Raw genomic sequence first — 57,671 nt, forward strand, 5'->3', positions numbered from 1 at the left:
AAATTTACACTGCAAACATTACCTGAACCTTAAACACTCAACGCGGTGCCAGCTCTCTCAAATGCCGCGCTACCGCAATCCACGCACCGATATACCCCAACAGCACCGCTCCAAGCAAGAGCGACAACCCATCCGCCACCGGCACGCCGGCCAGCGAAAAGTTGCTGCCATAAAGGCCTGCCAAACGGACAACGGCCTCGTTAAGCCAATCCAGCCCGAAGGCCAATACGCCCCACGAGAGAATGCCTGCACCAAAGCCATACAGCGCGCCCATATAAAGGAAGGGCCTGCGCACGTAGCTATCGGTGCCGCCTACCAATTTGATGACTTCAATCTCGGTACGACGGTTCTCGATGTGCAGACGAATGGTATTACCGATGACCAGCAACAAGGCCACCACCAACAACACCGTCAGGCCAAACACAAAACGGTCGCCAAGCTTGAGGATAGCCGCCAGGCGCTCAACCCACACCAGATCCAGTTGGGCCTGCTGAACCTTGGGCAATTCGGCAAGACGTGTACGTAATGCTTCCAATACAGCTTTGTCAACCTCCTGCGGCGTCACCAGCACGACGCCAGGCAGAGGGTTTTCTGGCAACTCCTTGAGCGCCTCGCCCAAACCGGACTGCTGCTGAAACTCGTTCAAAGCCTGATCGCGGGAGATGTACTCCGCTTCGGCGACTCCGGGCATTCCTTTGATTTGCGTGACCAGGCCCTGCCCCTCTGAGGACGAAGCATCCAGTTGCAAATAAAGGGAGATTTGCGCGGCACGCTGCCACGACCCACCCAGACGCTCGACGTTGCTCAACAATAACGACAAACCCATCGGCAGACTCAACGCAACCGCCATGACCAGACAGGTAAAGAAGCTACCAATCGGCTGCTTGCCCAGACGCCGCAAGCTGTCGGCCATGCTGGAGCGATGCGCCTCGACCCAGGCATTGAACAGCGCAGCAAAGCCGGGACCGTCGTCATCGTCGTGCTTCTTTTTCTTCTGCGGACCTGGCGCGGACGCTTTTGGCGCAACGCGCTCGGAAACCTTGGGACTGCGTGTGGCACTCATACCCCAGCCTCCCCGTCGCCGATCAATCGACCACGCTGCAGGGTCAGCATGCGATGGCGCATACGCGCAATCAGCGCCAGGTCGTGACTGGCGATGAGTACGCTGGTGCCCAGGCGATTGATGTCTTCGAACACGCCCATGATTTCCGCTGCCAGCCGGGGGTCGAGGTTACCCGTGGGTTCGTCCGCCAGCAGCAAGGCCGGACGGTGAACGATGGCGCGAGCGATACCGACACGCTGCTGCTGCCCTGTGGACAAGTCGCCGGGGTAAAGCTCGGCCTTGTCGGACAGCGCCACGCGCTCCAGTGCCGAGTCGACGCGCTTGGTCACCTCGATCTTGGACAAGCCGAGAATCTGCAACGGCAGGGCGATGTTATTGAACACCGTGCGATCGAACAGCAACTGGTGATTCTGAAAAACCACGCCGATCTGACGGCGCAGAAACGGGATCTGCGCGGTACTGATCTGCCCCAGATCCTGTCCCGCCAGCAGCAATTTGCCGGTGGTCGGGCGTTCCATGGCCAACAGCAGACGCAGCAGGGTACTTTTACCGGCGCCGGAGTGGCCGGTCACAAACAGAAACTCGCCACGACGTACTCGAAAGCTCAGCTCATGCAAGCCGACGTGTCCGTTCGGATAGCGTTTACCGACCTGTTCGAAACGAATCATGTGCGCTCCCGCTCGGCGAATAGAGCCTGAACAAAGGGTTCGGCCTCGAAAGTCCGCAAGTCGTCGATGCCTTCGCCGACGCCGATGTAACGGATCGGCAGCCCAAACTGCTTGGCCAGGGCGAAGATCACCCCACCCTTTGCGGTACCGTCGAGCTTAGTCAGCGCCAGGCCGGTCAAGCTCACGGTCTGGTTGAACTGCTTGGTCTGGTTGATGGCGTTCTGACCGGTGCCCGCGTCGAGCACCAGCAGCACTTCATGCGGGGCTGCTTCGTCGAGCTTGCCGATCACGCGGCGCACCTTCTTCAGCTCCTCCATCAGGTTGTCCTTGGTGTGCAGACGCCCGGCCGTGTCGGCGATCAGCACGTCAATGCCGCGGGCCTTGGCAGCCTGCACTGCATCGAAGATGACCGAAGCAGAATCAGCGCCGGTGTGCTGGGCGATCACCGGGATCTTGTTGCGCTCACCCCAGACCTGAAGCTGCTCGACAGCCGCTGCACGGAAAGTATCGCCGGCCGCCAGCATGACTTTCTTGCCTTCGAGTTGAAGCTTCTTGGCCAGTTTGCCGATGGTGGTGGTCTTGCCAGCACCATTGACGCCGACCACCAGGATCACGAACGGCTTGTTCTGCGAACCGATGACCAGCGGCGCTTCGACCGGCTTGAGCATCTCGGTGAGTTCGCTTTGCAGTGACTTATACAGAGCGTCGCTGTCCGTCAGCTGTTTACGCGCCACTTTCTGTGTCAAGTTGCGCACGATCAACGACGTCGCCTCAACGCCGACGTCAGCGGTCAGCAGGCGTGTCTCCAACTCTTCGAGCATGTCGTCGTCGATGGCTTTCTTGCCCAGAAACAGACTGGCCATGCCCTCGCCGAGACTGGCGCTGGTCTTGGATAAGCCTTGCTTGAGCCGTGCGAAGAAACCGGGCTGCTTCGGCTCGACAGGCTCGACTGGAGTTTCGGGCGCGAACACGGCTGGCTGGGTATCTGCGACAGGTGCAAGCGCAGACGCCATGACAGGTGCGATGACCGGAGACGGTTGCAGTAAAGCGGGCAGATCGTGGCCTGCAACAGCATCAGGCGCGGCAACTGGCACAGGTTCGATCACAGGAGGCAGTTGCGGCGCAGGCGTAGCGGCGACAGCAGGCTGAATCTGAGCCTGCTCGGTAACGATCGCGGGTTGCACGTGAGACGCGGTATGGGCCGGAATCTGTGGCGTGACGTGGAGCTCGGTTTCGGCGACCAGTGCAACCGGTTCTTCGGCGACCGGCAATTTCAGCCAGGGCTCGGAGGTCGGCTGCTCGTCCTTGACTCGTGCAGGCGCTGCGACCGTTACGGCAGGCGGCACAGGGGCGGGAGGCGCGGGAGGAATGCTCGGTGCGATCTGCGGCTCAGCGGCCATCGGCGTCGATTCGACGATGGGCTCAGACGCTGGTGTCGATAAGTCTTGGGGCTGCTCGTCGACGGTTTCCTGCGGCTTTTTGCGCAGCCATCCGAACAGGCCTTTCTTCTCGCCAGCCGGGGCTGGGGTCTTCTTGTCGTCGTTGGAACCAAACATGGAGGACGGCTATCTCAAGGTAGCGACGCGCCAGAGCGGCGCCTCTGAAAAATTCTGTATGCGAAACAGACTGCTTTTATGTCCGCTTGTTCATCTGCTGACCGTTGGAGTGAAAGGCTGAAATCACCTCACAGCTTTCAGTGGCATCTGCCGTGAGTCTACCTTCGGGCTATGCCGTATCCGAAAACTCCTACATCTTAGTCGTGGTCGCCGGGCAAACTGGCCGCTATCCTAACACCCCCGCGCCCGCCGACGCTAAGTTCAAGCAGGCCGTCTCGAAGGTTCAAATTACGAATGAATGCTATTGCCCGCCGTGCCGCAGGCCTTCTGATCGGCACATTGTGTTTGCCCCTTGCTGCTCTCGCCGCCGACCCACAACCCACTTCCGAATTCACGCTGGATAACGGCCTGAAAATCGTCGTGCGTGAAGACCACCGCGCACCGGTGGTGGTGTCCCAGGTCTGGTACAAGGTGGGCTCCAGCTATGAGACGCCAGGCCAGACCGGCCTTTCCCATGCGCTGGAACACATGATGTTCAAAGGCAGCTCCAAGGCCGGCCCCGGTGAAGCCTCCTTGATCCTGCGCGACCTGGGCGCGCAAGAGAACGCCTTCACCAGTGATGACTACACGGCTTATTACCAGGTGCTGGCCCGCGACCGTCTGGGCGTGGCTTTCGAGCTTGAGGCTGATCGCATGGCCAGCCTGCGCCTGCCGCCGGAAGAATTCGCTCGCGAGATCGAAGTCATCAAGGAAGAACGCCGCTTGCGTACCGACGACAAGCCCAACGCCAAGGCCTACGAACGCTTCAAGGCCCTCGCCTACCCGGCCAGCGGCTATCACACGCCTACCATTGGCTGGATGGCTGACCTGGACCGCATGAAGGTTGAAGAGCTGCGCCACTGGTATGAATCCTGGTACGTGCCGAACAACGCCACGCTGGTGGTGGTCGGCGACGTGAAGCCAGACGAAGTGAAAGCATTGGCTGAGCGCTTCTTCGGGCCCATCCCGCGCCGTGACGTTCCACCGTCGAAAAAACCCTTGGAACTGCCAGACCCGGGCCTGCGCCAGATTACCGTGCACGTGGCCACGCAGGTGCCCGGCCTGATGTACGGCTTCAACGTACCCAGCCTGTCCACCGCCACCGACCCGCAATCGGTGAATGCGCTGCGCCTGATCTCCGCGCTGCTCGACGGCGGTTACAGCGCGCGCATTCCGACCCGCCTCGAACGCGGGGAAGAGCTGGTCACCGCCGCATCCTCGGATTACGACGCCTACACACGGGGCGACAGTCTGTTCACCATCAGCGCCACGCCGAACATGCAGAAGAAGAAAACCCTGGCCGACACCGAAGCCGGTATCTGGCGCCTGCTGGACGAGCTGAAAAACAAGCCGCCGACCAAAGAGGAACTCGAGCGGGTTCGTGCCCAGGTGATTGCAGGCCTGGTATTTGAGCGTGATTCCATCACCAGTCAGGCCAGTGCCATTGGCCAGCTGGAAACCGTCGGCCTGTCCTGGAAGCTGATCGACGGCGAGCTGGCAGCATTGCAAAGCGTCACCCCGGAAGACATCCAGAAAGCCGCACGTACTTATTTCACTCGCGAACGCCTGGCCGTTGCGCATGTTTTGCCTGAGGAGAAAACCCATGAGTAAGCGCAACGAGACACGCATTGCGCGAACGCGGGCCAACGCACTGCTGCTGACCGTGACTCTGGGCCTGCTCGGTGCCACCTCTGTCATGGCCGATACGCCCATAGAGGCCCCCAAGGCCATCGACAAGGCAGCCAACACCCTTGAATCGTTGAAAGAACTGGACGGCAAGGCCCCGGCCAGGCGCGAGCTGAAGATTCAGTCCTGGAACACGGCTGAAGGGGCTCGGGTACTGTTCGTCGAGGCTCATGAGCTGCCGATGTTCGACATGCGCCTGCTGTTCGCGGCGGGCAGCAGTCAGGACGGCGCTACGCCGGGTATCGCGTTGATCACCAACGCCATGCTCAACGAAGGCGTCAAAGGCAAGAACGTCAGTGCCATTGCCGAAGGCTTCGAAGGATTGGGTGCCGACTTTAGCAACGGCTCCTATCGCGATATGGCGCTCGCTTCGTTGCGCAGCCTGAGTGCGCCGGACAAGCGTGACCCGGCCCTCAAGCTGTTCTCGGAAGTTGTCGGCAAGCCGACATTCCCTGCCGACTCGTTGGCGCGAATCAAGAACCAGTTGATGGCCAGCTTCGAATACCAGAAGCAGAATCCCGGCAGCCTGGCGGGCGATGAACTGTTCAAGCGTCTGTACAGCGATCACCCGTATGCGCACCCGAGCATGGGCACGGCAAAAAGCATCACGCCCATTACCCTCGCTCAGTTGAAGGCCTTCCACGCCAAGGCGTATGCCGCTGGCAATGCGGTCATCGCGCTGGCCGGAGATCTGTCTCGTACCGAAGCAGAAGCGGTCGCCGCTCAGGTCTCTGCTTCCCTGCCCAAAGGCCCTGCACTGGCCAAGACAATCGAGCCGACCGAACCCCAATCAGGCCAAACCCACATCGAATTTCCGTCCAAGCAGACTCATCTGATGCTGGCGCAATTGGGCATCGACCGGGCCGACCCGGACTACGCAGCGTTGTCGTTGGGGAATTCGATCCTCGGCGGCGGCGGTTTCGGCAGTCGCTTGATGACCGAAGTACGCGAGAAGCGCGGCCTGACCTACGGCGTCTCATCGGGTTTCACGCCAATGCAGGCGCAGGGCCCATTCATGATCGCCCTGCAAACCCGCGCCGAATTGAGTGAAAACACACTCAAGCTGGTCAAGGACATCACACGCGACTTTCTCGTCAACGGCCCGACCCAGAAAGAACTCGACGACGCCAAGCGCGAACTGGCAGGCAGTTTTCCGCTTTCTACCGCAAGCAACTCGGCAATCGTTGGCCAACTGGGTGCCATCGGCTTCTATAATCTGCCGCTGACCTTTCTCGAAGATTTCATGACGCAGTCGCAGAGCGTTACCGTCGAGCAGATCAAGGCCGTCATGAGCAAGCATCTGAACGTGGACAAACTGGTCATCGTCACCGCAGGCCCTACCATCGCGCAGAAGCCTCTGCCGCCCCCTACAGCTAAACCAGCCGAACAACCTCTCGGCGTTCCGGAGCACTAATGACCTCGACTTCCAAGCCGCCGCGTATTCACAAAGGGCACAAAATCCACACGGGCCTGGGCCAATTGCGGATTATCGGCGGCCAATGGCGCAGTCGGCGTCTGAGTTTTCCTGATGCCCCGGGCCTGCGTCCGACGCCGGACCGGGTTCGGGAAACCCTGTTCAACTGGCTGGCCCCATACATTGAAGGCGCCCGCGTGCTCGATCCGTTCGCGGGCAGTGGCGCGCTGTACCTGGAGGCATTGTCCCGTGGCGCCAGCATGGGTCTGGCGCTGGATACCAACTCAGCGGCCATTTCCAACCTGCGCGAGCACTTGGGAACGCTGCGTTGCACGGTCGGCAAGACCTCCACGGGCGACGCCCTGCGTTATCTCGAAACCCAGCCTGCCGAGCAGTTCGACGTAATCTTCCTTGATCCGCCCTTCCATCAGAATCTGCTGGCGCCCGCGTGCACGCTGCTGGAAGAGCGCAACTGGCTGGCAGACAACGCGTGGATCTACACCGAAAGCGAAACCGCGCCGTCGGCACTCGGCATGCCGGGCAACTGGCGCCTGCACCGGGAGAAGAAAGCCGGCCAGGTCTACTACGCACTGTGGGAACGAAGTGTCGTCGCCAGCTGACGGTCGCACGTTTGTACCGGCGATCGGTCTGGGCAACCCTCACCTGCAAACGCTGTGGGGGCCGCTGTGGCGCAAAACCATCCATCTGCAGCGCCGCCGTGAGCGTCTTTGGCTGCAAGATGGCGACTTTCTCGACATGGACTGGCACGGGCCGCACGACGCGACAGCGCCAGTAGTTCTGGTGCTGCACGGTCTGACCGGCTCGTCCAACTCGCCTTACGTGGTGGGCCTGCAGCAAGCGATGCAGACGCGTGGCTGGTCCAGCGTCGCCCTGAACTGGCGGGGTTGTTCGGGCGAGCCCAATTTGCTGCCCCGCAGCTATCATTCCGGCGCCACCGAAGATCTGGCAGAGGTCATCGCGCACCTGCGAGCGGCTCGTCCACTGGCACCGCTGTATGCCGCCGGGTATTCGCTGGGCGGCAACATTCTGCTCAAGTACCTGGGTGAGTCGGGCCTGGATAGCCATTTGCAAGGTGCAGCAGCAGTGTCCGTGCCTTTCCGTCTGGATGAGTGTGCTGATCGCATCGGCCTGGGTTTTTCCAGGGTGTACCAGCGGCATTTCATGCGCGAGATGGTCGGCTACATCAAGGACAAGCAACGGCGCTTTGAGCATGAAGGGTTGAGTGATGGGCTGGCAGCGCTGGCGGCGCTTGGCTCGCTGGACAAGATGCGGACTTTCTGGGAGTTCGATGGCCGGGTGACGGCGCCACTCAACGGGTTTGTCGATGCTCAGGATTATTACCGGCGCGCGTCAAGCCGTTATTACCTCGGCGCGATTCGCACGCCGACACTGCTGGTGCAGGCCCTGGATGACCCATTCGTGTTCAAACATAGCCTACCTGACCTGAGCGAGTTATCCGCAAGCACCCGGTTCGACCTGCAGCATCATGGTGGTCATGTGGGATTCGTCGGCGGCACGATCAGAACGCCGACCTATTACCTGGAACAGCGGATTGCGCAGTGGTTGGTGGATGTGCATGGGGCAGGTATGGCCGATAGCTGCCACCCCATAGGATGCGCCGGTGAACCTGCTCGCCAGGGGTGACGTCCAGAACCCACCCGCTGTGGATGTACTACCACCATCGTGAGCAAGCTCACTCCTACACACGATCAGGTTTGCGACATGCCAGCGTGGAGCGTTAGCGGCGAGGCGGTTAACCTTATTCGCCGGTCGCTATCCCACGCTGCGGGTCGTTGATCCATTCGCTCCAGGATCCGGCATACAAACGCCCCAACGGATACCCGGCCAGGCACAAAGCGAAGAGGTTGTGACAAGCCGTCACCCCTGAGCCGCAATAGGCGACCAGCTTCTCCGGCGGTCGCCCATTCAGGGTCTTAGCGAAACGTTGCTTGAGCTGATCCGCAGACAAAAAACGACCGTCCGGCCCGAGGTTGTCGGTGAACGCGGCACACTGCGCGCCCGGAATATGGCCGGCAATCGGGTCGATCGGCTCTACCTCTCCGCGAAAACGTGCCGGCGCACGAGCGTCGATCAACGTCACCTCCGGCTGATCTCGCGTGCGCTGTACGTCGGCAGCGTTCAGCACCCGTGAATCGTCAGGCTCGCCTTCGAAGCGTCCCTTCAGATGCTCGGGCGGGTTCAAGCTCAGGGGCTGCCCCGCTGCGTGCCAAGCCTTAAGGCCGCCATCGAGGATATATAAGCCATCACGTTTGCCCAGCCAGGCCAGCAGCCACCATGCGCGAGCGGCATAAGCGCCGGAGCCGTCGCCGTAGAGCACGATGGTGCTGTCGTTGTTCACGCCCCAGAATCGCAGGCGCTCGGTCAGAGTCTGAGCATGAGGCAACGGATGACGGCCAGTGACGCCTTTGATAATCGGCCCGCTCAGGTCGTTGAGCAGATCAGCGTAGGACGATCCGTCGATATGCCCTTCCGCATAGCTACGTTGGCCGTAGTCCAAGTCCTCAAGGGAAGAACGGCAATCCAGAATCACAAGGTTTGGCTCTTTTTGCCGTTCGGCCAGTCGTTGCGGGCTGATCAATTGCGCGATGGACATGAAGGGCTCCTGCAGACAATGAAAGTGGCTAAGCGATAGACAAGCTATTCGGCGCAAAGGATGCAATTCAATTGGCGTCCCCGAGTGCTTTGTTCAATGGCACATAAAACTCCGCGCACAGGGCATGCACCGCTTCCTGCGCCTGAGGAGTGACGTAGGCCAGCTCCAGCATCAGCACCTGGTAGACGCCACGACGGATGGCGTCTTCATTCAGGTGCGTGGCGTTTTCCCGCGTCGTACAGAGAAACCGTACCCACGATGTGAGAATGATCCAGGCATTGAGCGTCAGCGACTCGATCTGCACCTTGTCCATGTTCAGTATTCCGGCCTCGACGAAACCGCCGTAAATCGCCATCGCCTTGATCAGGCAATGCTGAGAGAACCGCCGATAGCGCGCCGCAAGCTCTGGGTCAGCATCAAGTAAGTGTTCGAGGTCACGATGCAGGAAACGATAGCGCCACATGCCATCGAGTATGGCCACCAGATAATGGCGTTTGTCTTCGACATTGGGCGGGCGACCGTTCGGCGGGTGCAGAAAGCCGTCGACCAGCGCTTCATACTCGCTGAACAGCTCGGCGATGATCGCCTGCTTGTTGGGAAAGTGGTAGTACAGATTACCCGGCGAAATCTCCATGTGCGCAGCGATGTGATTGGTGCTGACACTGCGCTCGCCTTGCAGATTGAACAGCCCCAGGCTGTTCTGCACGATGCGCTCGCGAGTCTTGATGCGTAGAGTTTTGATGCGCGGCGCCATACTCGACTCAAGCGTGTGAATGTAACCCAGATGTGCTGGATCTTAACGCAAGTACAACAGGTAGATCAGGCGCGTCCATTTGACTTTTTAGAGTATTGACTCTAGAAACGTCCCATGACCTCTGAAGGAACTGCTGCGATGCCTGCTGAATCCGTGCCCTCACCCTTGCCTGATGAGGCTTCAGCTACCCGCACTGACCTTGAACGAATGTTCGACACGCAACGTCAGGCGTTCGCAGCGAACCCCATGCCGGTCGCCAGTCAGCGCCTTCAGTGGCTCGACAGCCTGCGCAGACTGCTTAGCGACGAACGCCAGCCCCTGATCGACGCGATCAGCGCCGACTTTAGTCATCGCAGCGCCGACGAGACACTGCTTGCCGAATTGATGCCGAGCCTTCACAACATTCATCACGCCCGTCGTCATTTGAAGACGTGGATGCGCGCTTCGCGGCGCAGCGTGGGTCTGGCGTTTCAGCCAGCATCGGCGAAGGTCATCTACCAGCCGCTGGGAGTTGTCGGGGTCATCGTGCCGTGGAATTACCCGTTGTATCTGGCAATCGGCCCGCTGGTGGGTGCGTTGGCGGCGGGCAACCGGGTGATGCTCAAGCTCAGTGAGTCGACGCCAGCCACGGGAGCGCTGCTCAAAGCGCTGTTGGCCAAGGTCTTTCCTGAGGATCTGGTCGCTGTGGTCTTGGGCGAAGCCGATGTGGGCGTGGCATTCTCCGGCCTGCCGTTTGATCATTTATTGTTCACCGGGGCCACCAGCATCGGGCGCCATGTCATGCGCGCGGCGGCGGAAAATCTGACGCCGCTGACCCTGGAGCTGGGCGGCAAATCCCCGGCCATTGTTTCCCAAGACGTGCCAATCGCGCACGCTGCCGAACGTATCGCTTTCGGCAAGACACTGAATGCCGGGCAAACGTGTGTGGCGCCAGATTACGTGCTGGTGCCCGAAAATCGAGTCGATGAGTTCGTCGAGGCCTACAGACAGGTGGTGAACCGGCTTTATCCGGCACTGACTGATAATCCTGACTACACAGCCATCATCAATGTCCGGCAGGTGGCACGCCTTAATAGCTATCTGGACGACGCCAGCAACAAAGGCGCACGGATTATTTCGTTGTATGAGCAGGGCCAGGGACGACGGATGCCGTTCAGCCTGTTGCTGGACGTGCGCGACGACATGCTGGTCATGCAGGATGAAATCTTCGGCCCGCTGCTGCCTATCGTGCCGTATCGACGTATTGAGCAGGCCTTTGACTACATCAATCAGCGCCCGCGCCCGCTTGCGCTTTATTACTTCGGCTACAACAAGGCTGAACAACAGCGGGTGCTGGAGCAGACGCATTCCGGCGGGGTCTGTCTGAACGACACCCTGCTGCATGTCGCGCAGGACGACTTGCCCTTTGGCGGGATTGGCCCCTCTGGCATGGGCCAGTATCACGGGCATGAAGGATTTCTGACCTTCAGCAAGGCCAAAGGTGTGTTCATCAAACAACGCTTTAACGCCGCGCGGGTGATTTATCCGCCCTATGGCAAGGCGATTCAGAAGCTGATCTACACGCTTTTCGTTCGTTGAGCTCGGGGTCTGCGCCCAATCCCAATGCGTACTCGACCGCAGAGCCAGGCTTACTTGCCCATGCAGTGTCAGTGAATACCTTCGTCACTGGCCTATCGCTTTCACTGCCGTAGTAACCTCCGGCGGCTGCTACAGGGCTCACTCCAGAGTTCGCTCATTCCCGGCATTGCCGCGACTTGGCCGCCCCGCCACGCTGCGATACCATCCCGGTTCCCTACGAACTCCGACCAGGACGACGCGATGAACCGAGTGTTGTACCCAGGCACCTTCGATCCGATCACCAAGGGCCATGGCGATCTGGTCGAGCGAGCCTCGCGCCTGTTCGATCAGGTGGTCATCGCCGTTGCCGCCAGCCCCAAGAAAAACCCGTTGTTCCCTCTGGAACAACGTGTCGAACTGGCTCGCGAAGCAACCAAACACCTGCCGAACGTCGAAGTTGTCGGCTTCTCGACCCTGCTTGCGCATTTCGCGCAGGAACAGAACGCCAATATTCTGCTGCGCGGGCTGCGTGCCGTTTCGGATTTCGAGTATGAATTCCAGCTGGCGAACATGAATAAACAGCTGGCGCCGGATGTGGAAAGTCTTTTTCTGACCCCGTCCGAGCGCTATTCATTCATTTCGTCTACGTTGGTCAGAGAAATTGCAGCGTTGGGCGGGGATATCACCAAATTCGTGCATCCGGCCGTCGCCCAGGCACTCAAGGAACGTTTCAAGCCGGGTTCGTGAGCGATGTTCAGGTGCACACCGGACGTTAATGCGGCACAATTCGCCGCATTAGTTTTCAAATGCCTCGGCGTCGACCGTGGCAGGAGTCTCCATGTCCTTGATCATCACCGACGATTGCATCAATTGCGACGTCTGCGAACCCGAGTGCCCGAACGAAGCGATTTCCCAGGGCGAAGAGATTTACGTGATCAACCCGAACCTGTGCACCGAATGCGTCGGGCATTATGACGAGCCGCAGTGCCAGCAAGTCTGCCCTGTGGACTGCATCCCTCTGGACGAAAACCACGTCGAGAGCAAGGATGAGCTGATGGCTAAATATCAGTTGATCACAAGCAAGGCATAACGAAGGCATACCCTGTCGGCATATGCGCTTTCGCCGAAGGCACTGGCTTTAATGCCTGTTGACCTCAGCGAGATACGTATGAATCGAAGCTTGCGTGGATTCCGTCCTCGTTGGGCGCCGCTGTTTTGCTCTGCGCACGGCTCAAGCCAACCCCGATCATCCGGATCAGGCCGCCATCGCCACGTCTCACCCCCTTGCGACCGCAGCAGGTCGGGAAACTCTGATCGAAGGCGGTAACGCCTTTGACGCCGCCATCGCGATCAACGCAACCCTTGCTGTCATCGAACCCTACGCTTGCGGCTTGGGAGGCGGCGGTTTCTTTCTGTTGCGTCAGGCGGGAGAACCGGTGCAGTACCAGTTTCTCGATGCCCGAGAAAAAGCCCCGCTCAAGTCAAGACTCAAGATGTTCAACCGCCACGGCGTCGTGCAGCCGGATTTGTCCCTGAACGGTCCGTTAGCGGCTGCCATCCCTGGCTTGCCTGCCGCATTGGTTGAAATGGCCGAGCGCTATGGCCGTTTGCCGCTGAATATTTCCATGGCATCCGCTATTCGGGTTGCCTATAGCGGTTTCAGGGTAGACGCGGTGTATCGTCAGCGCGCTGGCTGGCGGCTGTTCGCCTTGCGCCCCAACAAGGAAAGTGCCCGGCTGTTCCTGCGTAACGGTGACGTGCCGAATCTGGGCGAAATCATCAGGCAGCCGGAACTGGCGCAAACGTTGAATCGCCGGGCCGGTTTTGATAGAGGTCTGACCGCGCAGGCAATGGTCAGCAGCGTTCGGACCGCAGGTGGGAGCTGGAATCACCACGACTTCGAAGAATACGACGTCGTCACCCGAACACCTTGCACTTCCAGCCAGTCGATCAACGCGAACTGATCAGCGCCCCGCTGCCCTCTGCCGGAGGGGTGGCGCTGGCGCAAAGCCTGTCCATGCCTGCAACAGCTGCCGCGGCGCGAATCCGGGAGTGTGCAACGGGCCCATTACGTGGTGGAAGCGCTTCGCCGCGCCTACCGTGATCGTGGACTGTTCGGCGACCCCGACTTCGTTCCCTCGGTACTCGATAACCAGGGCAACGCTGTTGCGGCGACGCTGCCTGTGAATTTGCCATTCGGCTCGACATTTACGGTGCCGGGCACAGGGGTCGTGCTCAACGACGAAATGGGCGATTTCGCCCTGGACTCCAAGGGCAGTGGTATCTCGGGTCCGGTGAGCGGACAGGCGAACACCATTGGACCCGGCAAGCGACCGCTTTCGAGCATGAGCCCCAGCTTCATCGAAAGCCCCCACGCCTTCACGTCCTTCGGCACCCCGGGCGGCAGTCGGATCCCCAGCATTGTGCTGCTGTCGATGCTGCAATATCTGGACGATCAGTTCGTGACCAACTGGACATCAGCCCCTCGCTCTCATTACCGGGACATGACCGACGCGGTGGAATATGAGCCAGGAGCGTTTACAAATGCGCAGTTGAGCGATTTGCGCGAGCGCGGATATGCCGTCAAAGAGGCCACGCGCGACTTCGGCAATGTGCAGGTTGTTCTGTGGCGCAAGAACAACGCTAGCGTGGAAGCCGCAAGCGATCCTCGCGGGGTGGGCGTTTCAGCGGTTTTCCGAGCGCAGGCGCCGTTGAACCCGGTACGCAGTTGCTCCGATCAATCCTGTTTGCCATAGCCGCTGGTGGTGCAACCCAGGCAGCGCACAAATGCGGCCTTGCCCGGATCGACCACCAGCGCTTTGCCGGTGGCGCCGAGGTTGCCTCCGGCGGCTGCGAATGGCGACGCCACCACGAACAGCACCGCGCCAGCCACTGTTGCTACGATCAGCAACGGACGAGCGATCAGCAGGTCACCGATCATCGCGTAAGCAGGAGGGTTCTGGATCTGATACACCGGATCGCCACTGCCTGAAGCCTCGACTTGCGCCATTGCCGGGGTCGTTTGCAGGCCAAAAAACAGGGCCAGCGTGACAGCGAAAATACGAAAAGGGCTCATGGCGTGATCCTTCAGGCGCAGCAGGAAAGGTGATGCTGCTCACTATAAACAGGCATTAGGGTTAAGCAAGGGAGGAGCGGCGCAATTATCGTAACTCGGCGTCAAGAGCACCATGCGGCTGCCGGAACCGGCTTGCTAACGAAGGCCGTGTCGCACACTCGTCCTTATTTCTGACATTTAGGGCAATAAACGCTTGCCCGCTGCCCCAGCTTGACCTCACGCATGTTTGTGCCGCAGACCTTGCATGGCTTCTCGCCACGTCCATAGGCGAACAACTCCTGCTGAAAGTAGCCCGGCTGGCCATCGCCGCCGATGAAATCACGCAAGGTTGTGCCGCCACGCTCGATGGCAGCGGCAAGAATGCGTTTGATCTCGATCGCCAGTTTTATATAGCGCGCCTTGGAAATGCTTTTGGCTTCACGACGCGGATCGATACCCGCGGCAAACAGCGCTTCGGTCGCATAAATGTTCCCGACGCCGACCACGACTGCGTTGTCCATGATGAATGGCTTGACCGCCATCGAACGCCCACGCGACAGCTCGTAGAGACGCAGCCCGTCGAACAGGTCGGTCAACGGCTCAGGTCCCAAGCGGGTCAGCAGTTCGTGATTGTGCGGGTCCAGACTCCACAACATCGCGCCGAAGCGTCGCGGATCGGTATAACGCAGGGCCAGCCCGGACTCCAGCTCGATATCCACATGCTCATGCTTAAGCGCAGGCAACCCTGCTTGGACCAGCCGCAAGTTGCCGGACATGCCCAAATGGCTGATCAATGTGCCAACTTCGGCTTGAATAAGCAGGTATTTGGCACGCCGCTCGACCACCACGATTTTTTGACCGGACAGCCGTATGTCCAGATCCTCCGGGATGGGCCAACGTAACCGGCGGTCACGCACGATCACGCGACTCACGCGCTGTCCTTCCAGATGAGGCGCGATCCCGCGACGGGTAGTTTCCACTTCGGGTAATTCAGGCATGGGCAACTCGATGGCGGGCGAAACGCGAACGCTAAGGTCAGTGGGCGCTCAGCTCGCGAATACTTTCCTTGAGGTTTTCAAAGTCATAGCCAGACAGACCCACGTAATCGAGAATCAGGTGACCGATGCTGTCCCACTCATAATCGTCGGGCTGATTACCCAACACGCGGTGGGACTCGCAGACATGCTCTGCCATTTTCAGGATCGCCAGCAGGTTCTTCAATGGCGCGTTGCGGCTTGAATCATCCTGAAAAATGGCCAGCGCGTTATGGTGATTGGCAATGGCACTGCTGACATGTTCGGGCAACCGCCACGACCTGGCAGTGAAATAGCCGACAACAGCATGGTTGGTATTGAGGATCCGGTTTTCCGTGTCGACTACCCGGCAATCCGGTCCGGCTTTGGCATAAGCGTCTTCCAACACGTTCATGTACTCGGGAAAGCGCTTGAGCATCAGTGGCACGCCACAGTCGTGAAACAGACCCAATGCGTAGGATTCGTCGACAGTCTGCGAGCCAATGCGCTTGGCCAACGTCAGACTCGTCATGGCGACGTCCTGCGCGGTATCCCAGAAGCGGTTGAGCACCACGATCGTTTCATCGCTCATTTCACCTTTGATCGACTGAGCGTTGATCAGGTTGATGACGGAGCGGCTGCCCAACAGGTTTACGGCCCGTTGAATCGAGGCAATCTTGTTGGTCAAGCCATAGTGAGCCGAGTTGACAATTTTCAGCAAAGCCCCGGAAAGCCCCGGATCTTGCGAGATCAGCCGGGCAATCACACCCAGATCAGGGTCAGGCATGTACTGCTCCATCTGCAAATCCACCATGATTTGCGGCTGGGGCGGCACGGTGATGCCTTGCAAGGCCTGCTGGATCTGCTCGGAGGTAAGCTCTTGGGACATAGGTAAACACTCAAGGTCGAGGGGTGATTCTACCGCTTACCGCCCATGGGTCGACAACCATTGAACCCTTCAAAACATCCGACAGGCAGCTGTCGGGTTAATTCATCCAGTACGCCTGCGGGCAGGATGACGCGTTATACTCCCGCTCTTTTTTTCGGAGCGACGTCATGTCCCTGCCCAGCTTGCGCCTCAAGCCCAACGCCGACCGTCGTCTGCGCGCCGGCCACCTGTGGATCTACAGCAACGAGATCGACGTTGCTACCACCCCGCTCAACGGCTTTGCTCCAGGCGCTCAAGCGATTCTTGAAGCAGCAGGCGGCAAAGCGCTGGGCATCGTCGCCATGAGCCCGAACAACCTGATCTGCGCGCGCCTGCTATCGCGTGACGTCAAATTGCCGATGGATAAGTCGCTGCTGGTGCACCGCCTGAACGTCTGCCTGTCCCTGCGCGAGCGCCTGTTCGACAAACCGTTCTATCGCCTGGTGTACGGCGACTCGGACCTGCTGCCAGGTCTGGTGGTTGACCGCTTCGGCGACATTCTGGTGGTGCAGCTCGCCTCTGCCACCATGGAGCAGCACAAGGACGATGTTCTGGCCGCGCTGATTCAGGTGCTCAAGCCAAGCGGCATCTTGCTTAAGAATGACTCGGCGGCTCGTGATGCCGAGGGCCTGAATCGCTACGTCGAAACGGCGTTTGGCCTGGTGCCGGAGTGGGTAGCGCTGGAAGAGAATGGTGTGAAATTCGAAGCGCCGGTGATGGAAGGCCAGAAAACCGGCTGGTTCTATGACCACCGCATGAACCGTGCGCGCCTGGCGCCATACGCCAAGGGCAAGCGCGTGCTGGATCTGTTCAGCTATATCGGTGGCTGGGGCGTGCAAGCCGGTGCCTTCGGCGCCAGCGAAGTGTTCTGCGTCGACGCGTCGAGCTTCGCGCTCGATGGGGTTGAACGCAACGCAGCGCTGAACGGTTTCGCTGAGAAAGTGACCTGCATCGAGGGCGACGTGTTCGAGGCCCTGAAAGAACTGAAAGCGGCTGAGGAGCGTTTCGACGTGATCGTGGCCGACCCGCCTGCGTTCATCAAACGCAAGAAAGACCTGAAAAACGGCGAAGGCGCCTACCGCCGCCTAAACGAACAGGCCATGCGCCTGCTCAGCAAGGACGGCATTCTGGTCAGCGCCTCGTGCTCGATGCACCTGCCCGAAGACGATCTGCAGAACATCCTCCTGACCAGCGCCCGCCATCTGGACCGCAATATCCAGTTGCTGGAACGCGGCGGCCAAGGCCCGGACCACCCGGTACACCCGGCGATTCCGGAAACGCGCTATATCAAGAGCATTACGTGCCGGTTGTTGCCTAACAGCTGAGGTCGGGATTCAACAGGACGCCATCGGGAGAAACGCGTCATATAGTTGGCCGTGTGATAGCAGACAAACCGGCCAACTGTGGTCACGCTCTCGACAACGGCCCTCACTGGTTGGTCAAAGCTCCAGGACCGCAGAAGCAATTCCGAAGTACACCAACACCCCGGCCGCATCGGCAATCGATGTGATCAGCGGGCCGCTGGCCACCGCCGGGTCCATCCGCAGGCGGCTGAACATGAAGGGCAGACTCATGCCAATGAGGCTGCCGATCAATACGATGACCAGCATGCTGCTGGCCACCACCATTGAAATTTCCCAGCCGCCACGCACCGCCCCCAAAAAGGCTACTGCTACCGCCATTGTGACGCCCAGCGCCAGGGCGACCGAGCATTCGCGCCATAGCAGGCGCAGCCAATCTTTAAGGACCACCTCGCCGGTGGCCAGTGCCCGGACCATCAGGGTCGCCGACTGCGCGCCGGCGTTGCCGCCGCTGTCCACCAGAAGCGGCAGGAAGAACACCAGCACGATGTTGGCCGCTATCACGTCTTCGAACACGGCAATGCCCGCACCTGAAAACAGATTGCCGAAGACCAGCAGCACCAGCCAGAACACCCGCTTGCGGTAGAGCATGGCCGCCGAAGCCGTAGCAATGTTGCCCAGATGCTTGCCGATCAGCGCGCCTTTGTGGAAGTCCTCGGTGGCTTCCTCGACCACCACATCCATGGCGTCATCGCAGGTCACGATGCCCACCAGAGCGCCCTCGGCGTTAACGATAGGCAAGGCAAGCAGGTCGTAATGGCTGATCAGGCGCGCGACGTCTTCCTGATCGGTGTCAACGCGCGCGCTGATGACCGGCTTGATCATCAGCTGTGTCACCGGCACGTGCGGCGCAGCAAGGATCAATTCGCGCAACGACACGGTGCCAAGCAACTGGCGTTGATCGTCGAGCACATAAGTCTGGTAGATAGTCTCCGCATCCGCTGCCTCGCGACGAAGCGCGTCGATAGCCTGTGCGGCCGTGAGTCCGGCGCCAATCGCAGAGTATTCACTGGTCATCACGGCGCCAGCGGTGCCCTCAGCATAGCTGGCCAGGTTGCGCAGGTCTTCGCGCTGCACATGAGCCAGCGCCGGCAGTAGAGCATCCCGGGCTGGCTGACTGATGCGGTTGAATAGGTCGGCGCGTTCGTCCGATGACATCGCGGCGATCAAGGCAACCTGAGCGCTGCGGGGCAATGTTTCGGCCAGTGCGGCCTGACGCTCCAAGGGAAAGTAGCCGAAGACCTCGGCGCGCTTCTGCAGGGGCAGTTCATTGAGCAGGCGGGTAATATCGGCCAGTTCCAGTTGGTCCAGGTAGCGGGCAATGTCAGCTGAAAGCAGATGGCTGGCGACAGCCTGTGGCTTGAGGTGGTGCTCTTGCAGGGAAGCGCGAAGCAGTTGAGCGAAGTTCAAAGTGGTCATGGTGTTCTCCAGACAACGGCGCGTGCCTGCCTGGAGAGCGGACGCATCAGCTCACAGACAAGGCCGCCACCGTTGCGGTCGGGCCAGATTGTGTGTTCTCGAGGAACTTAAACCGGGGTGGTCCATTAAGATGCTTTCTCGTTGACCGCACATGCGGCGCGGGGATATTAACCAAGCACGCAAGGCTAAAAAACCCGAAGGAAAAAACTCAGACATTTCCTACACACTCACGACTAAAGCCCCATGATCGGTCTTGGCATTCCATCCCGCCGCCAGCGGTGTAGAATCGGCCTATTCATCGCCAATCATCCCCCGGCGGGTTTATGAGCTCCGGTCGAGCACGCAGCGATCCTGTGGCGTCACCGACCTCATCCGCAGCGGCCGCGACCCGTCGCCGTTGCAATGGACCAAGAGAAGCTCACTCCCTTACTGAACCTGATTAGCCGCCCGGAGTGCTCCAATGCCTGATTACCGCTCGAAAACGTCTACCCACGGCCGCAATATGGCCGGTGCGCGTGCCTTGTGGCGCGCCACGGGGATGAAGGACGAAGACTTCAAAAAACCGATCATCGCCATCGCCAACTCCTTCACTCAGTTCGTACCGGGCCACGTACACCTCAAGGATTTGGGTCAACTGGTGGCTCGCGAGATCGAGCGGGCCGGTGGCGTGGCCAAGGAATTCAACACCATCGCGGTCGATGACGGCATCGCCATGGGTCACGATGGCATGCTGTACTCGCTGCCCAGCCGCGAGATCATCGCCGACTCCGTGGAGTACATGGTCAACGCCCACTGTGCGGACGCTATCGTCTGCATTTCCAACTGCGACAAGATCACCCCTGGGATGCTGATGGCTGCCCTGCGCCTGAACATTCCGGTGATCTTCGTTTCCGGCGGCCCGATGGAGGCCGGCAAGACCAAACTCGCCAGCCACGGCCTGGACCTGGTCGATGCCATGGTCATCGCCGCGGACTCCACCGCTTCAGACGAGAAAGTCGCTGAATACGAGCGCAGCGCCTGCCCGACTTGTGGCTCGTGCTCCGGCATGTTTACCGCCAACTCGATGAATTGCCTGACCGAGGCTTTGGGCCTTGCGTTGCCGGGCAACGGCTCGACCTTGGCGACCCACAGTGATCGCGAGCAACTGTTCCTGCAGGCCGGCCGCACCATCGTCGAGCTGTGCCAAACCTACTACCGCGATAATGACGACTCGGTGCTACCGCGCAACATTGCCAATTTCAAGGCCTTTGAAAACGCGATGACCCTGGACATTGCGATGGGCGGCTCGACCAACACCATCTTGCACTTGCTGGCCGCCGCTCAAGAAGCGGAGATCGCGTTCGACCTGCGTGACATCGATCGCCTGTCGCGCCGTGTGCCGCAACTGTGCAAGGTCGCGCCGAACATCCAGAAGTACCACATGGAAGACGTGCACCGCGCAGGCGGCATTTTCAGCATTCTCGGCTCGCTCGCCCGAGGCGGATTGCTGCACACCAACCTGCCAACCGTGCACGCCAAATCGATGGAAGAAGCCATCGCCAAGTGGGATATCACCCAGACCGACGACGAGGCGGTGCATCACTTCTTCAAGGCAGGCCCTGCCGGTATCCCGACGCAAACCGCATTCAGCCAGTCGACCCGCTGGGACACGCTGGATGACGACCGCGAGAACGGCTGCATCCGCAGCGTCGAGCATGCCTATTCACAGGAAGGTGGCCTGGCGGTGCTGTATGGCAACATCGCACTGGACGGCTGCGTGGTGAAGACCGCTGGCGTGGACGAATCGATCCACGTGTTCGAAGGCAACGCGAAGATCTTCGAAAGTCAGGACAGCGCCGTGCGTGGCATCCTCGCTGATGAGGTCAAGGCCGGCGACATCGTGATCATCCGCTACGAAGGCCCGAAAGGCGGCCCGGGCATGCAGGAGATGCTCTACCCGACCTCCTACCTGAAATCCAAAGGTTTGGGTAAAGCCTGTGCGTTGTTGACCGATGGCCGGTTCTCAGGGGGCACTTCGGGTCTGTCCATTGGTCACGCTTCGCCTGAAGCGGCTGCTGGCGGCGCGATTGGTCTGGTACGAGATGGCGACAAGGTGCTGATTGACATTCCCAACCGCTCGATCAATCTGCTGATCGACGATGCTGAGATGGCGGAGCGTCGTGCCGAGCAGGACAAGAAGGGCTGGAAACCGGTGGAAACCCGCCCACGCAAAGTGACCACGGCCCTCAAGGCCTACGCCCTGCTGGCGACCAGTGCCGACAAGGGCGCTGTGCGTGACAAGGCGCTGCTGGACAAACTGGTGCCGTAAGCGGCTCAGCAGGCAGCAAGCAAAAAGCCCGGCGGCAATGCCGGGCTTTTTATTGGGTATCAGAAACGCCACCCGTGCTGTGGAAGCGAGCTTGCTCGCGACGCGTCGGGTCCGGCACCGCAGGGGGACTGACGAAACGCAATCGCGGGCAAGCGCCTTCCTACACGTTGAGTAGTGCCAGCCTTACTGAATCTCATCCGGTTTGACGATCACCCAGTTCTTGTCCGCCGTCACCGGCAAACCTTCCTTGGCTTGGGCCTCGGCATTGGACTTCATCATGCCTTCGAGCTGAGTCATGTACTTGTCCTTGCGATTGATCCACAAGTGGATGCCACCCTTACTGACATCGACGCCATGGAACAACATGTAGCCATCGCTGGTGGGCGTATCACCGCCGACGATTACCGGTTTTTTCCATTGATCGATGTAGGTCAGGATCGCTGCCTGCTTGCCCGCCATCCAGGTCGCCGGGGTCCAGAGGTACGGCGTCAGCTCAAGACCGAGGTTGGCTTTCTCGTCGTACTTGCCTGCGCTGATCTGCTTGCGCGCGGTGGTCAGTTCGCCGGTGTCGCGATTTTTCAGCAACGTGGTCACACCGATTACGTTCTGCGGTTTGACGTTGTAGCCGTATTTAGGATCAGAGGCGACCATGCGCACCAGTTCCTCGGACGCCGCGGTCATGACGTAGACCTCGATGCCGTTTTCCATCAGCTTGTTGAACAGCTCCGCCTGGCCTGTGAAGACTTTTGGCGGCTCGACATTGATGCTCTTGACCACATCGCCATCGTAGTAGGTGCTCGGCACAGCCTTGCCCGATGCCATCAATTCGTCGACATACCCCTTGAGCTCCTTGAGCGTGAAGCCCGAGAAGACCTGCGCGACCCACGGATAGCAGACCATGTCGTCGATTTCACAGAGCCGGTAGTAATAGCTGAACAGGCTTTCCTTGTGGTCGGCGGTGTCCTTGAACGGAATCAGTTTGAGAGAAGGATCGAGCGTTTCGCGGGTGATCAGCCCTTTGTTTTCCATGTAGGGCAACAGCGACTCTTCCAGGTCATAGCGATAGCTGGTGTTGTCCATGTCGAAAACGGCGAAGTTACCCTTATTGGCATTGGCCGCAATCATCTGGTCGAGCTGCTTGGCTGCCGGTGCGGGCCAGTGCGTCAGCTCCGTGGAAAATACCTGCCCGGCAAGCCCCAGACACAGCGCAGCGGCCAACAGCTTTGGTGCGAGCTTCATAACGGTTCCTCCCTTCATATGGTTTAAGGCTGGACCGTAACAAAAACCCGTTACTGTTTGGATGCGTCAACGACGGCACACGTTCTGATGCCGCCACGTTGGTACGGTTCGCGACAGATGACATAAAAACGACATTCGGGGGACAACCATGCCGGCGGCAGAGGACAGACTGCAGGAGCGAATTCACTCGCGATGCGGCATCAGGTCGATAATCGCTGTCGACTTCCCCACTCCCCCCAAGACCCATTCCCACATTTTCATTTGTCCCAACCTCGCGCCCGGTGTTTACCGTCGTTCCCATACCTCAAAGTTGTAAGCCGGCTTGCCATCCACTGCCGGGTTTTCGCTATTGGAGGCCAGTGCCCACTCAGCCTGATCGAACTCAGGAAACCAGGCATCCCCATCAGGACTCAACGCCACACGGGTCAGGTACAGGCGGTCCGCCTGAGCCAGGCCTTGGGCATAAAGCTGCGCGCCGCCGATCAACATGACCTCGCCGGCACCCTGCTCAGCTGCCCACGCATTGGCGCGTTCCACAGCGGCTTCGAGCGAAGTGAACACTTCGGCCCCCTCAAGCGTGAGGCCCGCCTGACGGGTGACGACGATATTCAACCGACCAGGAAGCGGACGGCCCAGCGAATCCCAGGTTTTGCGACCCATGATGATCGGCTTGCCGAGGGTCGTCGCCTTGAAATACTTGAAATCTCCCGGCAGGTGCCAGGGCATGGAATTGTCGACGCCGATGACCCGGTTTTCACCCAGGGCGGCAATCAGGCTGAGAGGGAGATGTTTTTTCATGGCGGCGAGGATAGCAGAGGTGCGGGAGGGAGTCGTATCCAGGTATGGGTACACGTGCAGCTCTGCGCGATTACAGCCACAACGGGTATGCTCACTCCTGACTTCACCAACGAGATGCCGTGTGACTGCACTGACCCCACTCGATGAATTATGGCTGACCGAAGCGGTACGCCTGCGCGAGCAACACGCAGGCCCGCTTGAAGATGACGAGGCCAGCCGCCGCGCCCGCACCAGTGCGGGCGATCTAGCGACACGCATCAAGAATCGCGCCCTGTGGCTGGCTGAGCGTGACAGCATGCTCGCAGCGTTGCGGCATTGGAAACAAGGCGCGCGCCTGTCACTGATCCTGCTGGGCGTCTTCGCGGTCATCAGTGGCGCCGGACTTGCCTTCGCGGCGCTGGGCGACGGCCAGACGCCGGTCAACGTGTTCTGGGCCCTGGGCAGCCTGCTTGGATTGAACCTGATTCTGTTGCTCGGCTGGGCGTTGGGACTGATCTTCGCAGGAGAGAGCACCGCTAGCCTCGGGCGTCTGTGGTTGTGGCTCAGCGAAAAACTATCCCGCGATGCGCAAGCTGCGCAGTTGGCACCCGCGCTGATTTTGCTGCTGCAACGCAAACGACTGAACCGCTGGCTGCTAGGGACTTGCGTCAACGGTCTGTGGCTGCTGGCATTGCTAAGTGCGCTGACTCTGCTGCTGTTACTGATGGCCACCCGTCGCTACGGCTTTGTCTGGGAAACCACGATTCTGGGCAGCGACACTTTCGTCAGCCTGACCCAAGGCCTCGGCACACTGCCATCGCTGTTGGGCTTCACAGTACCCAGCGAAAACATGATCCGCGCCAGCGGCGACAGTGCACTGGTGATCGAGAACGCCCGTCAGGCTTGGGCCGCGTGGCTGGTGGGCGTGCTGGTGCTCTACGGGATCGCGCCTCGACTGCTGTTGACCCTATTGTGCTACGGGCGCTGGCGTGCAGGCCGCGAGCACTTGACGCTGGACCTGACCGAGCCCGGCTTTGTCGAGTTGCGCGAACGACTGATGCCCAGCAGCGAACGCCTCGGCGTCAACGATGCGGCGCCTGAACAACTTCATTCAGTGCAGAGCGGCCCTGCTGCCACAGAGAGCGAGGGGGCATTGCTGGTGGCCATCGAACTGGATGACCAGCGCCCGTGGCCGCCATCGCTTCCCGCAACCGTGATAGATGCAGGTGTTCTGGACAACCGCGAATCCCGTCGCGCTTTGCTTGACCAACTGACGCGTTACCCGCCCGCACGCCTGGTGGTTGCCTGCGACCCTCATCGATCGCCTGATCGCGGCAGCCTTGCACTGATTGCCGAACTGGCTCGATGCGCAGCCGCCACCCGCATCTGGTTGCTTGCCGCGCCACTCGGTGAAGCGCTGGATGTCCACCGCCTGAGTGACTGGCACAACGCGCTGCACCCGCTTGAGCTGATATGGACCGACAGCGCGCCATTGACCTGGCTGGAGACCGGACATGATTGAAAAGAACCGGGTCCGCCCGCTCAAACTTGCAGTGGTCGGTCATACGAACGTCGGTAAGACATCGCTGCTGCGCACCCTGACCCGTGATGTCGGCTTCGGTGAAGTCTCCCATCGCCCCAGCACTACACGCCACGTGGAGGGCGCGCGGCTTTCGGTGGACGGCGAGTCGTTGCTGGAGTTGTACGACACCCCCGGCCTGGAAGACGCCATCGCCCTGCTCGACTTTCTGGAACGCCTCGACCGCCCGGGCGAACGCCTCGACGGTCCGGCGCGGCTGGCGCGTTTTCTCGACGGCAGTGAAGCCCGCCAACGCTTTGAGCAGGAAGCCAAAGTGCTGCGCCAGTTGCAGGGCTCCGATGCTGGTCTTTATGTGATCGACGCCCGGGAGCCGGTGCTTGCCAAATACCGCGACGAACTTGCCGTACTCGCCAGTTGCGGCAAACCGCTTTTGCCGGTGCTCAATTTCGTCAGCAGCGCGCACCATCGCGAACCGGAATGGCGCGAAGCACTGGCACGCTTGGGGCTGCACGCACTGGTGCGCTTCGACAGCGTGGCGCCACCGGAGGACGGCGAACGGCGACTGTATGAAAGCCTGGCGCTGTTACTGGAAGCCTCGCGCCCGCAGCTGGAGCGGCTGATCCTGGATCAGCAGGCTCAGCGTGAGGTTCGCAGGCATAGCGCGGCACGGTTGATCGCCGAACTGCTGGTCGATTGCGCGGCCTGCCGGCGCGGCGTTGCTGCAGCGTCTGATCAGGTGCAGACGGCTATCGATGATCTGCACAAGTCTGTGCGTCAACGCGAACAACGCTGCGTCGAAACGCTGCTCAAGCTGTACGCGTTCCGGCGTGAAGACGCTTCAGCCAGCGATCTGCCGCTGCTGGACGGGCGCTGGGGGGACGACCTGTTCAACCCGCAAACCCTGAAACTGTTAGGTGTGCGGGTCGGCGGTGGCATCGCTGCCGGGGCCGCGGCAGGCGCGGGTGTGGACCTATTGGTAGGGGGCATCACCCTGGGCGCGGCGGCGCTGGTTGGCGCCATTGCCGGGGGCGCCTTGCAGACCGCGCGTAGTTACGGCGCACGCTTGCTGGGCAAGCTCAAAGGCCAGCGTGAGCTGACGGTCGATGATGCGGTGTTGCGCTTGCTGGCATTGCGGCAACGGCAGTTGTTGGCGGCCCTTGAGGCACGAGGTCATGCGGCGATGGATAGCATCAGGCTGAACACTCCACAGGATAAATCCTGGCGCGAGGGCAAGCTGCCGGAAGCCCTGCACAAGGCGCGGGCATACCCGCAGTGGTCGTCGCTGAACCCGCATTCGAAGCTCAATCAGAGTGAACGCCACGAGCAGGTCGAAGCGCTGGCCAGGTCGGTGGTGGCCGGATAAGCATCTGCCGGCAGTCGCCCTGCGCATTTTACGGTAGGGGAAATGCGCGTGGCCCGGTATGATCGCGCGCCCGATACACCCGGAAGCACACGCGCATGAAACCCACCTTGATCGCTGCAGCAGAGCTCGACCGTCTCGAGACCTGGCAGAAATACTCCAGCCATATGTGCGGGGGTTGTATCTCCAGCTGTTGCACCCTGCCAGTGGAAGCGAAGATCAAGGACCTGATCCGCATCGGCGTCGTCGACGAATTCGAGATCGGTGATAACCCGAAAAACATTGCCAAGCGCTTGCAGAAGGAAGGCATCATCGAGCGCTTCAACCAGAAGTCGGGGATCTTCACGCTCCAACGCATGAGCAACGACGACTGCCTGTATCTGGATCGCAAGAGCCGGCTGTGCACCATCTACGATAAGCGCCCCGACACCTGCCGTAACCACCCCAAGATCGGCCCACGGCCGGGTTATTGCGCTTACAAGCCGAAAGAAGTCGTGCGCGAAAGCACCGGCACGCTGAATTCGAACTCCGGCCGGGTGCCGTTGAAGTTCTAAAGCCTCTATCGGGTTCGCGTGCGTTTTCCCGGCTGAAGCCGGACCTACCAAAGACGCGCGGGCTTCAGTGGGACCGGCTTTAGCCGGGAAGAGGCGGATTGAGCGGCATCGCTCTCGCAGCGATAGGCAGCGTCCAAACCAAATCCCACACAAACAAAAACGCCCCCGACCTTGCAGTCGGGGGCGTTTTTTTACGGCTGACTAAACGTTAATCAGTTGCCGCTTTTCTTGGCAGCGCGGGTACGCTCGCTTTCGCCAAGAATTTTCTTACGCAGGCGGATCGACTTCGGCGTCACTTCGCACAGCTCGTCTTCTTGAACGAACTCGAGTGCTTGTTCCAGCGTGAAGCGGATAGGCGGAACCAGAGCAATGGTTTCGTCTTTACCGGAAGCACGCATGTTGTCGAGCTTCTTGCCTTTGGTTGGGTTGACGCCCAGGTCGTTGTCGCGGCTGTTGATGCCGACGATCTGACCTTCGTACACGTCTTCGCCGTGACCCAGGAACAGTTTGCCGCGAGCTTGCAGGGTTTCCAGCGAGTAAGTCAGAGCCTTACCGGTAGCAACCGAAACCAGCACGCCGTTCTGACGGCCGGACATGTCGCCGGACTTCATCACGTCGTAACGGTCGAAGATCGAGGTCAGGATGCCTGCACCGGACGTCAGGGTCAGGAACTCGTTACGGAAACCGATCAAGCCACGTGCCGGGATATTGTACTCAAGGCGAACACGGCCCTTGCCATCCGGAACCATGTTGGTCAGATCGCCCTTACGGATACCGATCTGTTCCATGATTGCGCCCTGCGATTCTTCCGGCAGGTCGATGGTGACGTTTTCGTACGGTTCGTGCTTGACGCCATCAACCATGCGGATGATCACCTCAGGACGACCAACACCCATTTCGAAGCCTTCGCGACGCATGGTTTCGATCAGTACCGAGAGGTGCAGCTCACCACGGCCAGAGACCTTGAACTTGTCAGCGGTGTCGCCTTCTTCAACGCGCAGTGCAACGTTGTACAGCAGCTCTTTGTCCAGACGCTCTTTGATGTTACGGCTGGTGACGAACTTGCCTTCTCGACCGCAGAAAGGCGAATCGTTGACCTGGAAGGTCATGGATACGGTAGGTTCGTCAACGGTCAGCGGCTTCATCGCTTCAACATTCTGTGGGTCGCACAGGGTGTCGGAGATGAACAGCTCTTCGAAGCCGCTGATGCAGACGATGTCGCCGGCAGCAGCTTCTTCCACGTCTACACGGTGCAGACCGTGGTGACCCATCAGCTTGAGGATACGACCGTTACGGCGCTTGCCGTTGGCGTCAATAGCCACAACCTGGGTGTTCGGCTTGACCTTGCCACGGGCAATACGGCCAACGCCGATGATGCCCAGGAAGCTGTTGTAGTCCAGTGCCGAGATTTGCATCTGGAACGGACCATCACGGTCAACTTTCGGCGCAGGTACGTTGTCGACGATCGACTGGTACAGCGGGGTCATGTCTTCAGCCATGGCGGTGTGTTCCAGACCGGCAATACCGTTCAGGGCCGAGGCGTAGACGACTTTGAAGTCCAGCTGTTCTTCGGTAGCACCGAGGTTGTCGAACAGGTCGAAGATCTGATCCAGAACCCAGTCCGGACGCGCGCCTGGACGGTCGACCTTGTTGATGACCACGATTGGACGCAGGCCGGCTTCGAAAGCCTTCTTGGTCACGAAACGGGTTTGCGGCATAGGGCCGTCTTGAGCGTCGACCAGCAGCAGAACGGAGTCAACCATCGACATCACGCGCTCTACTTCACCACCGAAGTCGGCGTGGCCCGGGGTGTCAACGATGTTGATGTGGTAGCCATTCCAGTTGATCGCGGTGTTCTTCGCGAGAATGGTGATACCGCGCTCTTTTTCCTGGTCGTTGGAGTCCATCACGCGTTCGTCGTTGAGCTCGCCGCGTTCCAGGGTGCCGGACTGACGCAAAAGCTTGTCGACGAGGGTGGTTTTACCGTGGTCAACGTGAGCAATGATGGCGATGTTACGTAGATTTTCGATCACTTGTGTATCTCGATCAGAGGATTCGGTCAGCTGACTGATTGCAGACAGCTATGAACGGTACAGTCGGCGAGACCCTGTTCGGGTCTGCAGCCGTTACGGCTGACGACTGGTGTCGGGGGGCCGGTGACGCAAGCCACAGGCAAACAGCCCCGGGCACTTAGCTCGGTCGATAAACGCGCACATTGGCATGTCCCTCACTGAGCAAATGATGAGCATGCAGGCGACTCATGACGCCTTTGTCGCAATAAAGCAGGTACTGGCGCGTGTCATCCAGTTCCTTGAAACGGCTGTTCAATGCAAAGAACGGCAGCGTTTGTACTTCGATGTCTGTCAGTTCCAGCGGGCGGTCTTCGGTTTCATCCGGGTGGCGGATGTCGATGATCACTTGCCCGGCCAGGGCCTGACCGACTTCTTCGACCCGAACGTCCTGACCCAACTCCTCGATCACCCGATCGATAGGCACCAGACGGGCGTTTTCGAGCGCACGCTCGAGCACGGCCATGTCGAACTCTTTTTCTTCATGCTCGACGCGGTTACGTTTGGCCGCGGTCTTTGGATTGACCGAGATCACCCCACAGTATTCGGGCATGTGCCGGGCAAAATCGCCGGTGCCGATCTGGTCGGCCTGGTCGATGATGTCCTGCTTGTGACTGGCGATCAGCGGGCGCAGGACCAGCTTTTCCGTCACGCAATCGATAACCGACAGGTTCGGCAGTGTCTGGCTGGACACCTGGGAAATCGCCTCGCCGGTTACCAGCGCGTCGATTTCAAGTCTGTCGGCGATATTGGTCGCAGCGCGCAACATCATACGCTTCAAAACTACGCCCATATGACTGTTATCGACTTTTCCGAGAATTTCTCCCAGAACTTCCTCGAACGGTACGCTGACGAACAGCACCCGCTGCGAACTGCCGTATTTTTTCCAGATGAAGTGCGCGACTTCCATCACACCCAGTTCATGAGCCCTGCCGCCCAGATTGAAGAAGCAGAAATGGCTCATCAAGCCACGACGCATCATCTGGTACGCAGCCACGGTGGAATCGAAACCGCCGGACATCAGCACCAGCGTCTGCTCCAAAGAGCCCAGCGGGTAGCCGCCAATGCTGTTGTGCTGACTGTGAATCACGAACAAGCGCTTGTCGCGGATTTCCATCCGCACCTCGACTTGCGGCGTCTTGAGCGAAATGCCGGCAGCGTTGCACTCACGGCGCAGCCTGCTGCCAACGTACTTCTCGACGTCCATGGAGCTAAAGTCGTGATGACCGGCGCGCTTGCAGCGTACCGAGAAAATCTTGCCGGGCAACGCATGACCGAAGTGCAGTTTGCACTTCTCGTAAATGTCATCCATGTCGCCCAGCGGGTACTGATCAACCTGCAGAAAGTGTGCGATGCCCGGCATGCAGCTCAGGCGCTCGGTCATTTCGTGCAGGATCTTCGGATCTTGGACCCTGCTCTCGACCTCGAGGTTGTCCCACACGCCATCGACCACCAGCGCCGGGTCCAGATCGCGGAGCACGGTGCGGATGTTTTTGGCCAGTTGCTTGATGAAGCGCTTGCGCACTGGCCGGCTTTTGATGGTGATTTCCGGGAAAACTTTAACGATTAGTTTCATGAAAACAGCGCGCGAGGTGCCGGTCAAAAAAGGGGGGCGCGGATTATAGCGGAAATTGCTCAAGGTTTAACCAGTTATCGTATAGCCAATCATCGGCGCACCGGAATGGGACTGCATACAATCCAGGCGCACCAATGCGGTGCGATGCTTTTTTGCAAATGCGAACTTTAACGTGCCAAAACCCGGCGTTTTTCAGGAAAAACCCAACACAGGGCACTGGCATGCAAATTGCTCCCTTGTGAGGCAGGTTGCCTTGGCCGACTATCGCGCCGGCATCACCCCCTATTAAGGGCCCACCACTGCCGGCCCTAAGCCACCCCGGAGGACAACATGTCGAAGTCGGTTCAACTCATCAAAGATCATGACGTTAAGTGGATTGATCTGCGCTTCACGGACACCAAAGGCACTCAGCACCACGTGACCATGCCGGCTCGCGATGCGCTGGAAGACGACTTCTTCGAAGTCGGCAAAATGTTCGACGGCTCCTCCATCTCCGGCTGGAAAGGCATCGAAGCCTCCGACATGATCTTGCTGCCAGACGACGAAAGCGCCGTTCTGGACCCGTTCACCGAAGAACCGACCCTGATCCTGGTCTGCGACATCATCGAACCTTCGACCATGCAAGGTTACGATCGCGACCCACGCGCCATTGCTCATCGCGCCGAGGAATACCTCAAATCCACCGGTATCGGTGACACCGTATTTGCAGGTCCAGAGCCAGAATTCTTCATCTTCGACGAAGTGAAATTCAAGTCCGACATCTCGGGCTCGATGTTCAAGATTTTCTCCGAACAAGGTTCGTGGATGTCCGACGCGGACATCGAAGGCGGTAACAAAGGCCACCGTCCGGGCATCAAAGGCGGCTACTTCCCGGTTCCTCCGTTCGACCACGACCACGAAATCCGCACCGCAATGTGCAACGCCCTGGAAGAAATGGGTCAGGTCGTCGAAGTTCACCACCACGAAGTGGCAACGGCTGGCCAGAACGAAATCGGCGTGAAATTCAACACGCTGGTCAAGAAGGCCGATGAAGTTCAGACCCTGAAATACGTTGTCCACAACGTTGCCGACGCTTACGGCCGCACCGCTACCTTCATGCCCAAGCCTCTGTACGGCGATAACGGCTCGGGTATGCACGTCCACATGTCCATCTCCAAAGATGGCAAGAACACCTTTGCTGGCGAAGGCTATGCCGGTCTGTCCGATACCGCCCTGTACTTCATCGGCGGTATCATCAAGCACGGCAAGGCGTTGAACGGCTTCACCAACCCGTCGACCAACTCCTATAAACGTCTGGTCCCAGGTTTCGAAGCCCCGGTCATGCTGGCCTACTCGGCCCGTAACCGTTCCGCTTCGATCCGTATTCCTTACGTCTCCAGCCCACGCGGCCGTCGTATCGAAGCCCGTTTCCCGGATCCATCGGCCAACCCATACCTGGCCTTTGCTGCATTGTTGATGGCTGGCCTGGACGGCATCCAGAACAAGATCCACCCAGGCGACGCCGCCGACAAAAATCTGTATGACCTGCCGCCAGAAGAAGCAGCAGAGATCCCGCAAGTGTGCGGCAGCCTGAAAGAAGCCCTGGAAGAGCTGGATAAGGGCCGTGCGTTCCTGACCAAAGGCGGCGTATTCAGCGACGACTTCATCGACGCCTACATCGCTCTGAAGTCGGAAGAAGAAATCAAGGTCCGTACCTTCGTACACCCACTGGAATACGAGCTGTACTACAGCTGCTGATCCAGTCACGCCAGCGAACGCGGCGTGAAAGAAAGGCCTCCTTCGGGAGGCCTTTTTTATGCTTTTGAAACAGGCGGCTACGTATTCAAGATGTGCGAAGTCGTAAAGTCCTATCACGGGTGGTATAGGGTTATCGCCTTTCCAACGATTTTTTCCGGATACTGCCCCATTCGCAGCGCGCTCTTACGCTGCGCTGACTTACAAGGATCCCACATGCCAAAACCACTCTGGCTCATGCTCCTGATCGTTCCCCTGACGTCTGGCTGCATCAACGCTGCTTCATCATCCCCCGCGCCTGCCGCTTTAAGCCCACTCATCGAGGCCATGGGCCAGCGGCTCGCTATTGCCAACGACGTTGCACAGAGCAAGTTCTACAGCGGTAAACCCGTTCAGGACACCGAGCGCGAGCGCCAGGTGATCGCCAATGCCCAAGCCCAGGCCGCAGCGTACAAGCTCGACAAAAGTGACGTTCGCTTGTTCATGACGGCACAGATCGAAGCCAACAAGATGGTGCAGTACGCGCGACTCGCACAATGGCACGCAGACGCTCAGCCGCCGGAGCAGCCCAGCACCAGCCTGACGACCGGGATTCGCACTCGCCTGGACACGCTGCAACCGGTACTGATGGAGAAATACGCAGCGTTTGTGCCGTATCGCAAGGACCCTGCCTGCCAACGCTGGGTACAAGCCGACATTGAGCGTCAGACAGCGGATCCGACCCTTGTGACTGCGCTGCAACGTGCTGCAAGTAATTTGTGCGCCACTACCAACAAGGGCTGAGCGCAGCAGTGGGCCGGGCACACCGCCAGCCCGGTTTTGCTCTATGCTGGCGACTGCGCCTTGCATCCGAGTTGGCATGGCCCGAGCGGTCGTTCTCCTGATCGTGGTACCGGAGTTTTCATGCGTCAAAGCCTTGCCCTTGTACTGCTGTTGCTTGCGCTTCCCGCAGTCGCCCAGATCTACAAATACACTGACGCCAACGGCAACACGGCCTTCAGCAGTCAGCCGCCCGACGGGACGAAAGTGGAAACGGTGGATCTGCCGCCACTCAACAGTGTCGGTGACGCTGCGCCTGCCCCGCCAACGTCAGCGCCTTCGCAAAGTCAGACTCCGCCACAACCGGCCAGCGCGACTTATGAAACGCTGCGACTGACCGACTTGCCCAACGACGAGGCCCTGCGTGCCAACAACGGCTCTTTCATCGCCGGGGTGATGATTCAACCGCGTTTGCAGCCCGGTCACCTGCTGCAACTGCTGGTGGACGGCAAACCCTATGGCCAGCCCACCAACGTCCCTCGCGTCCAGGTCACTGAGCTGGACCGAGGCGAACACAGCCTGTCCGTCCAGGTGGTGCAAGGCGCTCAGATAATCCAGCAAAGCGAAACGATCAACCTGACAGTGCAGCGAGCTCATGTCGGCAAACGTTAACAAGCAGTGGCTGCGTTACCCGGTCATTTGCCTGCTCATGCTTGTCGGTCAGTTGGCAATCGCTGAGGTTTACACCTACATCGATTCCGAGGGGAATCGGGTTTTTACCGACCAGCCCCACAAAAACGCAAAAAAGATCGACATTGCTCCCAGCAACCAGATCAGGTCCACACCTAAAAAGCCAGGTCAGTCCTCCAGCATGAAACCCAAACCTGGGCCGCTGTTTCACTATCAGCTGCTGCGCATTCTTGCGCCCGAACCGGACGCCACTATCCGGGACATGCAGGGCAACGTGATGGTGACCGTCACCAATGACCCGCAGCTTCAACCCGGTCACACCTACCGTCTGCTGCTTGACGGCGAGCCTTACGGCAATGCCGGCCATAGCCCGGTGTTCCCGATGACCAACATTGATCGCGGCACGCATCAGGTGTCGATCGAGATCGTCGACGAGTTCGGCCGCATAGCGGAACGCACGCCCAACCAACCCTTCCACATGATGCGCATCTCGCTTGCACAGAAGCGCCTCGCTCAACCCTGCAAAACCAACGATTTTGGCTTACGGCCTGAGTGTCCCCTCAAGGACAAACCACCTGAAGAAAGCAGCATCCTGCCTTTTTTCTGACAAGGTGCTGTGTGGATGGCCGCGCTCCAAAATAGTGCACAGATTGAACGAGCACTCCGATTAAACTCCCATTTTGGTTCATGAATCACTACAACCCACGCCGTGCATTCGCTTGCTGTCCAAAAAAAGCCCGAATCGCGTCTTTCCGCGCTTCTTTTCGGAGCTTGGTTTGTTTTTTGCATTTTCTTACCCATTAGTAATGGTCAAGCACCAAGCCAGCCGCTCTAACGGGGCGAAGAGACCAATCAAAGCCTGCAATCCGGGATCGCTCCCTGTGCGATGTGCCAAAAGAGGTCAACGAGATTCATGACTATCAGCGATACGTTGCACCGATTGTTACTCGACAACCTGACCACTGCCACGATTCTGCTCAACGCTGACCTGCGCCTGGAATACATGAATCCGGCAGCCGAGATGCTGCTGGCCATCAGCGGTCAGCGCAGTCATGGGCAGTTCATCAGTGAGCTTTTCACCGAGTCTGCAGAAGCGCTGAGTTCGCTTCGCCAGGCGGTGGAACAGGCCCACCCGTTCACCAAACGCGAAGCCATGCTGACCGCGCTCACGGGTCAGACGCTGACGGTCGATTACGCCGTAACGCCAATACTGGCGCAAGGCGAAACCATGCTTCTGCTGGAAGTCCACCCCCGTGATCGCCTGCTGCGCATCACCAAGGAAGAGGCGCAGCTGTCCAAGCAGGAGACCACCAAGATGCTGGTCCGCGGGCTGGCCCACGAGATCAAGAATCCGCTGGGCGGGATTCGCGGCGCGGCGCAATTGCTGGCCCGCGAGCTGCCGGAAGAAAGCCTCAAGGACTACACCAACGTCATCATCGAAGAAGCCGATCGCCTGCGAAACCTAGTCGACCGGATGCTGGGTTCGAACAAGCTGCCGTCGCTGGCAATGACCAATGTCCACGAAGTGCTGGAGCGTGTGTGCAGTCTGGTGGAGGCGGAAAGCCAGGGTTGCATCACATTGGTGCGTGACTATGATCCGAGTATCCCGGACGTGTTGATCGACCGCGAACAAATGATTCAGGCCGTGCTCAATATCGTGCGCAATGCCATGCAGGCGATCAGCGGTCAGAACGAGCTGCGCCTGGGGCGCATCAGTTTGCGTACTCGCGCCATGCGCCAGTTCACTATCGGCCATGTGCGCCATCGCCTGGTGAGCAAGATCGAAATCATCGACAACGGCCCCGGCATTCCGGCCGAACTTCAGGAAACCATCTTCTACCCAATGGTCAGTGGCCGCCCGGATGGCACCGGGTTGGGCCTTGCCATCACCCAGAACATCATCAGTCAGCACCAGGGGCTGATCGAGTGTGACAGCCATCCTGGCCATACAACATTCTCGATCTTCTTGCCGCTGGAACAAGGAGCAGCTTCGACATGAGCCGTAGTGAAACTGTCTGGATCGTCGACGACGATCGTTCCATCCGCTGGGTACTGGAAAAGGCCTTGCAGCAAGAGGGCATGACCACGCAAAGCTTCGACAGCGCCGATGGCGTGATGAGCCGCCTGGCGCGCCAGCAACCGGACGTGATCATTTCCGACATTCGCATGCCTGGCGCCAGCGGCCTGGACCTGCTGGCGCGGATCCGCGAACAGCACCCGCGCCTGCCCGTGATCATCATGACCGCCCATTCGGACCTGGACAGCGCCGTGGCGTCGTATCAAGGCGGCGCCTTTGAATACCTGCCAAAGCCGTTCGACGTGGACGAGGCAGTGTCGCTGGTCAAACGTGCCAATCAGCACGCTCAGGAACAACAGGGCATGGACGTTGCGCCGACCCTGACCCGCACCCCGGAAATCATCGGCGAAGCGCCAGCGATGCAGGAAGTGTTTCGGGCCATCGGCCGTTTGAGTCACTCCAATATCACCGTGCTGATCAACGGCGAATCGGGCACCGGTAAAGAGCTGGTCGCCCATGCCCTGCACCGCCACAGCCCGCGTTCGGCCTCGCCGTTCATTGCGCTGAACATGGCGGCAATTCCGAAAGACCTGATGGAATCCGAGCTGTTCGGCCACGAAAAAGGTGCCTTCACTGGCGCGGCCAACCTGCGACGAGGGCGGTTTGAACAAGCCGATGGCGGCACGTTGTTCCTCGACGAAATCGGCGATATGCCTGCCGACACCCAGACGCGCCTGCTGCGCGTGCTGGCGGACGGTGAGTTCTACCGCGTTGGCGGTCATGTACCGGTCAAGGTGGACGTGCGCATCATCGCGGCCACTCACCAGAATCTGGAAACCCTGGTGCAGGCAGGCAAGTTTCGGGAGGACTTGTTCCACCGTCTGAACGTGATCCGTATCCACATTCCGCGTATGTCCGATCGTCGCGAAGACATTCCGACCCTGGCCAAACACTTCCTGAGCCGGGCGGCGCAGGAGCTGGCGGTCGAGCCGAAACTGCTGAAGGCCGAGACCGAGGAATACCTCAAGCATCTGCCTTGGCCGGGCAACGTACGGCAGCTGGAAAACACCTGCCGCTGGATCACGGTCATGGCCTCGGGTCGCGAAGTACACGTCAGCGACCTGCCGCCCGAGTTGCTCAGCCTGCCGCAGGAGGCCGCTCCGGTCACCAACTGGGAGCAGGCGCTGCGTCAATGGGCCGACCAAGCCTTGGCTCGCGGGCAATCTAGCCTGCTGGACAGCGCGGTACCCACTTTCGAACGCATCATGATCGAGACGGCTCTGAAGCACACCGCTGGCCGTCGTCGCGACGCTGCCGTGTTGCTGGGCTGGGGACGCAACACCTTGACGCGCAAAATCAAGGAACTGGGGATGAAGATCGATGGCGGGGATGATGATGAGGGGGAAGAGGGCTAATAAGTTCTCGCTGAACTCGCAGTGACCTGTGGAGGCTCAAGAGGTTACAACCGCTGGCAAAGGCGGTGTGTCAGGTCGACCGCCTTCGCCGCCGTCGTAACCTCCGGTAGCTCCCACAGATTCAGCATTCCAGGTTTGATCAGTCGTTATTCAGCCGACGACGGCTTTTCCCACAGGTTGATCCCGCCTTCCACTGCGAAGCGGTCGATTTCGGCCAGTTCTTCCTGGCTGAACGCCAGATTATCCAGCGCTCCGACGTTCTCGATGATCTGTTCGGGACGGCTCGCGCCAATCAATGCCGACGTCACACGTGGATCCCGCAGGGTCCAGGCCAGGGCCATTTGCGCCAGGCTTTGACCGCGACGCTTGGCGATCTCGTTCAGCGCGCGCACATGCTCGATGTTCTGCTCGGACAAATGCGAAGCCTGCAGCGAATCACCGCCAGGACGATTGACCCGCGCATCCTTTGGAATCCCGTTCAGGTATTTGTCTGACAGCAGCCCCTGCGCCAGCGCGGTAAAGGCAATGACGCCCGAGCCCAGTTCGTCGGTGGTGTCCAGCAGGTCTTTTTCGACCCAGCGATTGAGCAGATTGTAGGCCGGCTGATGGATCAGCAATGGCACCTTCCACTCTTTGAGCAGGCCGGCAATTTCCCGAGTCTTGGCGCCCGAGTACGACGAGATTCCGATGTACAGCGCCTTGCCTTGCTGCACGGCTGTCGCCAGTGCGCCTGCGGTTTCTTCCAGCGGGGTATCCGGGTCAAAGCGATGCGAATAAAAGATATCCACATAATCCAGGCCCATGCGCTGCAGGCTTTGATCGAGGCTGGCCAGCACGTACTTGCGCGAACCGCCACCCTGCCCATACGGGCCGGGCCACATGTCCCAGCCTGCCTTGGTGGAAATGATCAGTTCGTCGCGGTACTGCTGAAAGTCCTCACGCAGCAAACGACCGAAATTGATCTCAGCGCTGCCATACGGCGGGCCGTAGTTGTTGGCAAGGTCGAAGTGGTTGATGCCATGATCGAACGCGGTACGCAACATCGCGCGCTGGGTATCCAGCGGCGTGCTGTCACCGAAGTTGTGCCACAGGCCCATCGACAGCGCGGGCAGCACCAGCCCGCTGAGGCCTACGCGACGATAGGGAATGCGTTCATAACGGTTTTCGGCAGCGATGTAGGTCATTCAATCCTCTCTTCTTGTCTGAATGGCTAAGCAGCCTTGCGAGACTACTCGCATTCGAAAACCGTCGCATTGCAGGAATGAGCTAGCGCACCAGATGCAAGAACTGCATGTGCCGCTCGTACTGATCAAGAATGTCGTTGATCACTTGCTCCTTGGTGTACCCCACAAGGTCATAGTCCTGACTGCCTTCGCTCAGGTGCACCTCGGCCCGGTAATAGCGCCGGTTGTTGAGCTGCTTGGAGCCCATTCCCGCGCGGGCGAAGGACGGCGTGAAATAGCCACGCATGGTCACCTGGTAGATGAAAGGCCGTTCTTCACCGTGGCCGATTTCCAGCCCGACCGTATGATTGGCCGGATCGGGTTGCGTCACCACGGTCAGGCCCTTTTCAACGAACACGCCGGTGACGTCTTCGATGGCCGGGCGGACAGTCTGCTCGAGGAAGCGATACACCTCATCGCGGGACGGGAAATGCACCGCTTGACTCAGACGCTGACGCCAGCCTCCACGTCGAGCCCCTGAAACCGGAGCCAGCGAGTAGAGCTGAGCGATCTGCCGCTGCGACTCCATATGAAACGCCTTTTGCAGGCCCCACATCATGGTCAGCAGGATCAGCGAGAACGGCAGCGAGGTCAGGACCACCGCAGACTTCAGCGCATCGATGCTTCCGGAAAACAGCAGACCGCTGGTGATCAGCGCGGTCATCACGCCCCAGAACACACGCAGCCATTTCGGGCCGTCTTCATCCGGGCTGCCACCTTTGGCCGACAGCGTAGACAACACCACCGTGCCGGAATCGGCCGAGGTCACGAAGAACACGAAGCTGATAAACACCGTGACCGCAATGACGGTTTTACTCCACGGGTAGTTTTGCAGCATCAGGTACAGGGTCATGGACGGGTCATCAATGGCCGACTGCCCCAGGGCCGCCATACCGTGATTGAGCACCAGGTCGATGGCACTGTTGCCGAAGATCGACATCCAGGCGAGGGTGAAACCCAGGGGAATCAACAGCACGCCGCAGACAAACTCACGAATGGTGCGACCGCGCGAGATGCGAGCAATGAAAAGTCCAACAAAGGGCGACCAGGCAATCCACCAGGCCCAATAGAACACCGTCCAGCCACCCAACCATTCGCTTGGGCCGTTGTAGGCATAGACGTCGAAACTCTTGGTCGGCAGCGCGCCGAGGTAATCGCCAATGTTCTGCACCAATGTATTGAGCAGATGCTGCGTCGGCCCGGCAAACAGTACAAACAGCAAAAGCGCACAGGCCAGCAGCATGTTGATGTCGGACATGACCCGCACGCCCTTGTCGACGCCAGCCACGGCCACCAGAATCGCCGCGCCCATCATCAATGTGATGAGCCCGACCTGAATCCAGTGGGTATGCGCGACACCGAACAGGTAATCAAGCCCGGCATTGAGGTGCAGCACGCCAAAACCCATGTCTGCGCCGAGACCGAAGATGGTGGCGATGATGCCGAAGCCGTCCACCGCGTAGCCAATGGGGCCGTTGATGCGCTTGCCAATCAGCGGGTACAGCGCCGAACGCAGCGCCAGCGGCAGGTTATGCCGATAGGCAAAATAAGCCAAAGCCATGCCGACGAAAGCAAACACGCCCCAGCCGTGCAAACCCCAGTGCAGAAACAGCAGCTGCATGGCCTGACGTGCCGACTCGGTGGTGCCGCCCTCGCCTTGCGGCGGTTGCAGCATGTGGGTCAAGGGCTCGGAGACGCAGAAGAAAAACAGCGTGATACTGATTCCCGCAGCGAACAGCATCCCGGCCCATGACAGATAGCTGAACTCGGGTTCGTCATGGTCGGCCCCGAGCTTGATCTTGCCGTACCCGGAGAGTGCCGTGACGACCACGAACACCAGATACAGGGTCATGGCCAGCATGTAATACCAGCCAACGGTGTTGGCCGCCCAGGTTTGAGCCGCGAGCAACCACTGGCCCGACGCTTCGGGAAAGCTGATGACGACCAGTCCGAAAATCAGAATGAAGCTGGCAGCGAAGTAGAAGACGGGAGCATTCATGCGCACCGGCGAGCTGTTTTGCGCACTTGAAGCACTCATGCGAATACCCCCCTGAGGGTAGCGAAATCGTTCATGCAAAGCTGATGCGGCAAGGGTAGGCCTCCTGGTGTGAGCGGGCAGCGAACCACCGGTTTAACTTGATTGAACGTTCAATTAAAACACGGAATGAAGGTTGAGGACCAATTGCAGTCCTCTGGACGTTAGCTCACGCGGGGGTATGACGTACGCGGCAAGGCGTTTGTTCCGGGGGTTTGAGCGATGAATGATTGCTGGAAAAAACCTGTAGGAGTGAGCCTGTTCAGGCTGCCGTCGAACCCGTGAGCCAGAACATCCGCAGCATTTCGGCGGCTGTCATCTAGCTTTCGTAAGCCCGCTCACTCCTATGGCGAATCTGCTTGATCGGACCTTACTTTTGCGCACCGTCGTCATGCTGCAGATTGGCCTGATTCACGTTGCTGTCCGGCGGTACGCTTCGGGTCAGCCAGACGTTACCGCCGATGGTCGAGCCCTTGCCAATGGTGATGCGTCCCAGAATGGTCGCGCCAGCGTAGATCACCACATCGTCCTCAACGATAGGGTGGCGAGCGTGGCCCTTCTGCAATTGACCGTCGTCGTCAGCCGGGAAGCGCTTCGCGCCCAGAGTGACGGCCTGATAAATCCGCACACCCTCACCGATGATCGCGGTTTCGCCAATGACGACCCCGGTCCCGTGATCGATGAAGAAGCTCGGACCGATGCGGGCACCCGGGTGAATATCGATGCCAGTGGCCGAATGGGCTAGCTCCGAACTGATTCGCGCCAGCAGCGGCAGACCATTGTTGTAAAGGTGATGGGCCAGGCGATGATGGATCACCGCCAGAATCCCCGGATAGCACAGCAGCACCTCATCGACACTGCGCGCCGCCGGGTCACCCTGGTAAGCCGCCAGTACGTCAGTGTCGAGGATGCGCCGAATGTTCGGCAATGCGCTGGCAAAGTCCTGAATCAGGCGCTCGCCGTGCACGTCGGCGCAGGTGGCATCCTCGCCGCGCTGGCGGGCGACGTAACGCAGTTCAAGCCGTGCCTGATCCAGCAGCGAGTTCAACGCCACGTCGAGGGTATGCCCGACGTAAAAGTCTTCACTCTCTTCACGCAGGTCTACAGGCCCCAGGCGCATGGGGAACAATGCACCGCCCAGCGCCTCAAGGATGTCGCGCATGGCCTCGCGGGACGGCAGCTCACGGCCACCCTTCTCTCCGCTGACACGACCGTTGCGGCTGCGCCACTCATCACGCGCAGCGCGCAATTCACCCACAATCCGCTGCAACTGCCAGTGGCCGGTCAATCCTTCGGCGCAGTCTTGCGGGGACAGGTCGGGAATAGTGCTCACGCAGGTTTCTCCTCAGTTCAACGGGCTGGGCCGAAGGTTTGATCACTCTACGGCCACATTTGTCGCAAATAAATAGCAGTTTTTCGTGAGTCTATACCCCGGCACGTGCAGTAAATCCTCCGGTTGCCCTGTCCGAGTCGTCTACTTATAGTCCTGCGACTCACTGTGGATGGCTCGATACGACCATGATCAAACAACAGCTCGAACGTTTTGACCGCCTCAAACTGCTGGACGCGCCAACGCCGCTGGAGAAATTGCAACGTCTGTCGGCCTGGGCCGGTCGCGATATTTATGTCAAACGCGACGACATCACTCCACTGGCCATGGGCGGCAATAAGCTGCGCAAACTTGAATACCTGGCGGCGGACGCACTGGCCCAAGGGGCTGACACGCTGATCACTGCGGGGGCGATACAGTCCAATCATGTTCGCCAAACCGCTGCGCTGGCCGCCAGGCTGGGGTTGAGTTGCGTCGCATTGCTGGAAAATCCGATTGCCACCGAGGACCGCAATTACCTTGGCAATGGCAACCGACTGCTGCTGGACCTGTTCGGCGCCAGGGTCGAGCTAGTAGAGAACCTCGATAACGCCGACGAGCAACTCCAGGCGCTGGCCGCACGCTTGAGCACGAGCGGCAAGAAACCCTATCTGGTGCCGATCGGTGGCTCCAGTCCCATCGGGGCGCTGGGCTATGTGAGGGCCGGTTTTGAGCTGGCCGAACAGATCGAGCAAAGCGGCGTGCAATTCACGGCGCTCGTCCTGGCGTCCGGCAGCGCGGGCACCCACAGCGGCCTGGCACTGGCGCTGGCTGAAGCATTGCCGCAATTGCCGGTCATCGGCGTCACCGTATCGCGCCCCGAAGAAACCCAGACACCCAAGGTTCAGGGGCTGGCAGAACGCACTGCGCAGTTGCTCGGCGAGCCGCTGCCTGCAGCCTTCAAGGTGAACTTATGGGACGAATATTACGGCCCACGCTACGGTGAACCGAACGCGGGCACCCTGGCGGCGATCAAGCTGGTGGCCAGCCAGGAAGGCCTGCTGCTGGACCCGGTCTACACCGGTAAGGCCATGGCCGGATTGCTGGACGGGATAGGGCGCCAGCGTGTGGACGACGGTCCGATCATCTTCCTGCACACCGGCGGCGCACCGGCACTGTTCGCGTACCCGGATGTCTTTTCAACGCAGTAAGCCACTTTCAGCTCGCACCTGATCCCGGGGGAAAGCGCTTGCTCGCGAACGCGGCATAAGATGTTTCAGTACTTGTCCGGCTGTATCGGCTCTTCGCGAGCAGTTCGCTCCCTCAGCCACGTGCCGGACCTGGATTCAACGGATCACCCCGGGCTCTCCAGCAAGCCGGCCCCTACAGCTCAGGCTCCCGGCAATATTTATTTATGCGAAAAAACACTAAGGCGTAAGTTTTTAATTATTTTTCATCCTGAACAACCGCTCTTATGATCGCCGCCAGCAGCCCGGCCAGTACCCGACAGGGCACTGAAAAAGCTGGATAAAGCTGCGATGCCACAGTAGTTTCGTCAGGTCTGAAGCTTGCCTGACATACCAATTAGAACTGGGGACTTACATGAACATGTCTGCAATCCGCCGCACTTTCCTGCTATCGGCCTTCAGTCTGGTGCTCGGCACCGGTCTGGTCACTCACGCCGTCGCTGGCGAGCAACTGGATACCGTCAAAAAGAACGGCACGCTTAACGTCGGTCTGGAAGGCACCTACCCGCCCTTCAGCTTCGTCGGCGAAGACGGCAAGCTGAACGGTTTCGAGGTCGAATTCTCCGAGGCTCTGGCCAAGGAACTGGGCGTCAAGGTCAAGCTGACTGCAACGCCATGGGCAGGCATCCTCGCGGCGCTGGAATCCAAGCGTCTGGACGTGGTCATCAACCAGGTGACCATTTCCGACGAGCGCAAGAAGAAATACGACTTCTCTGAACCGTACACCGTGTCCGGCATTCAAACTTTGGTGCAAACCAAAAACGCTGGCACGATCAAGACGGCTGACGACCTTAAAGGCAAGAAGGTGGGCGTCGGCCTGGGTACCAACTACGAAGAATGGCTGACGAAAAATGTTGATGGCGCCATCGTCGAGACCTATAACGATGATCCGACCAAGTATCAGGATCTACGCGTGGGCCGCATCGACGCCATTCTGGTCGATCGTCTCGCCGCGCTGGATCTGATCGCCAAGACCAAGGACAAACTGGCCGTTTCCGGGGAGCCCTTCTCCCGTCAGGAGGCCGGTATTGTACTGCGCAAGGGCGAACCTGAACTGCTGGACGCTCTCAATAAAGCCATCGACAAGCTGCGTGCCGACGGTACCCTTGCCAAGCTGTCGCAGAAATACTTCAAGGCTGATGTGACCAAATGATTCCAGAGAGCCTGCAGCTCGCGCTGGACTCCGCGCCTTTTCTTCTCAAGGGCGCGTATTACACGGTAGGCCTGAGTTTGGGATCGATGTTCTTCGGATTGGTGCTGGGCTTCGGCCTGGCACTGATGCGTTTGTCGAAGGTGTGGATCGTCAGCGCCATCGCCCGAGTCTATGTGTCGTTCTTTCGCGGCACCCCCCTATTGGTCCAGCTGTTCATGATCTATTACGGGCTGCCCGATCTGGGCATCGAACTGGATGCCATCAGTGCGGCACTCATCGGCCTGTCGTTGAACATGGCCGCCTACGCCTGCGAAATCCTGCGCGCTGCCATTGGCTCGGTGGACAAAGGCCAATGGGAAGCCGCTGCCAGTGTCGGCATGACCCGTGCCCAGACCATGCGCCGGGCGATCCTGCCGCAGGCCGCCCGCACCGCATTGCCGCCCTTGGGCAACAGCTTCATTTCGCTGGTCAAGGACACGGCAATGGCCGCCACTATTCAGGTGCCGGAAGTGTTCCGTCAGGCCCAGCTGATTTCGTCGAGAACGCTGGAAGTCTTCACCATGTATCTCACCGTTGCAGTGATCTACTGGGTGCTGTGCAGCGTGCTGGCGCATTTCCAGAACCGTCTGGAAGCACGGGCCAACCGCCATGACGTGGAGTCCTGAGGCATGATCACGGTTGAAAAACTGACCAAGCAATTCAAGGGCAACGAAGTTCTCAAAGGCATTGACCTGCAGGTCAGGCCTGGCGAAGTCGTCGCCATCATCGGCCCTAGCGGGTCCGGTAAAACCACGCTGCTGCGCTGCCTGAACTTCCTCGAAGAACCCAGCAGCGGCAGCATCGTCGTCGGCGACATCCGGATCGACGGCAGTCGGCCGCTGAGCCAGCAACAAGGCTTGATCCGCCAACTGCGCCAGCACGTGGGTTTCGTGTTCCAGAACTTCAACCTGTTCCCCCATCGCACGGCGCTGGAAAACGTCGTCGAAGGCCCTATCGTGGTCAAGAAGATGCCACGCGAACAGGCGCTCGAACTGGGACGCTCGCTGCTGGCAAAGGTCGGCCTGGCGGGCAAGGAAGACGCCTATCCGCGTCGTCTGTCCGGTGGGCAGCAGCAGCGGGTCGCGATCGCAAGGGCGCTGGCGATGGAGCCGGAGGTCATTCTGTTCGATGAACCGACCTCGGCGCTTGACCCGGAGTTGGTCGGCGAAGTGCTCAACACCATCCGCGCGTTGGCCGAAGAAAACCGCACGATGGTCATTGTCACCCACGAAATGAAATTCGCCCGGGATGTGGCCAACCGGGTGGTGTTCATCGATAAGGGCGTGATCGTGGAGCAGGGCGATGCCAAAGAACTGTTCGCCAACCCCAGGCAAGAGCGCACCAGGCAGTTTCTGGAGCGTAGTAGAAACTAGTCCTACAACCCATGTGTTAACAAACGGCGCTCTTTAGCGCCGTTTTCTTTACGCCCAACATTTGGAAAAGTTTGGATTTAGCGAATCGTTCTAATCACGCCCTGCCTCACGGCATACATCTTATCGACTTTCTTAATTGAACCCATGGGCCCCGCCGTCATTTGCCCATTGCGTACATTGACTTTTGATCGTCCTACAAATAACTCAGAAATCTTTTTTAAGGAAGTGCGTCATCTGACTTATCAGACTGTTAGCAGTTACAAGTAGGACACATGCTGATCGCAAGCATTGACACACTAGACCATGCCGTAGGAAACGTCTGTTTATTCTGCACATAGACGCTTAATTCTTTTAAGTCATTGACAGACATCTGGCAACACAATTAGCTCGAAATAACTATCACATACTTCGGTAACGAAATGGCAAGTCCGAATCTGGAACCGTTTGTATGGTTTGCCAACAATGCACATCGAGCGTGTACTAGTGACATCGAATTAAAGAGCGCCTGTGATGGCGGATGTCTTCACAGGCCTTATCTCAAGCCCAACATTGAGTGAGAACCCAGATGATCCACACCCCTGTCAGCCGTATGCGGCTAAACCTTCTCGCGCCTTATTTACCGCAGTCCAACCGACAAGGCATCGGCGCCCTGGCCGCAAGCAGGCTATTGGTGCATATCGATCCTTACCCGGAGATGGAATGCGGGGATCTGATTGAGCTGTTCTGGGGAGATTGTTATGTCGCGTCAACACTTTTATCGAGTGCTGACATTGGACATACATCTGTCCTACATATACCCGAAAGTTTTCTACAGAGCGGCAAGGTCAAAACCTACTATCGGGTTACGAAAATCGGCAGCGAGTCCGTCAGGTCTCCCAGTTGCAAAGTGTGGGTCAAACTGGAGACACCCGGCGGTCATTTGCTCAGCGCCGATGGTAAAGAGAACCAGGGGCTGGCCCCGTTAACGTTTCCGGAGTCGGTCATGAGCCAAGGGTTGAGCAGTCAGCATTTGAAGGACGGCATTCAAATCACGATCGATGTTTATCCTCATATGGAGGCGTATGACGAAATCACCTTGCGCTGGGGTGATGTCCGAATGGATCTGCCAGCGCTGACGGAGCAACAGGTGGGTAAGGCTATTGACGTTCATGTGCCGCCGACATTGATCCGCGAGGCCGGGGACGACCTGCATCAGGAAGTGACCTATTGCGTCATTGATCGAGTGGGCAACAACTCACTCTGGGCTCCTGCCCGTTCCATCAACGTCAGCACGAACGATATGGCAAAGTCCTGACGTTGATCTTAAAGCACCGTCGAGACGAGCAAAGCTTTGAGTCGACGGTGCTTGAGGTCCCATGAGGCGCTCAATCAACGCATCTCAAAGCACACGCTCTACTTCTATGCTTATTCCCAAATGCAAGTTTATTAAATGTTTATACACGCTTAGGGTATATGCACCGGACCACCGGACCCCGCAACACTTCCTGCCGCCATCGCGGTGTTGATTTGAGGTCCCAATGGTCACGTACACAATTACCCCAGTGCATAACGCCAGGGCATTGCGCGTTAGAGGAAGTCGCCACCATGACTGATCCAAACGCACTTTCTGTCCAGCACACCCTGGACATTGCTCCCCCTCTGCTGCCCGTTAAAGTACTGCGCGACGACGCGCAGGCGATCGCCGCTGCCTACGAACTTGCAGACCTTGTGCGGCCTGCGGCTGCGACGCGTGATCGCGAGCGACAGTTGCCATGGACCGAAATCGAACTGTTTACCCGCAGCGGCCTGGGCAGTATTTGCGTACCGCGTGCTTATGGCGGGCCGCAGGTATCATTTGCCACCGTAGCGAAGGTATTTGCCATTTTGTCAGCGGCAGACCCTGCAGTCGGGCAGATCCCGCAGAATCATTTCGGCATTCTCAATTCACTGGTCGGCAGCGCCAGCGAAGCGCAGAAGAAGGTGCTGTTCGCCAGCGTTCTACACGGCGCGCGCATCGGTAACGGCGGCCCTGAACGTGGCACAAAAAATACGCTTGAAGTGAAGACGCGCCTGACCGCCGACGGTGATCAGTTTTTGCTCAATGGCCGTAAGTTCTACTCCACCGGGGCACTGTTCGCCCACTGGGTTGCCGTCAAGGCGATCAACGACGACGGTAAACAGGTGCTGGTCTTCGTGCCTCGCGGCACGCCGGGGCTGCACATCATCGACGACTGGTCCGGCTTCGGCCAGCGCACCACCGCCAGTGGCAGTGTGCTGCTGGAGAACGTGCGGATCAGCGGCGAACTGGTCATCGAAAACTGGAGGCTTGCCCTGGCGCCCGGTATTCAGGGCGCGGTTTCGCAACTGATTCAAGCGGCCATCGATGCCGGGATTGCCCGTGAAGCCATCGACGAGACCGTCCGCTTTGTGCGTGAGCGCTCGCGTCCGTGGATCGACGCCAATGTCGAGCGCGCCAGCGACGATCTGTACGTCATTGCCGATATCGGAAAGCTCAAATTGGAGCTGCACGCAGCCGAAGCGTTGCTGGACAAAGCCGGTCGCGTGCTGGATGAAATCGCCGCCGCGCCCATCGACGCGCAATCCGCTGCGCGAGCGTCCATCGTAGTGGCCGAAGCCAAGGTGCTCACTACCGAAATTGCCCTGCAGGCCAGTGAAAAGCTGTTCGAGCTGTCTGGCAGCCGCGCGACGCTGGCCGAATTCAATCTCGATCGCCACTGGCGCAACGCCCGCGTCCACACCTTGCACGACCCGGTGCGCTGGAAAATTCACGCCGTCGGTGCGTGGAATCTCAACGGCACCCTGCCTGCCCGCCATTCCTGGATCTGAACCAGACAACTGGAAACATACCTATGAGCCTTCAATCCTTGCCGCGTGACACGCAGGCGGCTGTCGCGATCATCAAAGATGACACCCAGGCGCTGCAAATTGCCCACGCCCAGGCCGAAATCTTCAAAGAGCAGAGCGCCATTCGTGATCGCGAACGTCGTATGCCGCATCTTGAGCTGGAGCAATTTTCCCGATCGGGGCTGTGGGGTATCAGCGTGCCGAAAGCCTTTGGCGGCGCGGGGGTTTCCAGCGTCACCCTGGCCGAAGTCATCCGCCTCATCTCGGCGGCCGATGGCTCGCTGGGGCAGATTCCACAGAACCACTTCTACGCCCTCGAAGTGCTGCGCGTGAACGGCAGCCCCGAGCAGCAGAAGCGTCTGTACGCCGAGGTACTTGCGGGCCAGCGCTTTGGCAATGCGCTGGCTGAGCTTGGGACCAAGACCGCCCACGACCGCACTACGCGCCTGAGCCCGGACCTTAATAGTGAGGGCAAGGGCTGGCGCATCAACGGTCGCAAATTCTACGCCACGGGTGCGCTATACGCGCAGCGCATCCCAACGTCGGTGATCGATGACGTTGGCATTCAACGACTGGCGTTCGTCCCGGCTGATGCGGCGGGCCTTAACGTGATCGATGACTGGAGCGGCTTCGGCCAACGCACCACCGGTAGTGGCTCGGTGGTGTTCGACAACGTGTTTGTCAGCGTTGAGGATGTGGTGCCGTTTCAGACGGCGTTCGAGCGCCCGACGACCGTCGGCCCGTTGGCGCAGATTCTTCATGCGGCTATCGACACCGGCATCGCCCGCGCGGCTTATGAAGACGCCCTGCATTTCGTGCGCACTCGCACCCGTCCCTGGATCGATTCGGGCATCGAAAAGGCCGTGGATGACCCTTTGACCCTGCACAGTTTCGGCAAGCTAGGCATCCGCCTTCATGCCGCCGAAGCCTTGCTCGAACGCGCCGGCGACTATCTGGACCGGGCGCAGGCCCAGAGCACTGCCGAGAACGTGGCACAAGCCTCAATTGCCGTAGCCGAAGCCCGCGCCATCAGCACCGAGATTTCGCTGGCGGCCAGCAGCACGCTGTTCGAACTGGCAGGCTCGCAGGCGACCCTGGCCGAACACGGGCTGGATCGTCATTGGCGCAACGCGCGGGTCCACACCCTTCATGACCCTGTCCGCTGGAAGCACCACGCCATCGGCAATTTCTACCTCAACGAGGTCAATCCTCCACGTCGAGGGACGATCTGATGAGCAAGAAAAAAATCCTGCTCAATGCGTTCAACATGAACTGCATCGGGCACATCAACCACGGTTTCTGGACCCACCCCCGCGACACCTCGACCCAATACAAGACCCTCGAGTACTGGACCCGGCTGGCTCAGTTGCTGGAGCGCGGGCTGTTCGACGGACTGTTCATTGCCGATATCGTCGGGGTCTACGACGTCTATCAGAAATCGGTTGATGTGACGTTGAAGGAGTCGATTCAGTTGCCGGTCAACGACCCGCTGCTGCTGGTCTCAGCCATGGCCGCGGTGACGAAAAACCTCGGTTTCGGCCTGACCGCCAATCTCACCTATGAAGCGCCCTATCTGTTCGCCCGCCGCATGTCGACGCTCGATCACCTGACGCGCGGGCGCGTGGGCTGGAACATTGTCACCGGTTATCTGGACAGCGCCGCCAAAGCCATGGGCCTCACGGAGCAGATCGAGCATGACCGTCGTTACGACCAGGCCGACGAATACCTGGAGGTGCTGTACAAGCTCTGGGAAGGCAGCTGGGAAGACGACGCGGTGATCGAGGATCGCCAGGCGCGCATCTACGCCCAACCGGAAAAAGTGCACCGCGTGCGCCACCACGGCGAGTTCTATCAGGTGGAGGGTTATCACCTGTGCGAGCCATCGCCGCAGCGCACCCCGGTGCTGTTTCAGGCGGGCAGTTCCGAACGCGGTTTGCAGTTTGCTGGCAGCAATGCCGAATGCGTGTTCATCAGCGCGCAGAACAAACCCGCGACCCGCGAGCAAGTGGACAAGGTACGCGCCAGCGCCGTGGCGGCCGGTCGTAACGCGGACGATATCAAAGTGTTCATGGGCCTCAACGTCATCGTCGGAGCGACTGAAGAAGCGGCGCACGCCAAGCACGCGGAGTATCTGAAGTACGCCAGCGCCGAGGCCGGGCTTGCGCACTTTGCCGCCTCGACAGGCATCGACTTCGCCGACTACGAACTGGACGAGCCCATCCAGCACGTCAAAGGCAACGCCATTCAATCAGCGACGAAAATCCTCAAGAGCAACGACTGGACCCGGCAGAAACTGCTGGACCAGCACGCGCTGGGCGGTCGCTACATCACCGTGATCGGCTCGCCCGAGCAGGTGGCAGACGAGCTGGAATCGTGGATCGCTGAAACCGGTCTGGACGGCTTTAACCTGACCCGCATCGTCACGCCCGAGAGCTATGAAGACTTCATCGATCTGGTGATTCCGCAATTGCAACGGCGCGGTTCGTACAAGACCGCTTACGAGCGCGGGACCTTGCGCGAAAAGCTGTTCGCCGGGGGTGATGCGCAGTTGCCGCAGCGGCATGTCGGGGCGAGCTACCGAGTATCAAACCAATGATTCAGATCGCTTGACTTGACGTCTTCGTGAGCTTGCTCACGAAAGCGGTCTTGCAAGTGCCTGAAAAACTAAAAATCTGAACACTGACTCGGACACCACACCATGCGCAAAACCCTTCTGACCCTGGCCCTTTCCTTTGGCCTGTTCACCGGCATCAGCCAGGCGGCGGATCAGCCACTCAAGGTGGGCACCACCGCCGCTTTCGCCATTCCTCTGGAAACCGCCGTGGCTGAAGCCGACAAGCAAGGCCTGAAGGTCGAGCTGGTGGAGTTCACCGACTGGATCGCGCCAAACGTCAGCCTCAACGCGGGCGACATCGATGTGAACTACTTTCAGCACATCCCGTTCCTGGAAAACGCCAAGGCCGCGTCGGGCTTCGACCTGGTGCCTTACGCGCCGGGCATCATCAACAACGTTGGCCTGTATTCCAAAAAGTACAAAAGCTTCGATGAGCTGCCCGTGGGCGCCACCGTGGCCATTGCCAACGACCCGATCAACAGCGGACGCGGCCTGCAATTACTGGCCAAGGCTGGCCTGATCACACTCAAGTCGGGTGTCGGTTACAAGGCCACCGAAGACGACATCACCGCCAATCCGAAGAAGATCAAGCTGATTCAGGTCGAGGCGGTGCAACTGGTCCGCGCCTATGACGACGCCGATCTGGTGCAGGGCTATCCGGCCTACATTCGCCTGGCGAAAACCTTCGATGCCGGCTCGGCGATCCTGTTCGACGGCCTGGACCACCCGGAATACGTCATTCAGTTCGTGATCAAACCGGACCACAAGGACGACCCGCGCCTGGCCAAATTCATCGACATCTACCAACACTCCCCTGTGGTGCGCGCTTCACTGGATAAAGTGAATGGCTCGCTATATCAGGTTGGCTGGAAGAACTGAACATGAATGCAACCGTGCAACGCTCCCTATCACTGGAAGAGCCCGCTGCGCATTGCGCCGCACAGGCGCGCTTGCACCCGCAGAAGGCCGACGCCCATGTGCGTTTCAGCCAGCTGGGCAAGGTTTATCAAGGCCAGCAAGGACCGGTAGCGGCTCTGCAAGGCATCGATCTGGATATCCAGCGCGGCGAGATATTCGGCATCATTGGTCGCAGCGGCGCGGGTAAATCGTCGCTGATCCGCACCATCAATCGCCTGGAGCAACCCAGCAGTGGGCGGGTGTTGATCGATCAGGTCGACATTGCTGCCTTTAACGAAGACAAGCTGGTGGAGCTGCGCCGAAACATCGGCATGATCTTCCAGCACTTCAACCTGATGTCGGCCAAAACCGTGTGGAAGAACGTCGAGCTGCCGCTCAAGGTGGCTGGCGTTCCCAAGGAGCAGCGCCAGCGCAAGGTTGCCGAACTGCTGGAGCTGGTCGGCTTGCAGGACAAACACAAGGCCTACCCGGCGCAGTTGTCGGGTGGGCAGAAACAGCGCGTCGGTATTGCCCGAGCGCTGGTACATGATCCGCAGATTCTCCTGTGTGATGAAGCCACCTCGGCGCTGGATCCGGAAACCACGCAATCGATTCTGGGCCTGCTGCGCGAGATCAATCAGCGTCTGGGGCTGACGATCATTCTTATCACCCACGAAATGGCGGTGATCCGGGAAATCTGTGATCGGGTGGTGATACTGGAAGGCGGACAGGTCGTCGAGCAAGGCCCGGTATGGCAGGTGTTCGGCGATCCGCAACATGAGGTCAGCAAGACGCTGCTGGCGCCGTTGCAACACGCGTTGCCGCAAGACCTGCAGGCTCGCTTACACGCGCAGCCTTCGGGCAACAACGCCAGCGTCGTGCTCGATCTGCAATTCACCGGCAGCGACGGCAACGAGCCGGATCTGTCAGCGCTGTTCAGTGCGTTTGGCGGGCGCGTCAGCCTGCTGCACGGCGGTGTGGAGCGCATTCAGGGACGAGCGCTGGGGCATTTGCTTCTGGCCGTTAGCCACTCGCCGTTGTCGCCCGAAGAGCTGCTCCTGCGCGCTCGCAAACAAGCGCAACATGCAAAGGTACTGGGTTATGTGGCTTGATCGTTTATGGCAAGGCGTTATCGATACGTTTCTGATGGTCGGCGTGTCATCGCTGATCGCGCTGGTTCTGGGCATTCCGCTGGCGGTGATTCTGGTCACCAGCAGCAAGGGCGGAATCTTCGAAGCGCCGAATATCAATCGGGTGCTGGGGGCGTTCGTGAACATCTTTCGCTCGGTGCCGTTTCTGATCCTGATGGTCGCGCTGATCCCCTTCACCCGGTTGATCGTCGGCACCACCTACGGCGTCTGGGCGGCAGTCGTGCCGCTGACTATCGCAGCTACACCCTTCTTCGCGCGCATCGCCGAAGTCAGCCTGCGTGAAGTCGATCACGGCTTGATCGAAGCCGCGCAGGCAATGGGGTGCCGGCGCTGGCACATCGTCTGGCACGTGCTGTTGCCTGAAGCACTGCCGGGTATCGTTGGCGGTTTCACCATCACGTTGGTGACCATGATCAACTCGTCTGCAATGGCCGGTGCCATCGGCGCGGGTGGCTTGGGTGACATCGCTTATCGCTATGGGTATCAGCGCTTTGATACGCAGGTGATGCTGACGGTGATCGTGTTGTTGGTGGTGCTGGTGGCAGCGATTCAGCTGGGCGGGGATCGGCTGGCGCTTCGGTTGAACAAGCGATGAAGAAGATCGATAGCTGAGCTGCTCGCACACTACCACTGGCTCACCTGTGAGGAGCGCCTGCTCATGAGGCCCGAAGCATCAGATGGCTGTGCGAACGCTTCGTGAGCAAGCTCACTCCCACCGTTTTTCATCGTGGCCCCGACCGTGATCCCGCGCCGGAGTATATTGGCGGCTTCTTCCGCTCAGACTCCTTCGCGCATGAAACTCGATCCGCAGGTCCTCGCTCAGATAACCGCCATGACGCTGGGCAACTATAACGACGTGGCCGAGAGCTTTCGCGAAGGCACTCGGGATCACGATGTCAGCCAGAACATCGACGCGCTGTTGCGTAATGTTCAAAGCACGACACCCTTTCAAATTCTCGATTTCGGCTGTGGGCCAGGGCGAGATTTGCGCACGTTCACGGCTTTGGGGCATATCGCCGTCGGGCTGGACGGTTCGCAACGCTTCGCCGAGATGGCCCGCGCCGACAGCGGGTGTGAGGTGCTGCAGCAGAATTTTCTGGAGCTCGACCTACCCTCCGAACGCTTCGACGGCATCTTTGCCAATGCCTCACTGTTTCACGTTCCTGGACAGGAGCTGCCACGGGTGCTGCGGGAGTTGTGCGCAGCGTTGAAACCCGGCGGCGTGTTGCTCAGTTCCAATCCGCGCGGCAACAACCAGGAAGGCTGGAAAGGCGAGCGTTATGGTGCGTTTCATGATCTGGAGTCATGGCGTGCGCTGCTGAGCGCTGCAGGGTTTGTCGAAGTCGAGCATTACTACCGGCCAGAAGGCTTGCCCAGGGAGCAGCAACCCTGGCTGGCGAGCGTCTGGCGCAGAGCCTGATAGGTCACCACCGTTGCATCGGGCCCAATCGCCGTCACACTGTGCGGCCCGAATGCCTGGCCGCCAACGTCCCTGGCTTGGCTATCAAAATTCGCCACCAGCCGTGTGCCATCGGCGAACGTGGTTTGTTGAACTCGCTTGTCGTGAGTCAACCACTGGAATCCGGTCAATGCTTGCGTCCCAAGACGCTCATGCAAAGGGCGGAAAAAAGCGTCCTGGCGCTGTATCGCCTTCAACCGTTTGCTCAGCGTGTCACGACTCAAGTGGTAAAGAGGCGGCACGTTGTAGAGCAGTTGCGTCAGTTCGTTCTCAACCTGGACGTTGCTGAGCTTGAGGCTGTCGAACAGCCAATGGTGGGTGGTGATGACCGAGCCGTGGAACACCGTCTGATAGAGCGGCACACGGGTCGTCGGATCGAAGTGCACGCGGCGATAAGGCTCCTTGATCGGCACCGGCTTAAAGAAAACGGCAGGCTGTTCGGGGGGATACCAACTGCCCAGATACCAGGGTGAGGTCCTGTTGCGGGCCAGGTCAGGGTCACCCCAGCCAATCACCGGCGTTTGCATTCCATGAGCAAAGAGGATGCCCTGGGACGTGCTCGCGTTGCCGTCCTCGGAGCCGACAGTCAGCCCCTGTGACCCGGCGATCCACCGCGCCCCATCGACGTTGGCTTCTGCGTTCTGCGCTTGAGTCAGTGTCGCACCGGGACGGTAACTGTCGAACACCATCCCTGTGGCGTAGGCATCGAGAAACCAGCTGTTGAACCCGGCCACCTCACGGATGGCTTGCACGCGTGCCTCAAGCAAAGGCCGGACACAGCGCGGATCGGTGTATCGCCCGGATTGCTGAAAGCCGCTCCTGGGCCTGCCGTCCTTAAGGACGATCCCGCAGTCGCGGTGCGCATCGCTGCCCAGATGGGCGGTGGTCCAGTCTGGATTCTCGTTGTCGGAAAGCGCCGTCTCATATGAGTCGTAGGGCGCAATCAAATAGCCCGCCTGCACGGCCGCTCGAACCGCTTCGGGATGCCACAGGCCGCCCTCCCACCCTTCGCCGAGGCCTAGCCATAAGTGCGTAAGACCGGCAGCACGCATCGCATCGATGTTCTTCGCGGACAGCATGCCGCCCCACGTGGAAGGGTCATCCGTGAGGGCTGCGCCAAAAAGCTGGGCAACTTGCGCTCGCAGCTCGCCATAGCTCCCCGCCAGGCGCCGCATGTTCGGCCTCGCGTCAGACTGCCATTGGTCTCGGGCCACTGAGTTGAATGCTTGGTTCAAACCGCGCAGCACCAGGTTTTGCTCCCAATGCTGCACCGGTGCGCTTTGGCGGTGAAGAATCGCGCTCGCCTCGGCATCCATAAGCCTGCGCAGCCGACCGGCCAGCGGTGCCGACGACGCAAGCGCCTCGACCAGCCTGGGCCAGGACCTCACATCGTCCGGGCCCAGCAAATCATTGCCCCATAGATAGACATGCGCAGCGCCTAGCAACTTGTAGGCCTCGGGGGTTACGGCGAGCTTTTCCTCGAGGGTCTGGTATGCCCCAGTGTCGATCAGCCATTGCCTATAATGACGCGCACCGGCCAGTGGGTCCGGGTCTCCCAAGTGCAGGCGAAAAGTCATGGGCGCTTGAGGATCAAGCGAGGTGAATTCATGCCGGGCGGAAATCGCCAGGGCATTGCCCTTGGCCTTGAGCCTTAGCCGATTGTTGAACGGTTGGGTCAGTACCCAGGTGAGACTGAACGCTCCGTGGTCCATGCCCCACAGCGGCAGGCTGAGATCCTGCGTGGTATTGAGTTCACCCTGCTCGACCAGAAACCGCTGCCACACGCCATTACCCCGGGGCACGTAATGCCCTTCGGCAAGCGGCCATATCAGCGCCTCGCCCATCGCATCAGCGGGCTGATTCAGAAATTCCAGAACGCCCGCCTCGCGGGCCTTGATGGTCAGCAGCAACTCATGCTGATCGAGACGCGCTTCGAGCGACCAGGAGCCCCCACTCCACTGCCACGTGAGTCGATCTGCTGTTCGCTCAAGGTGGCTGACAGGGTGCGCAGCAACACCCGTGGAGACCTCTACCCGCATTTGCCCGGCAGGCTGAACCTGAATCGCTAACGTCGACGGATCCAGACCAACCCGCCAGAGCGCGTTGTCCAGCGTCTCACCGGCCAATGCATTCGCGCATACGACAGCGCAGAACCCGCAAACGGCGCGTAACAGAAACCCCACCATATCGACACCCCCTGAGCCATGGAGGGTGTCGACCCTAACCGCAACGCCTGCACACGTCTCTCAGACACGTCCTAAAATCACGAAGGCCCTCGCAACTCAGCGCGTAGGCGCTGGCTCACCCTGATTCCCCTCATCGTCGGCGCCCTTTTCCTCGGCGTTGTGCTGCTTGTCCTGTTCAGCTTTCTCCCGCTGCTCTTGGGTCGGCTCCTTGATCTTGTACCAAGCGACGTAGAGCGCTGGCAGGAACAGCAACGTCAGCAAGGTCGCGATGATGATGCCGCCAATCATTGCGTAAGCCATCGGTCCCCAGAACACCTCACGGGCAATGGGAATCATGCCCAGACTGGCCGCTGCGGCGGTGAGCAGAATCGGTCTGCGCCGATGCTCGGTGGCTTCGGCGACAGCGTCCCATGGCAGGTAGCCGGCGATTTCATACTCATGGATCTGCGTGACCAGAATCACCGAGTTGCGAATGATGATGCCGATCAGCGCCAGAATCCCGAGAATCGCCACGAAGCCCATCGGCGTTCCCGTCGGCACCAGTGCCAGCACCACGCCAATCAGGCCCAGCGGCGCGACACTGGCGACCAGAAACATCTTCTGCACGCTCTGTAGCTGGATCATCAGGAAGGTTGCCATAAGGAAGATCATCAGCGGCACGACCTTGGTGATCGGTCCCTGGGCCTTGCCGCTTTCCTCTACCGTGCCGCCGGTGGCGATCTTGTAGCCGACCGGCAAGCTTGCAGCGAATTTGTCGATTTCGGGCTTCAACTCCTGCACCAGGTCCGTCGGCTGCATCTCGTCGCGCACGGCAGCCTTGAGGGTAATGGTCGGCTTGCGGTCGCGGCGCCAGACCAGCGGCTGCTCCATTTCATAGCGCACATTGGCGAAAGCCAGCAGCGGAATCGAGGTGCCCTGCGGCGTGACGATCTGCAGGTTCTGCAGGGTCTCCGGG

The 57,671-nt window shown here is 59.5% G+C and carries 48 protein-coding genes and 1 pseudogene (1 of these 49 running past the window's edge); 31 read left to right on the top strand and 18 right to left on the bottom strand.

Annotation, left to right across the window (positions count from 1 at the left end):
- Window positions 1-37: 37 nt before the first annotated feature.
- Genes ftsX through ftsY form a run of 3 tightly spaced genes read right to left on the bottom strand, consistent with a single transcriptional unit; the run spans window position 38 to window position 3,287 of the window.
- On the bottom strand, window positions 38-1,063 hold the full coding sequence (ftsX, locus tag EC915_RS20430; protein ID WP_133752325.1) for a permease-like cell division protein FtsX: 1,026 nt from the start codon (window positions 1,061-1,063) through the stop codon (window positions 38-40).
- Entirely contained in the window at window positions 1,060-1,731 is a 672-nt protein-coding gene (gene ftsE / locus EC915_RS20435; RefSeq protein ID WP_133752326.1) for a cell division ATP-binding protein FtsE, read from the bottom strand. Before ftsE ends, ftsX begins: the two co-directional genes overlap by 4 nt.
- The gene (gene ftsY, locus EC915_RS20440; protein WP_133752327.1) at window positions 1,728-3,287 is read right to left on the bottom strand and encodes a signal recognition particle-docking protein FtsY; all 1,560 of its coding nucleotides are present in this window, start codon (window positions 3,285-3,287) and stop codon (window positions 1,728-1,730) included. Before ftsY ends, ftsE begins: the two co-directional genes overlap by 4 nt.
- A gap of 294 nt (window positions 3,288-3,581) precedes the next feature.
- Between ftsY and EC915_RS20445 the strand changes: the two genes are divergently transcribed.
- Genes EC915_RS20445 through EC915_RS20460 form a run of 4 tightly spaced genes read left to right on the top strand, consistent with a single transcriptional unit; the run spans window position 3,582 to window position 8,091 of the window.
- Entirely contained in the window at window positions 3,582-4,937 is a 1,356-nt protein-coding gene (locus EC915_RS20445; RefSeq protein ID WP_133752328.1) for a pitrilysin family protein, read from the top strand.
- Window positions 4,930-6,426 (top strand): pitrilysin family protein, encoded by a 1,497-nt coding sequence (locus EC915_RS20450; protein ID WP_133752329.1) that lies wholly within the window; start codon window positions 4,930-4,932, stop codon window positions 6,424-6,426. Before EC915_RS20445 ends, EC915_RS20450 begins: the two co-directional genes overlap by 8 nt.
- Window positions 6,426-7,046 carry a 16S rRNA (guanine(966)-N(2))-methyltransferase RsmD gene (rsmD, locus tag EC915_RS20455; RefSeq protein ID WP_133752330.1) on the top strand — a complete coding sequence of 207 codons (621 nt, stop codon included), beginning with the start codon at window positions 6,426-6,428 and terminating at the stop codon, window positions 7,044-7,046. The genes EC915_RS20450 and rsmD overlap by 1 nt, the downstream gene beginning before the upstream one ends.
- Entirely contained in the window at window positions 7,030-8,091 is a 1,062-nt protein-coding gene (locus EC915_RS20460; protein WP_133752331.1) for a hydrolase, read from the top strand. The genes rsmD and EC915_RS20460 overlap by 17 nt, the downstream gene beginning before the upstream one ends.
- Window positions 8,092-8,206: 115 nt before the next feature.
- On the opposite strand, the gene EC915_RS20465 is transcribed toward EC915_RS20460, so the two are convergent.
- Together EC915_RS20465 and EC915_RS20470 are read right to left on the bottom strand one after the other, a co-directional pair.
- Entirely contained in the window at window positions 8,207-9,061 is an 855-nt protein-coding gene (locus tag EC915_RS20465) for a sulfurtransferase (RefSeq protein ID WP_133752332.1), read from the bottom strand.
- A gap of 67 nt (window positions 9,062-9,128) precedes the next feature.
- Window positions 9,129-9,815 (bottom strand): TetR/AcrR family transcriptional regulator, encoded by a 687-nt coding sequence (locus tag EC915_RS20470; RefSeq protein WP_133752333.1) that lies wholly within the window; start codon window positions 9,813-9,815, stop codon window positions 9,129-9,131.
- Window positions 9,816-9,953: 138 nt separating this feature from the next.
- Between EC915_RS20470 and EC915_RS20475 the strand changes: the two genes are divergently transcribed.
- The 4 genes and pseudogenes from EC915_RS20475 (at window position 9,954) to EC915_RS20490 (ending at window position 14,128) form a co-directional block, all read left to right on the top strand.
- The gene (locus EC915_RS20475; RefSeq protein WP_133752334.1) at window positions 9,954-11,393 is read left to right on the top strand and encodes a coniferyl aldehyde dehydrogenase; all 1,440 of its coding nucleotides are present in this window, start codon (window positions 9,954-9,956) and stop codon (window positions 11,391-11,393) included.
- 240 nt (window positions 11,394-11,633) lie between these two features.
- Entirely contained in the window at window positions 11,634-12,119 is a 486-nt protein-coding gene (gene coaD / locus EC915_RS20480) for a pantetheine-phosphate adenylyltransferase (protein ID WP_133752335.1), read from the top strand.
- Window positions 12,120-12,210: 91 nt separating this feature from the next.
- Complete coding sequence (locus tag EC915_RS20485) at window positions 12,211-12,462, top strand: YfhL family 4Fe-4S dicluster ferredoxin (RefSeq protein WP_074752410.1); 252 nt, start codon at window positions 12,211-12,213, stop codon at window positions 12,460-12,462.
- A 130-nt stretch (window positions 12,463-12,592) separates the two neighbouring features.
- Window positions 12,593-14,128 (top strand): annotated as a pseudogene (locus EC915_RS20490) (gamma-glutamyltransferase family protein).
- Here EC915_RS20490 and EC915_RS20495 read toward each other — a convergent pair.
- From EC915_RS20495 to EC915_RS20505, 3 genes are all read right to left on the bottom strand, one after another.
- A complete protein-coding gene (locus EC915_RS20495; RefSeq protein WP_133752336.1) occupies window positions 14,110-14,448 on the bottom strand; it encodes a multidrug transporter in 339 nt (112 codons plus the stop codon). The pseudogene EC915_RS20490 and the gene EC915_RS20495 overlap by 19 nt on opposite strands.
- Window positions 14,449-14,612: 164 nt before the next feature.
- Window positions 14,613-15,425, bottom strand: a complete 813-nt coding sequence (gene mutM / locus EC915_RS20500; RefSeq protein WP_133752337.1) for a bifunctional DNA-formamidopyrimidine glycosylase/DNA-(apurinic or apyrimidinic site) lyase — start codon at window positions 15,423-15,425, stop codon at window positions 14,613-14,615.
- A 37-nt stretch (window positions 15,426-15,462) separates the two neighbouring features.
- Window positions 15,463-16,275 (bottom strand): HDOD domain-containing protein, encoded by an 813-nt coding sequence (locus EC915_RS20505; RefSeq protein WP_166651049.1) that lies wholly within the window; start codon window positions 16,273-16,275, stop codon window positions 15,463-15,465.
- Between the two features lie 221 nt (window positions 16,276-16,496).
- Between EC915_RS20505 and EC915_RS20510 the strand changes: the two genes are divergently transcribed.
- Window positions 16,497-17,693, top strand: coding sequence for a class I SAM-dependent rRNA methyltransferase (locus EC915_RS20510; protein ID WP_133752339.1), 1,197 nt, complete (start codon window positions 16,497-16,499; stop codon window positions 17,691-17,693).
- Between the two features lie 114 nt (window positions 17,694-17,807).
- Here EC915_RS20510 and mgtE read toward each other — a convergent pair whose 3' ends face one another.
- Entirely contained in the window at window positions 17,808-19,148 is a 1,341-nt protein-coding gene (gene mgtE, locus EC915_RS20515) for a magnesium transporter (protein ID WP_133752340.1), read from the bottom strand.
- Window positions 19,149-19,608: 460 nt separating this feature from the next.
- Here mgtE and ilvD point away from each other — a divergent pair, with 460 nt between their 5' ends.
- Entirely contained in the window at window positions 19,609-21,456 is a 1,848-nt protein-coding gene (gene ilvD / locus EC915_RS20520; protein ID WP_133752341.1) for a dihydroxy-acid dehydratase, read from the top strand.
- Between the two features lie 183 nt (window positions 21,457-21,639).
- On the opposite strand, the gene EC915_RS20525 is transcribed toward ilvD, so the two are convergent.
- Window positions 21,640-22,695: a haloacid dehalogenase-like hydrolase gene (locus EC915_RS20525; RefSeq protein WP_133752342.1), complete on the bottom strand. Its 1,056-nt coding sequence runs from the start codon at window positions 22,693-22,695 to the stop codon at window positions 21,640-21,642.
- A 285-nt stretch (window positions 22,696-22,980) separates the two neighbouring features.
- Complete coding sequence (locus EC915_RS20530) at window positions 22,981-23,493, bottom strand: dihydrofolate reductase (protein ID WP_133752400.1); 513 nt, start codon at window positions 23,491-23,493, stop codon at window positions 22,981-22,983.
- 121 nt (window positions 23,494-23,614) lie between these two features.
- Between EC915_RS20530 and EC915_RS20535 the strand changes: the two genes are divergently transcribed.
- The 3 genes from EC915_RS20535 to EC915_RS20545 all read left to right on the top strand — a co-directional run bounded on the left by EC915_RS20535 (window position 23,615) and on the right by EC915_RS20545 (window position 26,926).
- The gene (locus EC915_RS20535; protein ID WP_133752343.1) at window positions 23,615-24,994 is read left to right on the top strand and encodes a DUF2868 domain-containing protein; all 1,380 of its coding nucleotides are present in this window, start codon (window positions 23,615-23,617) and stop codon (window positions 24,992-24,994) included.
- Complete coding sequence (locus tag EC915_RS20540) at window positions 24,987-26,375, top strand: GTPase/DUF3482 domain-containing protein (protein WP_133752344.1); 1,389 nt, start codon at window positions 24,987-24,989, stop codon at window positions 26,373-26,375. The genes EC915_RS20535 and EC915_RS20540 overlap by 8 nt, the downstream gene beginning before the upstream one ends.
- Window positions 26,376-26,470: 95 nt before the next feature.
- Entirely contained in the window at window positions 26,471-26,926 is a 456-nt protein-coding gene (locus EC915_RS20545; protein ID WP_133752345.1) for a YkgJ family cysteine cluster protein, read from the top strand.
- Window positions 26,927-27,138: 212 nt separating this feature from the next.
- Here EC915_RS20545 and typA read toward each other — a convergent pair whose 3' ends face one another.
- Both typA and thiI read right to left on the bottom strand, forming a co-directional pair.
- Window positions 27,139-28,959, bottom strand: a complete 1,821-nt coding sequence (gene typA / locus EC915_RS20550) for a translational GTPase TypA (RefSeq protein ID WP_133752346.1) — start codon at window positions 28,957-28,959, stop codon at window positions 27,139-27,141.
- A 157-nt stretch (window positions 28,960-29,116) separates the two neighbouring features.
- On the bottom strand, window positions 29,117-30,571 hold the full coding sequence (gene thiI / locus EC915_RS20555; protein ID WP_133752347.1) for a tRNA uracil 4-sulfurtransferase ThiI: 1,455 nt from the start codon (window positions 30,569-30,571) through the stop codon (window positions 29,117-29,119).
- 330 nt (window positions 30,572-30,901) lie between these two features.
- On the opposite strand from thiI, the gene glnA reads away from it, so the two are divergent.
- From glnA to ntrC, 6 genes are all read left to right on the top strand, one after another.
- Window positions 30,902-32,308 carry a glutamate--ammonia ligase gene (gene glnA, locus EC915_RS20565; RefSeq protein ID WP_133752348.1) on the top strand — a complete coding sequence of 469 codons (1,407 nt, stop codon included), beginning with the start codon at window positions 30,902-30,904 and terminating at the stop codon, window positions 32,306-32,308.
- Window positions 32,309-32,521: 213 nt separating this feature from the next.
- Window positions 32,522-33,088, top strand: coding sequence for a chorismate mutase (locus EC915_RS20570; RefSeq protein ID WP_256658795.1), 567 nt, complete (start codon window positions 32,522-32,524; stop codon window positions 33,086-33,088).
- Window positions 33,089-33,208: 120 nt separating this feature from the next.
- Complete coding sequence (locus EC915_RS20575; protein WP_133752349.1) at window positions 33,209-33,736, top strand: DUF4124 domain-containing protein; 528 nt, start codon at window positions 33,209-33,211, stop codon at window positions 33,734-33,736.
- Between the two features lie 10 nt (window positions 33,737-33,746).
- Window positions 33,747-34,361 carry a DUF4124 domain-containing protein gene (locus EC915_RS20580; protein ID WP_166651050.1) on the top strand — a complete coding sequence of 205 codons (615 nt, stop codon included), beginning with the start codon at window positions 33,747-33,749 and terminating at the stop codon, window positions 34,359-34,361.
- Window positions 34,362-34,667: 306 nt separating this feature from the next.
- Window positions 34,668-35,753, top strand: coding sequence for a nitrogen regulation protein NR(II) (gene glnL / locus EC915_RS20585; protein WP_133752351.1), 1,086 nt, complete (start codon window positions 34,668-34,670; stop codon window positions 35,751-35,753).
- Window positions 35,750-37,186, top strand: a complete 1,437-nt coding sequence (ntrC, locus tag EC915_RS20590; RefSeq protein WP_133752352.1) for a nitrogen regulation protein NR(I) — start codon at window positions 35,750-35,752, stop codon at window positions 37,184-37,186. Before glnL ends, ntrC begins: the two co-directional genes overlap by 4 nt.
- Window positions 37,187-37,332: 146 nt before the next feature.
- On the opposite strand, the gene mgrA is transcribed toward ntrC, so the two are convergent.
- From mgrA to epsC, 3 genes are all read right to left on the bottom strand, one after another.
- On the bottom strand, window positions 37,333-38,370 hold the full coding sequence (mgrA, locus tag EC915_RS20595; protein ID WP_133752353.1) for an L-glyceraldehyde 3-phosphate reductase: 1,038 nt from the start codon (window positions 38,368-38,370) through the stop codon (window positions 37,333-37,335).
- Between the two features lie 82 nt (window positions 38,371-38,452).
- A complete protein-coding gene (betT, locus tag EC915_RS20600) occupies window positions 38,453-40,447 on the bottom strand; it encodes a choline transporter BetT (RefSeq protein ID WP_133752354.1) in 1,995 nt (664 codons plus the stop codon).
- 367 nt (window positions 40,448-40,814) lie between these two features.
- Window positions 40,815-41,777, bottom strand: coding sequence for a serine O-acetyltransferase EpsC (epsC, locus tag EC915_RS20605; RefSeq protein WP_133752355.1), 963 nt, complete (start codon window positions 41,775-41,777; stop codon window positions 40,815-40,817).
- 185 nt (window positions 41,778-41,962) lie between these two features.
- On the opposite strand from epsC, the gene EC915_RS20610 reads away from it, so the two are divergent.
- From EC915_RS20610 to EC915_RS20665, 12 genes are all read left to right on the top strand, one after another.
- The gene (locus EC915_RS20610; RefSeq protein ID WP_133752356.1) at window positions 41,963-42,964 is read left to right on the top strand and encodes a D-cysteine desulfhydrase; all 1,002 of its coding nucleotides are present in this window, start codon (window positions 41,963-41,965) and stop codon (window positions 42,962-42,964) included.
- Between the two features lie 391 nt (window positions 42,965-43,355).
- Window positions 43,356-44,153 (top strand): cystine ABC transporter substrate-binding protein, encoded by a 798-nt coding sequence (tcyJ, locus tag EC915_RS20615; RefSeq protein WP_133752357.1) that lies wholly within the window; start codon window positions 43,356-43,358, stop codon window positions 44,151-44,153.
- Complete coding sequence (gene tcyL, locus EC915_RS20620) at window positions 44,150-44,818, top strand: cystine ABC transporter permease (RefSeq protein ID WP_133752358.1); 669 nt, start codon at window positions 44,150-44,152, stop codon at window positions 44,816-44,818. Before tcyJ ends, tcyL begins: the two co-directional genes overlap by 4 nt.
- Window positions 44,819-44,821: 3 nt before the next feature.
- Complete coding sequence (tcyN, locus tag EC915_RS20625; RefSeq protein WP_133752359.1) at window positions 44,822-45,565, top strand: L-cystine ABC transporter ATP-binding protein TcyN; 744 nt, start codon at window positions 44,822-44,824, stop codon at window positions 45,563-45,565.
- A gap of 565 nt (window positions 45,566-46,130) precedes the next feature.
- A complete protein-coding gene (locus tag EC915_RS20630) occupies window positions 46,131-46,859 on the top strand; it encodes a hypothetical protein (protein ID WP_133752360.1) in 729 nt (242 codons plus the stop codon).
- A 290-nt stretch (window positions 46,860-47,149) separates the two neighbouring features.
- The gene (locus EC915_RS20635) at window positions 47,150-48,391 is read left to right on the top strand and encodes an SfnB family sulfur acquisition oxidoreductase (protein ID WP_133752361.1); all 1,242 of its coding nucleotides are present in this window, start codon (window positions 47,150-47,152) and stop codon (window positions 48,389-48,391) included.
- A 23-nt stretch (window positions 48,392-48,414) separates the two neighbouring features.
- Complete coding sequence (locus EC915_RS20640; RefSeq protein ID WP_133752362.1) at window positions 48,415-49,641, top strand: SfnB family sulfur acquisition oxidoreductase; 1,227 nt, start codon at window positions 48,415-48,417, stop codon at window positions 49,639-49,641.
- A complete protein-coding gene (locus EC915_RS20645) occupies window positions 49,641-51,005 on the top strand; it encodes an LLM class flavin-dependent oxidoreductase (protein ID WP_133752363.1) in 1,365 nt (454 codons plus the stop codon). Before EC915_RS20640 ends, EC915_RS20645 begins: the two co-directional genes overlap by 1 nt.
- 102 nt (window positions 51,006-51,107) lie before the next feature.
- Window positions 51,108-51,902 (top strand): MetQ/NlpA family ABC transporter substrate-binding protein, encoded by a 795-nt coding sequence (locus EC915_RS20650; RefSeq protein WP_133752364.1) that lies wholly within the window; start codon window positions 51,108-51,110, stop codon window positions 51,900-51,902.
- Between the two features lie 2 nt (window positions 51,903-51,904).
- Window positions 51,905-53,032 carry a methionine ABC transporter ATP-binding protein gene (locus EC915_RS20655; protein ID WP_133752365.1) on the top strand — a complete coding sequence of 376 codons (1,128 nt, stop codon included), beginning with the start codon at window positions 51,905-51,907 and terminating at the stop codon, window positions 53,030-53,032.
- On the top strand, window positions 53,022-53,666 hold the full coding sequence (locus EC915_RS20660) for a methionine ABC transporter permease (protein WP_133752366.1): 645 nt from the start codon (window positions 53,022-53,024) through the stop codon (window positions 53,664-53,666). The genes EC915_RS20655 and EC915_RS20660 overlap by 11 nt, the downstream gene beginning before the upstream one ends.
- A gap of 198 nt (window positions 53,667-53,864) precedes the next feature.
- A complete protein-coding gene (locus tag EC915_RS20665; protein WP_133752367.1) occupies window positions 53,865-54,491 on the top strand; it encodes a bifunctional 2-polyprenyl-6-hydroxyphenol methylase/3-demethylubiquinol 3-O-methyltransferase UbiG in 627 nt (208 codons plus the stop codon).
- On the opposite strand, the gene EC915_RS20670 is transcribed toward EC915_RS20665, so the two are convergent.
- On the bottom strand, window positions 54,425-56,716 hold the full coding sequence (locus tag EC915_RS20670) for a glycoside hydrolase (RefSeq protein ID WP_133752368.1): 2,292 nt from the start codon (window positions 56,714-56,716) through the stop codon (window positions 54,425-54,427). The two genes, EC915_RS20665 and EC915_RS20670, sit on opposite strands and share 67 nt — an antisense overlap.
- Window positions 56,717-56,812: 96 nt before the next feature.
- Window positions 56,813-57,671, bottom strand: the end of a protein-coding gene (locus EC915_RS20675; RefSeq protein ID WP_133752369.1) for an efflux RND transporter permease subunit. The gene runs 2,288 nt beyond the window's last position; the window shows 859 of its 3,147 coding nt (coding positions 2,289-3,147); its start codon lies beyond the right edge, outside the window; its stop codon occupies window positions 56,813-56,815.

It is taken from the genome of Pseudomonas sp. LP_7_YM (assembly GCF_004364435.1).
GTDB lineage: Bacteria > Pseudomonadota > Gammaproteobacteria > Pseudomonadales > Pseudomonadaceae > Aquipseudomonas.

Bases quoted from the DNA above. Each gene is read 5' to 3' on its own strand.
- EC915_RS20495 (WP_133752336.1), bottom strand. From the start codon at position 14,448: ATGAGCCCTTTTCGTATTTTCGCTGTCACGCTGGCCCTGTTTTTTGGC.
- ftsX (WP_133752325.1), bottom strand. From the start codon at position 1,063: ATGAGTGCCACACGCAGTCCCAAGGTTTCCGAGCGCGTTGCGCCAAAA.
- EC915_RS20660 (WP_133752366.1), top strand. From the start codon at position 53,022: ATGTGGCTTGATCGTTTATGGCAAGGCGTTATCGATACGTTTCTGATG.
- EC915_RS20655 (WP_133752365.1), top strand. From the start codon at position 51,905: ATGAATGCAACCGTGCAACGCTCCCTATCACTGGAAGAGCCCGCTGCG.
- EC915_RS20540 (WP_133752344.1), top strand. From the start codon at position 24,987: ATGATTGAAAAGAACCGGGTCCGCCCGCTCAAACTTGCAGTGGTCGGT.
- coaD (WP_133752335.1), top strand. From the start codon at position 11,634: ATGAACCGAGTGTTGTACCCAGGCACCTTCGATCCGATCACCAAGGGC.
- glnL (WP_133752351.1), top strand. From the start codon at position 34,668: ATGACTATCAGCGATACGTTGCACCGATTGTTACTCGACAACCTGACC.
- ftsE (WP_133752326.1), bottom strand. From the start codon at position 1,731: ATGATTCGTTTCGAACAGGTCGGTAAACGCTATCCGAACGGACACGTC.
- glnA (WP_133752348.1), top strand. From the start codon at position 30,902: ATGTCGAAGTCGGTTCAACTCATCAAAGATCATGACGTTAAGTGGATT.
- EC915_RS20445 (WP_133752328.1), top strand. From the start codon at position 3,582: ATGAATGCTATTGCCCGCCGTGCCGCAGGCCTTCTGATCGGCACATTG.
- EC915_RS20465 (WP_133752332.1), bottom strand. From the start codon at position 9,061: ATGTCCATCGCGCAATTGATCAGCCCGCAACGACTGGCCGAACGGCAA.
- EC915_RS20650 (WP_133752364.1), top strand. From the start codon at position 51,108: ATGCGCAAAACCCTTCTGACCCTGGCCCTTTCCTTTGGCCTGTTCACC.
- mutM (WP_133752337.1), bottom strand. From the start codon at position 15,425: ATGCCTGAATTACCCGAAGTGGAAACTACCCGTCGCGGGATCGCGCCT.
- tcyL (WP_133752358.1), top strand. From the start codon at position 44,150: ATGATTCCAGAGAGCCTGCAGCTCGCGCTGGACTCCGCGCCTTTTCTT.
- EC915_RS20485 (WP_074752410.1), top strand. From the start codon at position 12,211: ATGTCCTTGATCATCACCGACGATTGCATCAATTGCGACGTCTGCGAA.
- ntrC (WP_133752352.1), top strand. From the start codon at position 35,750: ATGAGCCGTAGTGAAACTGTCTGGATCGTCGACGACGATCGTTCCATC.
- EC915_RS20470 (WP_133752333.1), bottom strand. From the start codon at position 9,815: ATGGCGCCGCGCATCAAAACTCTACGCATCAAGACTCGCGAGCGCATC.
- EC915_RS20665 (WP_133752367.1), top strand. From the start codon at position 53,865: ATGAAACTCGATCCGCAGGTCCTCGCTCAGATAACCGCCATGACGCTG.
- tcyJ (WP_133752357.1), top strand. From the start codon at position 43,356: ATGAACATGTCTGCAATCCGCCGCACTTTCCTGCTATCGGCCTTCAGT.
- EC915_RS20475 (WP_133752334.1), top strand. From the start codon at position 9,954: ATGCCTGCTGAATCCGTGCCCTCACCCTTGCCTGATGAGGCTTCAGCT.
- EC915_RS20510 (WP_133752339.1), top strand. From the start codon at position 16,497: ATGTCCCTGCCCAGCTTGCGCCTCAAGCCCAACGCCGACCGTCGTCTG.
- EC915_RS20640 (WP_133752362.1), top strand. From the start codon at position 48,415: ATGAGCCTTCAATCCTTGCCGCGTGACACGCAGGCGGCTGTCGCGATC.
- EC915_RS20645 (WP_133752363.1), top strand. From the start codon at position 49,641: ATGAGCAAGAAAAAAATCCTGCTCAATGCGTTCAACATGAACTGCATC.
- EC915_RS20575 (WP_133752349.1), top strand. From the start codon at position 33,209: ATGCGTCAAAGCCTTGCCCTTGTACTGCTGTTGCTTGCGCTTCCCGCA.
- EC915_RS20450 (WP_133752329.1), top strand. From the start codon at position 4,930: ATGAGTAAGCGCAACGAGACACGCATTGCGCGAACGCGGGCCAACGCA.
- tcyN (WP_133752359.1), top strand. From the start codon at position 44,822: ATGATCACGGTTGAAAAACTGACCAAGCAATTCAAGGGCAACGAAGTT.
- EC915_RS20670 (WP_133752368.1), bottom strand. From the start codon at position 56,716: ATGGTGGGGTTTCTGTTACGCGCCGTTTGCGGGTTCTGCGCTGTCGTA.
- ilvD (WP_133752341.1), top strand. From the start codon at position 19,609: ATGCCTGATTACCGCTCGAAAACGTCTACCCACGGCCGCAATATGGCC.
- thiI (WP_133752347.1), bottom strand. From the start codon at position 30,571: ATGAAACTAATCGTTAAAGTTTTCCCGGAAATCACCATCAAAAGCCGG.
- EC915_RS20530 (WP_133752400.1), bottom strand. From the start codon at position 23,493: ATGAAAAAACATCTCCCTCTCAGCCTGATTGCCGCCCTGGGTGAAAAC.
- EC915_RS20630 (WP_133752360.1), top strand. From the start codon at position 46,131: ATGATCCACACCCCTGTCAGCCGTATGCGGCTAAACCTTCTCGCGCCT.
- mgtE (WP_133752340.1), bottom strand. From the start codon at position 19,148: ATGACCACTTTGAACTTCGCTCAACTGCTTCGCGCTTCCCTGCAAGAG.
- EC915_RS20525 (WP_133752342.1), bottom strand. From the start codon at position 22,695: ATGAAGCTCGCACCAAAGCTGTTGGCCGCTGCGCTGTGTCTGGGGCTT.
- rsmD (WP_133752330.1), top strand. From the start codon at position 6,426: ATGACCTCGACTTCCAAGCCGCCGCGTATTCACAAAGGGCACAAAATC.
- EC915_RS20545 (WP_133752345.1), top strand. From the start codon at position 26,471: ATGAAACCCACCTTGATCGCTGCAGCAGAGCTCGACCGTCTCGAGACC.
- EC915_RS20610 (WP_133752356.1), top strand. From the start codon at position 41,963: ATGATCAAACAACAGCTCGAACGTTTTGACCGCCTCAAACTGCTGGAC.
- EC915_RS20570 (WP_256658795.1), top strand. From the start codon at position 32,522: ATGCCAAAACCACTCTGGCTCATGCTCCTGATCGTTCCCCTGACGTCT.
- EC915_RS20635 (WP_133752361.1), top strand. From the start codon at position 47,150: ATGACTGATCCAAACGCACTTTCTGTCCAGCACACCCTGGACATTGCT.
- mgrA (WP_133752353.1), bottom strand. From the start codon at position 38,370: ATGACCTACATCGCTGCCGAAAACCGTTATGAACGCATTCCCTATCGT.
- ftsY (WP_133752327.1), bottom strand. From the start codon at position 3,287: ATGTTTGGTTCCAACGACGACAAGAAGACCCCAGCCCCGGCTGGCGAG.
- betT (WP_133752354.1), bottom strand. From the start codon at position 40,447: ATGAGTGCTTCAAGTGCGCAAAACAGCTCGCCGGTGCGCATGAATGCT.